This window comes from Synechococcus sp. MIT S9504, from assembly GCF_047497135.1.
Taxonomy (GTDB): domain Bacteria; phylum Cyanobacteriota; class Cyanobacteriia; order PCC-6307; family Cyanobiaceae; genus Synechococcus_C.
In genome coordinates, this window is record NZ_CP138942.1 from 2,446,142 (window position 1) to 2,503,812 (window position 57,671).

The following is a 57,671-nucleotide window of genomic DNA, read 5'->3' on the forward strand; positions in this document are numbered from 1 at the left end:
GCTCTTTCCAGGTGCAGGGCCCGCCTGACGGCGACGTACGGCGTTGGCGGGCGCACTGCTGCCATTGGGCTTATCGCGATCCACGCGGGTGAGCCGATCAAGGCGCTGTTCCCGGCGGATGGCTGCTCCTCCCGAACGAGGAATCTCACCCTGCACCAGTCCTTCCGGCAGTTCGGAGAGAAAAACACTCGGCACTGCCGGTTCGCGCATGCCACCCCAGAGACGGCGCTCACTGGCATGGGAGAGGAACAGACGCTCCTTGGCCCGGGTGATTCCCACGTAACAAAGGCGTCGCTCCTCCTCCAAAGACGCTGGATCGTCCAACGATCGATAGCTGGGAAACAAACCCTGTTCCATGCCCACCAGGCAAACCACTGGAAACTCCAGCCCCTTGCTGCTGTGCAGGGTCATCAAGGTCACCCGATCAGCTGCCGTGTCCTTGCTGTCGGCATCACTGGCCAGAGCAGCCGAGGCCAGGAAGCCCTCGAGATCGCCTTCATCGTTCTCTTCCTGATACTGCAAACCCGCATTGACCAGTTCCTGCAGGTTGCGACGACGCTCCTCCGCTTCATCGGTGCCCTCAGTGATCAGCTCGCTCACGTAGCCGCTCTGCTCCATCACCTGCTGAATCAGTTCCGAAGGCGGCGTGTTGTGAATGCGCTCGCGCAGACCATTGATCAACTCACAGAACTGCAACAGCCCTCTGGCCGATCGACCTCCCAAGGAGCGCACCGCTTCGGGATCACTCACCACATCCCAGAGCGGAATGCCCAGTTGGTTGGCGGCATCCGTGAGCCGCTGGATGGTGGTTTTACCGATGCCCCGCTTGGGCACGTTGATCACCCGCAACAGGCTGACGGTGTCTGCCGGGTTGATCATCAGGCGCAAATAGCCGAGCACATCCTTGATCTCGCGCCGGTCATAGAAACGCAGACCACCCACCACCACGTAGGGGATCCGCCAACGCACCAGTGATTCCTCAAGGGCCCGCGACTGGGCGTTGGTGCGATACAGACAGGCCATATCCCCCCAGCTCAGCTCGGGGTTGGCGGCTTCCATCATGCGCAGCCGATGCACCACCGCTTCAGCCTCGGCAATCTCGTCATCGCAGCGGGTGAGTGAAATCAGCTCGCCTTCACCGCGCGTGGGACGCAGCACCTTGTCGATGCGTTCGCTGTTGTTGGCAATCAGGGCATTGGCCGCCTCCAGAATCGTGGCGGTGGAGCGATAGTTCTCCTCCAGCTTCACCATCGTGCGGGTGGCGTCGTCCGGCGCCTGGTCGCCGAAGTCATCCTGAAAGCCCATCAGAATTGTGAAATCGGCAGCCCGGAAGCTATAAATGCTCTGATCGGCATCGCCCACCACAAACACCGAACGCCCCGACCAGTTGTCGTAACCCTGGGGATCCTTGCCATCGGTGACCAGCAGCTTGATCAGGTCGTACTGGGTACGATTGGTGTCCTGGTATTCATCCACCAGCACGTGAGCGAAGCGGCGATGCCAGTAGCTGCGCACCTGCTCGTTCTGCTGCAGCAGTTGCACGGGAAGCAGCAGCAGATCATCGAAGTCGAGTGCGTTATTGGCCGCCAGGGCCTTGCGATAGCGGCGGTAAACATCCGCTGCGAGCTTGCCGCGCTGCCCTTCGGCATTGGACTCCATCTGATCGGGAAGCCAGCCCTGGTTTTTGGCATTGCTGATCGCCCAGCGCACCTTCTTGGGCTCAAAACGCTTGGGATCGAGCTGCAGCTCCTGGGTCACAATCTCCTTGACAAGGCTCTGCGCATCGGCCTCGTCGTAGATCGAAAACTGCTTCGTCCAGGTGAGCCCCTCCTTGTCTTTGAACTTGTCAATGTCGTAGCGCAGCATGCGCGCAAACAACGCATGAAAGGTGCCGATCCACAGCTCCTTGGTGACCTCGCGATAGATCCGCGATCGCAGCTGTCGCTGCTCAACAGGAGGCAACGTGCTCCAGGGTTGCCCGAATTGACTCTGCGCCAGTCGTTGAGCAAGGAGCAACTCCAAACGCTCCTTCATCTCCCGGGCTGCCTTGTTGGTGAAGGTCACCGCAAGGATCTGAGACGGATCCGCTCCGTGTTCACCGATCAGATGGGCGATGCGATGGGTGAGGGCGCGGGTCTTACCACTGCCCGCACCGGCCACGACCAGCAACGGACCCTCATGGTGATCCACCGCCAGGCGCTGGGCGTCATTGAGGCCGGCAAGAAAACTCATGAGCCGATGGTACGGAAGTTCTCCTGTTTCGACGCCCTTGGAGATACCCAGGCAATGGCCAGCAAGTATCCGCTGATCACCTGCTGCAGCGATGTTTTGAGCAGTGTGGACTCCACCAATGAGGAGGCCAGAATGAACAAAGCACAGGCCAAGCCTGTCCTGCAGAGCGATCCGGCGTCACCTGCGAGACCCGAAAACAGACGCTGAAACACCAAACTCACTGCAACGAGCATCAAGCTCAGCGTCATCAGACCCTGATCGGCCAACGCATGCAGAAACACGTTGTGCGCATGGGGAATGCCGCTGGTGCGACCGGGAAGAAACACTTTGCCTGCGCAGTGATGGGAGACCCGGTCATAACCCTGGCCCACCAAGAATTCGGGCAATGAACGCAGCGATCGGCTGACAAAACACTGAGCCACTTGAGAGCGCCCAATATCGCTTGGCTCTTGAGCGACCATGGGACTTCCAGGCCAATAAAGGGTCAGGTTGAACACCAAAGCAAGGATTAATACCGTTACGGCCAGTGACGTGGCTCGCCTCGCCACCCAATATCGATTCCACCAGCACAGCTCAGTGACGATCAGCGCTGCGATGGGAAACAGAAATGCCGCACGGGATGCCGCCCCCAGGGCCAAAACGAAACTCAGTACCCCGACCACTGCGGCCACCCGACGCAGCCAGGGCAGCACTTCGGCTCGATAAAGCCCATAGCCAACTAAAGCGAACAGACCGTAGAGATATCCAGAGCGATTGATGGTGATCTTCTGGATGCGGACCGCCTCCTGTGGCAAAGCATCACGCAAAACCGACCAGGGGATCGCTTCGAGATTGCTGTTGAACCGATCGAATTCCACAAAGGGCAGCGAGACGATCACCGTGGCCAGCACCAACCAAAGTCCGCCCCTCCATTGAGCTTTTGACTGCTGCAGACCAGCCGCGAAGGCCAGCAACACCAGGATGAGATCAGTGGGAGCAGACCCGCTGATGGGATGAATCACGGCACTAAGGCTCACAACGAGGACGCCGATCAACACGCCATACACCGGTTCTGCAGGCAACCAGCGCAGAAATTTGAATCCACACCAGATGGCCAGGATCAAAACCATCCCGGCTGGATTTCCGCTGCGCTCCCACAACAGACCAGAGAGCGAAAGGGGAAGCAGCAGATCAACCCAGGGAGATGCCAGACGATGAGTCAATCCTGCCAAGACAGACGAGTCATGAGAGTCCTCAGATTGCCAGAACCGAAATGGGGAGAGCCCTTTCGTGGTTGAGAATGCCTCAAGTTTTCCGGTTTGAGCGTGTCGGCACTCACCCGCTGCCTGCAGGAAGAAGCGGCTGCAATCGCAGCGGCAGCAGAGCGTCTGAGTGCTGTTCAGGTTGAGGGAGCTCTAAAACTGCTTGAGCGTTGTGCCGATCAAAAGGCAAAGCTCGTGATCACCGGTGTTGGCAAGAGCGGAATCGTGGCAAGGAAAATCGCCGCGACTTTCTCATCGATCGGGCTCATGGCCCTCTACCTCAATCCACTGGATGCCCTCCATGGCGACCTGGGCGTTGTGGCTCCTGAGGATGTCTGTTTACTGCTTTCGAATAGTGGCGAAACCTCTGAGCTGCTAGAACTGATGCCACATCTGAAGCGACGCGGCACCGCACGCATTGCCCTGGTGGGTAGTGCTGATTCCTCTCTGGCCCACCGCAGCGATGTGGTGCTGGAGGCATCGGTGGATCGTGAGGTGTGCCCTCTGAACCTGGCTCCTACCGCCAGTACGGCGGTTGCCATGGCCATCGGGGATGCCCTGGCAGCCGTCTGGATGCAAAGGCGAGGAATCTCAACTGCCGATTTCGCCATCAATCATCCAGCCGGATCCCTCGGCAAGCAGCTCACCATGACCGTGGCCGATCTGATGGTGCCGGTGTCGAACCTGGAACCCATCGCTCCTGAAACACCTCTACCCGAAGTGATCAGCCGACTGACCCAGGGAGCCATGGGCAGCAGCTGGGTCGAAGATCCGAAAACTCCCAGACGCCTTTTGGGCCTGATCACCGATGGCGACCTGCGCCGCGCTCTGCGCGATCACGGCCCTGAACGGTGGCCAAGTCTCAACGCACGTGATCTGATGACATCCGACCCAATCACAGTCTCCACCGAATTGCTGGCGGTTGATGCCATCAAACGTATGGAGCACAACAGGCGTAAACCAATCTCGGTGCTGCCAGTGGTGGATCAGCACGACTTGTTGCTTGGCCTGCTACGTCTGCATGACCTGGTGCAGGCGGGGCTGGCCTGAACGGAGACCATCCAGTGCAACGACTGCTGCGCGAATGGAACTGGTACAGGCAACGCAGACCCCTCGCCGCACTTGAAATGCTGGTGATGGATGTGGATGGCGTGCTCACCGATGGTGGGCTCTGGATCGATGCACACGGAGAACTGCAGAAACGGTTCGACGTACGCGACGGGCTCGGCCTGCGTCTGTTGCAGCAACAGGGCCTGCAGCTGGCTTTCCTCAGCGGCGGTAGGGGCGGGGCCACCGAGGCACGCGCTCGCCAGCTGAAGATCCAGCACTGCCTGGTGGGCATCAAGGACAAACCACCCGCGCTGAAGCAGCTGCAGCAGCAACTGGGGGTCAGCAAAGAGCGCACCGCGTTCCTCGGCGACGATCTCAATGACCTTGCGGTGCGCAGCTCTGTTGGCCTGCTGATCGCACCCTGCGACGCCTGTCGTCCTCTACGTCGTAAGGCCGATGCAGTGCTTCATCATGGTGGTGGCCGTGGAGCCGTGCGCGAGCTGGCGGAAAGAATCCTTCAGGCCCGTGGAAACTGGAACTCTCTGCGCAAGAACGGTTGGCGGGATCGCAACGACTAAACCCCGACAACCGCTTTCAACGCATCCCCGCCAAGACCTGTTCACGCCCCTGACGCAAAGCTTCCCCCAGCTCAGGGCCAGGACGCAGTCCCTCGGCCATCAACTCCCGCGCGCTGACAGGTGACGCCACATGCCGCCAGCGCCCCCACCAGCGCAGCAGCGGTCGCCAGCAGGGTGGGTTGTCCAAAACAGCAAGCGCAACCGCCTCAACGGACCAGCGACCTGCTTCGATGCTTCGGGTCCACTGCAGAACGTCCCACTCAGCCCAAGAGTGCGAGAACACTTCCATCAACAACCAGCTCCGTAACTCCAGCAGCTCCGCCAACCAGCGCTGCTGCTGGAGAGGAATCTGGAGGCGCTGAGCCAAAGCGATCGGATCAGAGGCTGAAGCCACCAATGCAGCCATAGCTGGAAGTCCAAGACGGGAAGCCCAGCCAAGGCGCCTGATCAGCCTCGCCTCAGATTGCAGCCAGGGGTCCAAGAGCGGCATGGCGGACCAGGCCTGAAGAAGAACCACAGCCTCAGCCCATGGTTCCCGCTCCAGCAAAAGATCCAACTCCATGCGCAACCGGGTTCCTAACGCCGGCGGAACAGCATCAACAGGATCACCAAGGTGCCAAGACCAAGGCCAGGCAGAGAGTGTGAACGCCACCTGACTCAACGCTTCCGGCGCAAGACAAAAACCCAACCTGGCGCAATACCGCGCTGCTCGAACCACCCTGGTGGGATCGTCCGCAACGCTGCCGTCATGCAGGAAAGCGAGATGGCGCAGGGCCAGATCCACCTGACCTCCATGAGGATCCATCAGCAGCTGACTGCCATCTGGATCGAGCACCAGCGCCATGGCATTGACCGTGAAGTCCCGACGGGCCAGATCTTCATCCAGTGCACCAGCCTGAACAAGTGGGTTCTGCCCTGGGGCTGGGTAGGTCTCGATTCGCGCTGCTGCAAGGTCGATGGGCACTCCATCGATCTGCAACTCCGCCGTACCGAACTGCTGATGAACGACCACGTTGGTGACACGCCTAGGACCAAGAGTCTCCTGAAGACGGCTCACCAGATCTTCACAGGATCCCTCAAGCACAAGATCAAGGTCGACAGGTGCACGCCTTGGTTCGCGACATTGATGGTGGAGAAGTGCATCACGCACTGCGCCACCGACAAGCGCCAGATGCCCTGAGCCTTGAGCATGAGCCTGCTGTGCCAACGATTGGAGGAGAGGCTGATAGAAATCCGGAAACGCGAAACCCGTTCCTACCTTCATGAAATCTGTGCTCAGCGACGGGAAAGCTTTTAAAGGAAGGCAGCAGCCAAAGGAGAAGTAGCTGGGTACATGATCACGACAAATGACCAATCAACAGAGCCCTCAACCACATCCATCAAACAGCAGCTCGCGAATGACCACCAGTCCAACTCAAGTCTCTGGAGCCCAACAGAGTTCACCCTCGGAGAGCAAGACACTCAACGAGCAGCGGTGCATTACGGTAAAACGACTAGAAGCAATCGATGTCGACCTCAATAATCATTCCCTGTTACAACGAAAAAAACGCAATTCGTGACACCATTGAATTAATTCGCTCGACAATTGAGAACACAAAGATCGAAGACGTCGAGATTATTTGCGTCAATGACGGATCAACAGATGGATCCGAGCATGTTCTCAATGCTCTGGCATGCGAAGAAGGAGATGGAAACTTGTTAGTCGTGCATCACAAACGAAATCAGGGCTACGGAGCCGCTTTAAAAACAGGCATCCGACGCAGCCAAAAAGACTATATCTGCATCACAGATGCTGATGGAACTTATCCCAATGAACGCATTCCCGAGCTGATCGAACAAATCACGAAGAACGACCTTGACATGGTTGTTGGTGCTCGCATCGGACCCAATGTTGATTACTCCAAGATCCGCTCGATTCCAAAAATGATTCTGGTCCCATGGGTGTCTTTCCTGTGCGGCACTGACGTACCTGACATGAACTCAGGCTTGAGAATTTTCAGACGCGATCGATCTCTGGATTTCCTCAAGCTCCTTCCTGATGGCTTCAGCTTTACGACAACCATCACCATCTGTCTGCTCAGAAATCGATATGGCGTTGAATTCATGCCCATCAGCTACGCCAAACGAGTCGGCAAAAGCCATATCAAACCAGTAAGAGATACGTTGAGATTCACTCAATTAATCCTGCGCACTGGCATGTACTTCGCACCGATGCGTCTTCTGTCGCCATTGATTATCGCACTCGGAATCCTATTCATCGTGAGCGGAACCTATGACCTGGCAATTCTGAACAATCTCACTGACAAAACTGTACTGCTTGGATTTGCCAGCCTGAATGTTGCCATGTTTGCACTCCTTGCCGACATGATTGATAAACGCGCAAACTAAGCTCGAAAAAGGCAAAGATCCCTAAATCAGCCTCACTGGAGGGAGCACTCCAGGGCGAAAGCGAGTAAAAAGATGACCATAAAAACTCACCAACACCATCGCGAGACAAAGCACCGAAGCCGGTGCAAACGGCAATGAGTAACGCGGCAAAAAGTGACTAACTAAAGCATAAAATCCAAAAAGCGAGACAGGAACAACAGAGACCATCAACCACGACGAACGTCGCTGAGCAATCGACAAAAGAGGAGCCAGAAAAAGCGCAGGAAAAGCAATTGCATTCAAAAAGACCCCATTCCAATATCTAGAGCGAAAACCCCAGAAACCCCTCCAGGAGAAGGGAATAGTCGTTGTCAAAACACTGAGTGGATTACTCCTAAACTGGCGAAGGGCATAGGCCTTTCTCTCACTGTCATCAAGAGAAAATTGGTAAGGCAACGCCCTTTTTCCTCTTTGGTAAAAAGAACGGACATCCCCATAACGTTTTTGCTTCAAGGCCTCACGATCGCATTCCAGGTAACGCTCAAATACTGCCAACTTTCCATCACATGACAGCTCCTCATCTGAGAGCTCCATCAAGGGGCCCAACACATCACGGCGAATCACATTTGGCGAAAAGAAATAAAAAGAGTCACGGAATTCCTGGAGATTCATCTGATTAAAAACAGACCTAATGAGCAGCACGTCTCCACCACCTTTTGCGATGGCGAACTTGGAGAAATGAACCTGGTTACGAACAGCCCAAGGCCCAACAATCAACAAAAAACCTAGCGAAAAAGCAACCAATAACCTCCAAAAACGATGACTCATTCCTGAAATCACAAAAGCAACCAATGGCAAAACCAACAGCGCCACATAAGCAACCGAAGACTTAGTCAATGCCATCGATCCAAGCACTACTCCAGCAGCCAGCATCCATCTTGCAGATTTTTGGCGAGATGCCATCAGCAAAACAACACTCAACCAAAGAAGAATCGATGCGGCAATCAACTCAGTGTTCATTCGCCGGATCTGTCCAATCACAAAGAAATGATTCACTACAGCGATTTGCGCAGCAGCCAACAAGTTAGCTGCATACATCGGCGCAAAAACCAATCGAGAGCTTAACCAAAGCGCAAGAAACAGAGAACCCGCCCAGAACAAATTGACGGTCTTTAAAAACAGTAGAAAAGACTTGCTGAAAGGCTCTCCCACTTGATCCAAAAAACCGGGCCGAACAACCTCAGCGACTCTCAAATAAACTGCAAGCAAAAAATTAGGGAATGGTTCTCGCCTATACCCTGGAACAACTACCTCAGAAACCTGAGATTCACTGTAAACACCATACTTAGCCAGATTCAAACCTGATCGAACATTCTGAACTGCATCTCCACCAATAGGATCTGAATCCAGCAGGTAAAAATCCTGAATCAACAAGAATAAAATCAGCAGAATCACTGCCACTGCTGAGAAGCTGAGCAAACGGCGGATGAACAGTCTCGGCATGGGGAGTTAGTCGGAAACGACCGCAAGGCGGCGGGCCTCTTCCAACTGTTCGGGTGTATCCACCGACAAAGATGTTCCCGCGACAGAAAAAGTGGAAATCGTGTGGCCCGCTTCGATCAAACGCAACTGCTCCAAACGTTCCAAGTCCTCAAGCGGTGAGACCGGCAGTTGCCCCCAAGCAGCAAGAACATCACCGCGAAAGCCATACATCCCGACATGCCCCCAGTAATCCGTGTGCTGATACCAATCGGCGGGATCAACATCCCGCACATGAGGTACTGCGGAACGAGAAAAGTAGAGAGCCCGTCCATCATGAGCGAGCAAAGTCTTCACTACAGCTGGGTTATGGATGGTGTCGGGGTTGAGCCGATACACGGGAGTCACAACCGCCGGCACAGGATCACGCTCTGCAAACTCATGAACCATCTGCGACACAACAGCCGAATCAAGGAAAGGCTGATCCCCCTGCACATTGATCACAGCAGTGCTCTGAAGTCGTTGATGCAGTAGGGGTGCATCCCAATGTTCAGACTCTTCGCCCCAGGCCAACCCCGCAAGCTGATCAGCAACAGAAGCAATGCGCTCACTGCCGGAACTGCAGTTCTTCGACGTCATCAACACGGAATAACCCCAGCCTGTGGCGAGATCATGCAAACGAGTGCTGTCAGTGCAGAGCACAACTGCAGCAGGCCCATTCGCCTGAGCACACCGTTCCAAGACCCGCTGAATCATCGGTAGACCACCGATCTCAGCCAGCACCTTGGCAGGTAAGCGCGACGACGAGAGCCGGGCCGGAACCGCAACCACCGACCGTTGAATGCCCAAAGACTCCATGACCGACTAGTCCCAGAGTTTCATGGCGTCATCACGAGCGCCAAACCACTCAGCAGCCAGAGCACCGCCCATGGAGCGCTGCTCTCGGAACCAAGGCCCACCGAGCGTCCAGTGCAGCAGGCGTGGTCCACCATCATCCACAGCAGCAGCTGGAGCCTCCTGCACATCAACAAGATGATTCCAGCCCGAATCAAGAGCGCCGATCTCATGATCGCCTTGAAGCCAATGGAAGCGATGCAACTCCAGACCGGTGGCAGTGTTGACGTAATCCACAGTGAGTTGTGTGCAACGACTGCAGTTGAGCAGCATCAACGAGCTCCAGTTCTTTTTGGGATAAGCGCTCTGAACCTCACCAAGGAATTTCACCGTTTCACCAGGGACATGCTCGTGCTGAACGCACATTGCGGCATAGCCATCGTCACGTTGATCCCAGAGAGCCTTGATATCTCCTCGACAGAGCATGTCGCAGTCCATGAACAAGGCCCAGCCCTGATATCCCATGAGGTGCGGCACCAAAAACCGCGTGAATGAGAAAGCAGTGCTTTGTTTTGGGTCACGTTCCCGCCAAAACAGCCCCTGAGCCTCCAACTGTGGAGTCACCAGAGGAGTAATCGCCAAAGGTGCTGAGCTGGATTGGTAGAGGCTGTCAATCAGGACGTTTGTGGCAGCCCGCTCTCTTGGGTCGTAACCGATGAAAATCGGAATCGGTCTCACCGTCACCACAGGTTGCACACACTGGACCGAAGGTTACGGCCAACCGAAGAGTGAGATCTAAGCTTCCGCCCTCAGCAGAGTCACCATGGCCACACGGCAGGTCGCCCTCCAATCGATCACCTTCGCCAACGACGCTCCGTTTGTGCTCATTGGCGGCGTCAACGTTTTGGAGTCAAAAGACTTTGCACTGGAAGTGGCAGGTCAATACAAAGAGATCTGCCAAAAGCTCAACATCCCGCTGGTGTTCAAGGCCTCCTTCGATAAGGCCAATCGCTCTTCGATCCACTCCTTTCGCGGGCCTGGACTAGCAGAAGGACTGAAGATCCTCAACTCGGTGAAGGAAACCCACGGAATACCCGTGATCAGCGACGTACACAGTCCTGAACAAGCCGCACCTGCAGCTGAGGTGTGCGACATCATCCAGCTGCCGGCCTTTCTCGCCCGTCAAACGGATCTGGTGGAAGCCATGGCCCGCACTGGCGTCGTGATCAACATCAAAAAACCACAGTTTCTAAGTCCGTCCCAAATGGGCAATCTTGTGGAGAAATTCCGTGAGTGCGGCAACGAACAACTGCTGATCTGCGAGCGGGGAAGCAACTTCGGTTACGACAACCTTGTGGTGGACATGCTCGGGTTCGGGGTCATGAAGCGCTGCTGCGATGAACTTCCTCTAATTTTCGATGTCACCCACGCCTTGCAGTGCCGCGATCCTGGTGGTGCAGCTTCCGGCGGCCGTCGCAGCCAGATCGTCGATCTCGCCAGGGCTGGTATGGCGATTGGACTCGCAGGGCTTTTCCTGGAATCTCATCCTGAGCCAGATCAGGCTCGCTGTGATGGCCCCAGCGCATTACCACTCTCACAACTCGAGGGCTTTCTGACTCAAGTGAAAACAATTGATGACGTTGTCAAGGCCATGCCCGAGCTAGTCATTCACTAACAATGCAAACAAAACAACCTGTTGTGTTTGAACAATGCTGGAGCTTCTGGCTAACGGGGCTCTCTTGTATTGCCTTGATGATCGGCACAGGCTTATCGCTTTGGCTTCGCTCAAGCCAAAATGCAACAAGTCAGCTTCACCAGGCAATCACCACTTATTTCGCCAACAGCGCCAGAGATTACAACAATACTTCTCACGCAATATTCATCTTTATTTTAGTGTTTTTAGCTGCGGTCCTATTGCAAGCAATAGCACGCAGTCCTGACAGAAAGAACAAAACAAAAAACCACAGAAACTGGTCTTTTAGTTTGGTTAGCGCAGTGAAGCGTCATCCGGCAGTAACCATCATACTCACGGTCTATATTGTTTTAATGGTGCAGGAGAGCAGCTGGTTTTACAAGGAAATCCTCACCTGGTATGACGATATCTACACAGACCATTTACTCAATAACTTCCGCCTAAGAGAAAGCTTTATCAGTGAAACAATGAGAAGAAACGACTTTCGCTTCTTCCCCTTATCACACCAAGATCTTCATGTTTTAAGCTGGCTCACTCCCTACACAAAAATCTGGTCACTTGTCAGCGGAGTTGAGCTCATCGCGACCATTGTGCTTGGCTGCAAAATTGTGGAGGCGTCAAACAAAGGCAAATCCAGCGCTTCATTAATGATCATGGGAACGCTCTTGTTCCTATTCACAAGTGCAACCGCATTCAATTATTTCCAATTCATTTACAGCGAAAGGATACTGACTTGCCTACTTGCATTATTTACCTATCAATACTGCACCTATCAACGAGAAGGCAGCTCCAAGAATGGAAGAGCTGCTCTTCTGTTTGCACTTTTCATTCCCTTCTTTAAAGACACAGCGATTATCCTGGTCACCATTCCAGCAATCACAACAATCGCCCTGGGGAGCTTTGGAAAACTCAAGAATTATCCTCGCTGGAACTCACTGAGCCCATCGATGTGGGCAAAAGCGTATTCGCTGGAAATCGCGATCTGCAGCCTAATCCCCTTCTTCCTTGCAACTTTTGTGATTTTGAGCGCCCTTCCAAGCATTGCCGTGGGAGTTCAGCGCTACGACTCACATTTGGGCTTCTCATCTCTTGCACTCGATACACGCCTCATTATTTTCATCGCCTTTCTCGCCACTCGCCTCTGGCTCATCCAACGCAATCGGGTTGAAGTGACGGCCTTGGATGGTCTCAACCTTGCAGCACTGATCTATGGATTTGCACTTTTCGGATTAGTTGGCCTCGATGGGAGCAATTACATGACACTGCCGATCCAGTTCGTCGCCGTTCTGGACATCCTGATGATCTGGGAAAGTCTGGCCGCTCCTCGACTCCACAAGATGGTTAACTCCCGCCAAGCACAGGCCATTGCTCTTGGCGCCACAATGCTAATCCTGACATTCGAAGATCGTCAATCCGAAACATTTCGCCAAAGCACTGAATTTATCACCAGAAAGCAAAGATCATGGCGCAAAACATTTAACAAAACCGAGAAACTCGCCATCAAAGCAAGAAGAAGAGGCGAGTCCATTACACTCATTTACTCCAAAGGCTGGTTTCAACATTCCGATCAAATGAAATCGCTTCCCTACGACCGACTTGTCTATTACGATATTGACACGAGAGAGTACAAAGTCAAAGAGGGTGCAGGCAAAGGAATGCTTTATTCCCCCAAAAAAGGTGATTACCTGATTGACATTGATACGGGCAAAAAGCTAACGCGATACGGCATTGATCTCAGCCAATATGAGCTTCTTTACGAAGAAAGACCAAATCGTCAATACGGAAGAATCTTTCGCCATCTCTAAAACAAGGTGGTCCCAATCAATCAACCACCAATCTATTTAAGATCCAATCATCGATCAATAAACCAATGACTTTGCACGCTCATCCTGAGGATTCTCAATCGTCTGAGTAGACAAGTCTCCCGTTCAAGCGCGCCACCCAGGGAATCAGCAACGCCAGCTGCGCCAGACCTGCCGGCTGATTCAACCAGGAACTGTCGTAACGGATCGATGCACTCTGCTTGGCATCAAAGCGCATCCGATTTCCAGAAAGAATGTGACTGTTGGAATGCTGTGCTGGCGCCAGCATCCGAGCATCAAAGTCAATGTCCAGCCACCGACACAGCCGCCTCAGGCTTCCTTCCGGATCGAGAGCTAGCTGCTCGTAGCCAAGCCGGTACACAGGCCGCCCTGTGAAGTCGAGTCTCGAGGCCTGCCGCGCATTGACGCGACACCAACGCAGCAGCGGCTTCAGACCAGGCAACCACTGCTGGCGACGACGACCATCACGGGAGCGGGAATGAACCCAGCTGCGAAGATCCCTGGTGAGATGAACGATACGAATCTCCAGATCAGGATCCTCCAAAAAAGGAAGAACCATGTCGTCCTGGTAGGAGTCGACCACCCAGCGAGCCTCAGGATGATGCGTCTTCACACCATCCAGCAGGCGCATCGTTTTTTCTGCAAGTGAGCGTTCGTCATGGGCAGGCAGCCAGTCCAGTATCGGGCCCCACACAGCACACTCCGCAGCAAGCGCACCACAGGTGCAGCTGCGCTTGAAACGCAGTTCACGGCGGAGCTGAGCAGGACCACGACTCTCATCCCCTGGCGCAGGCCGCTCCAGGATTCGCGCAGCTTCCCCGAGGCCCACCAGCTGAGGATGCGCTCCCAGAGAAAGATCCAGGATCGTTGTACCGCTGTGGCCAAGACCGCGGATCAACAGCAACCTGCGCCTTTGAAGCACATCACCTGTCATGACAGCGGCTCCGACCGGTATTGCATGACCTGATGCAACAGCTGCGAAACCTGCTGAAGGTGGTGCTCGATGGTGAAGTGCTCCTGAACACGCTGGCGCCCGCAGTCTCCCAGACGTGCTGCGAGAGCTGGATCCTGCACCAACTGGGCCATCGCCTGGGCCATCGCGGTCTCATCACCTTCCTCCACAAGCAGACCGCTCTGTCCGTCCAACACCACTTCAGGAATCCCGGCGTGGCGGGTGGCCACCACGGGCAGTCCACTGAGCTGTGCCTCCATCACAGCAACGGGATTGCCTTCACTGTCGCCATCGGGGGCCACCAGCGAATGCTGAACAAAACCCCGCACTTGTCGCATCAGATCAGCCACCTGATCCTGAGGGCGCGCTCCGAAGAAGCGCACACAATCCTGCAGCCCCAAATCACCCACCAGCAAACGGGCCTGCATCAACAGAGGCCCCTCGCCAACCATCCAGAGAGACGGCTGAGGCATCACTCGCCCAAGGCTTTGGCACATCAGGGCAAAGGATCGAATCGTGTGCAGAGGACCTTTTTTGGCAACAAAGCGACCGACCGCCAACAACCGCGGCGGTGTCCGCGCAGGGTCGCTGCTATGAAAAAGATCACTGTTGGCTCCGGAAGGACTGATCAACAGTCGATCGGATCGTGCACCCAGGCTCAGCAGGGTGTCAGCCATCGGCCTGGATTTAACAATCACACCCGAAGCGATGGCCAGCAGTCGCCTGTATCGCTCGCGCAGAAGACCCAAGCGACCCTGGGCCGAGGCATCGGAACCACGGAAATGCACCACCAACGGCACACCACTCCAGGCACACGCCTCCATCACCCGCACCGCCTCAAAGCCGAACTCCACCATCACCACATCCGGTTGATGACGCCTGATCAAAGCGCGCGCCACTAGTGCCGCAGGCCAGCCAGCTAAACGCAGCCAATGCAGGCGGGTGAACAGCTTGCTCAGCCCAATCGCCATGCCATAGGCCAGTCGCCAGGGTGCTTTGAGGGGTCGCTCATCGCCGAAGTAGGCCGTCACCGCAAACGGCAGGCCCTGAAGATTGGCGCGCACAAAGGTTTCGCTGGAGGCCCGTGCCGTGGGTGCCAGCACCAACACCCGTTCCCTCTCCCCCTGACGGCGCTGAGCGGCCCTGATCATGGCTGTGCGGGCAAAGCCAGCACCGAACGCCAGTGGGGCTCGACCACAGCCCAGTCAAGAGAGCGCAGCGTCTCCCTAGCCGAGTCGCCACAGCGCTGGCGTAGATGGGCATCCTGCATCAGACGTTCCAGCGCAGCCCCAAAAGCAACATCGTCGCCCGTTCCCACCACAAGACCCTCCCTGCCGTCACGAACCATCTCCAGCGGACCGGGTGAAGCGTCACTCACCACTGAAGGCAGACCCGCAGCCATCGCCTCCAGCAAGGCATTGGGCATTCCTTCAAACCGTGATGGCAACGCGAAGATCGAGGCCCGCTGCATGAATTGAAGCGGATCGGATTGGAAGCCCTCGAAGCAGACCTTCGAGCGCAAGTCTTGCTGATCCACCAAGTCTTCCAAGGCATCACGCTCCGGCCCATCCCCCACAAGCGTCAATCGCCAGCCCTGCCGGACGGATCCCGGAAGCAGGGCGAATGCGCGAATCAGGACATCGAGTCCTTTTTGCGGCACCAACCGCGCCACAGCCAGCACTTCCTGCTGCCGCTGAGAGGAGCATCCATCCCCTTCTCGCAGACTGAGACCCGCGGGGAGTGGATTGGGCAGCAAGTCCAACCGTTGCCAGTGCCCCATCTCCTGCAGAGCCTGCAGAACACCTTCGGTGTTGGCCGTCACCACGTCGGCACGGCGGTAATACACGCAGCGCAGGCGATTCCAGAGTCGATCCAGACGCTGCAGTCGGGGGTCATTGCGTTCCGAAACCACCAGATGAATCGGCAGATCCCAGACCGCAGCGCAGCAAAGAATGTTGGTCTTGGTGAGAAGCGCCAGGACGCGGCGGGGGCGATGCTCCAACATCAGCTCGCGCAGGCGGCGATAGATCACCCCTCCACTCCCGCGCATGCACCAGTTGAGCAAGCGAATGGGAATGGCATCGGAACCAGGCTGAATCTTGGCCTCGATCAGGGGCCAGGTCCATTGCATGGAGCGCAGCACCAGCGCCATGGTCACCCGAATCACCAGGCGCCGCAGCTTGATGCACTGCGCCACGCAGAACCGACGAGTGCGCGCCAGCAACGATCGATTCCAGACGTCCCTCAACCAGGGATGCACATTGAGATCGTTGTCTGGGCCAAGGTCAAATGTCGTGATGTTCTCCGGCAGACGGTGTTTGATCGGATGACCATGGCGCAGCGAAAGCACCCGCACCTTGTAACCCTGAGCAGCAAAGTGCTCAGCCGCCAGCAAGCCGACTTTCTGGGCTCCGCCTGCGCCGAGATGAGGCAGCACCACCCAGAGATCATCCATGGCATAACCGCCGCATGGCCTCTAGACAATCACGCCGCAGACGCTGCTCGGCGTATTGCTCCCGCACCAGCAGGGCCCTCTCGCCCATCCACAGGCGACGACCCGGATCCTCCAACAGGCCAGAGATTGCCTCGACCCAGTCGTCAAAAGTGGCGTCCGCCGGCAGCAGCAGCCCGTTCTCTCCATGGCGGATCAGATCAGCAGGACCCGTCAGACAGTCACTGGCAATACAGGCACAACCGGCAGCCATGGCCTCCAGCAGCACATTCGGGAAACCTTCAAAACGCGATGGCAAAACAAACACCGTCGCCCGGGCATACCAGCGCGCCATGCTGCCGCTGACCCCTGGCATCAGCAAACGCTGCTGCAGAGCTGAATTGTTTCCGAGCCTCTGGCGCAACCATTGCTGCTGATCAAGGCCTTGGTACAGCCCGGGAGCGAGACCAAGCAGCGCCAGATGCAGACTTGAATCTCGGCGGGCGAGCGTTGAGAAAACAGGCATCAGACGATCAAAACCCTTCTGACGCGCTTTGGTGCCGGCCGCAAGGATCAACGGCGCGCCAGGCGCCAGCCAGTCATCGGGCTCAAGCAAAGGATCACGATCAGGCAGTGGCCAGCTCACGGCATTGGGGACCAGCTGTTGCCTGCGCACTCCACAGTGCTGACGAAGCCAATCGCCGGTGACCCGGGTCTGCACCCAGTGCAGATCAGCCCAGGGGTAGGTGCAACGACGCAACCAGCGCCACGGCAGAGCAGGAGGTTTGGCGGGGGGGTAGTTGCGTTCTGAGATCAAGGTTCTCAAGGGCAGGCCGGCACTGGCCAGCAGCAGCTTGACCGCCGGCAGGGTGGTCACCCCCACGGCAAGATCGCTGCCGTGGCGACGCAGCAGCTGACGCAAGGCCAGCACACGAAAAGGAAAGGCAAACCAGCCAAGCCAACGCAGCAACGGCGCCAACGGTGGCTCCACCCAACGCTGCACCCCCAACGGCACGGGATAGGCATCCAGCTCCGGACCCTGGCGCGTGATCACCACCACCTGCCAGCCCTCGTCCCTGCACCAACGTGCCCACTGCAGCAACACCCGTTCGGCGCCACCGAGCTTGAGAGAATCAATCGTGAACGCAACTCGGATCCCTGCCATCACAGTGGCTTGAGCGACTGCAGAAAACGCCGCGCTTTCTCGGCACGCTGGCGGCGAAGGTCGGGGAAATAGACGAGCAGCACAGGATCCACCAACCGCTCCAAATCTGGACGGGCCTGCGGTTGCTCCGGCGACCAGCGGCATTGCTGCAGCATGGTGACCACCGCTTCAGCAAAACCACGGTGGTCTTCATGGGTCTCGTTGGCGATCAGGTCGAAACGATCGGCATGGCAGGCCTGGCGTAAACGCTCCATCTCAACGACAACGGCATCAAAGCGATCAGCATCTTCGGCATGCCAGGCCATCACAGCAGCAATCGTGAGGCTGCGCATGATGTTGCGGGTCATGCGCGTTGCCGTGGTGAGATCGATGGCGAAAGGGTCATAGCGACGAGCACTCGCCAGCAGTTCGCAGGAGGCTTGCTCGAGGGCTGGGGTGTCCTTCAGGGCCATCAGGGCCCGAAGTCGGGTGAGTTGTGCCGAGATCAGCAATTTGGCCCGGTTCTCACGATTGGGCTTCAAACAGCGATAGGTGTCGGGATCCCCCTCCAGAACAGCAAGGATCATCTCCAGCCCCGCAACACCCCGACGCAAGGCCTCGCCATCCTTGGCATCAATCGCCCTATAGGTTCTGACGACTCTGCAGTAGCCCGAGTAATGAAGGGGTAGCGCAGTGCTGGAGGCCAACACATCAAAGAGGGCCAGTTGATCAATGCGACTGCCAGGGCGGGCACTGCGTCGAAACAGCAGCTGATGAAGAATTTCCGCAACGCCGTCTTGCTGCCAGATCCGTTCGATCAGACGACAACCTTCAACGTTGTCAGCCACCGCCAGGCGTCGACTGGCGAGATCACTCAACAGGGTGATGTTGGTTGGATTTTTGTTCAGCCAGCCCTTCAGCACTCGCTCGGACAAGGCCTGCTGTCCACAGCGGTCAAGCAGCGTGAGCCCTGCCAGCAAGAGCTGCGCCGAAAGCCGAGATCGACTCCATTGACTGCGCACCGCGTGGTATGAGGGTGCCTGCGGCGCCAGTGGTTCATCAGGCATCAGGCCGTGGTGATCCAGGCAATCGAGCATGGCCCTGGTCCGCGTGAAGTAGGTGTTGAGTCGCGATCGTTCCAGACGCTGACCCAGAGCCGGACCCTGTTGCGCAAGGGCACGATGGATCGCGGCTTCAAATGCAGGAGCATCCGGCGGGCAGAGCATGGCCACATCAGCCTGATCCGCAAGGGCAGGGATGGCCGTCGCCACGACAGGACATCCGGCAGCCAGGTACTCGAAAAATTTCATCGGGTACATATGCCGGGTGTAGTCGTTGAGTTGCAACGGCAGCAATGCCACATCGGCATGGGCTAGGTAGGCCGGCAGGGTGCTGTAGTCCCTCGTGCCGAGGAGATGCACATTGGCCAGGCGACGCCAACCACTGACATCCGTGCTGGGGTCTGTTTCACCCACGGGCCCGATGAAGAGATAGGTCCACTGCGGAGTGCGCTCCATCAGCAGCTCCAACATCCTCAGGTCCAACTTGTAGGCATCGATGGCGCCGATGAAGATCAGAACCGGACCAGTGCTTTGAGGCCAGTCAGACGGTCGTGACAGATCACCGGCAAGTGCCTGGCCAAAGTGGTTGGCATCAGCCACATTGCCGAAACGATGGCTGCCAGCATTGAGAGGACCTAGAGCAGCGTGCAGCTGGGGGGACGTTGTGAACAACGCGTTGGCGGCAGCGCAAAGGTTGCGCTCGGCCGCCTCCAGCACTTCAACCGGCATGCCCGGCTGGGCCTGAATCCGGTCAACACACAGGTAGATCACAGCCTGAAACCTGCTCAGACGCAGATAAGCCCGGGTCTGGGGATTGAAGGTCCACAACAACGGACGACGAAGATCGAGAACCAGATCAGCCACAAACAGGCTGAAATTGAGGCTCCAGCGATTCAACAAACCCGCCAGGCCGCGGACTTGTCCTGGCAGAACCAGCGGCGAGACCACCCAGACCCCAGGACGCACCTGTCTGGGACAACGCAGCCCACGCCTCAAGCGCCTGAAAATCCTTCCCGAATCGGAACGATCAACGCGTGGTCCACGCACGCCGAGTGAATCGACATAAAGCACCCGATGACCGAGATCTGCGAGGGCGGTCGCGACATGCTGTTTGTTCGTCCAGAGTGGATGATCCCAGTCGGCGGTCGACAGAACGACGAAATCAGCCATGCCTGATTCAGGTGGCACCGAACAGAGTCATTTCACGGAAACTCTCGGATCGTTCACAAAGCTCGTCAAAGCTTCCACTGGCCACAATCCGGCCATCGACGATTTCGTAAATGCGATCGCATTTTTTCACCGTGGACAGACGATGGGCGATCACAATCGTCGTGCAGCGACGGCCGACGATATCGAGCGCCTGCATGACGTCATGCTCAGTTTTGTTATCAAGGGCACTGGTTGCTTCGTCAAGCACGAGCACTTTGGCCTCGCGATAGAAGGCGCGAGCGAGTGCCAATCGTTGACGCTGTCCGCCGGAGAGCTTGGCTCCATCATCTCCCACCATCGTGTAGAGCCCGTAGGGCATTCCGCCGACCACATCATCGAACTGGGCGGCTTCCAGAGAGGTCCAGACGCGGGCGTCGTCGATGGAGTCCGAGTGCTGGCCGAAGGCAACATTGTCTCGAACACTACCACTGGTTAGCCTCACATTCTGTGGCACAAACGAACAATTGGCTTGCCATGCCGGCAGCTCCTGAGCCGTGACAGGAATGCCATCAATACACAAGGTTCCTTTAGTGGGGTTGTACAAACCAAGGATCAAATGAGCCAGCGTGGTTTTTCCGCTGCCGGTTTTACCGACGAAGGCGATTCTTGAACCACTCGGAATCGTTAGATCAACATCATGAATAACATCGGTTTCGGTTTGTTTGAAGGAAAAACTAACTTTTTTGAGCTGGATAAACCTTTGGGGCATCAAGCCACTGGGGGAAGGAACATCAGCAGAATCCAGCAGCAAACGGTCAGGATTCAGTTCCAGCAGATCAAGAGCCTCCTCCATCTGGGGAAGACCACCACGCAGCTTATTGACGCTGCGAAACAGAGACTGCAAAGGCCCCGAAATCCTCAACAGCGCAATCAAAATTGCCGAGATTTCCGGCAACGTGTCCTGGAAGGAATTCAGATCTCCGGTCAACAACGAGGGGCTGATAAAGACAGCAAATAAGATTGTGATCCCCGCAGGCTCAATCACCAAGCGTGGAATATCCGGCAAGAGACGACTGATGCGGTCATAACGCTTTGCAATACCACCATCTCTGGCGAACCTCGAAGCAAAAAACCCTTCAGCCCCATAAAGCTGAACCTCGCGCATGGAGCCAATTGATTCACTTAAAATCATCGATATTCGCTTGCGATAACGTATTTTTTGCTTCGTCGCCAAACGCAAATAGGGGGTAATCAGCCTTGACGCAACCACATAAGAAAACACCATCAATGAAAAAATGATGAATGCCTTAACCCCCAAAACGAGAACAATTCCCGTGATCAGCGACAGAATTGAAACAAGATTTCCAGCACTGGTGATCAAGGGAGCGATCACTCCAGTGGAGACATTGTTGAAAATACGATTGAACTGAAGAGCAATCCCTTTGGATTTCCCCCCTACAAAAAACTCGTACTCCTGACGCATCAGCGTGAGGTAGACACGGTTCACGAGGTCATTCCAGATTTCTGCGCTGAGCAGGCTCTGCATCAGTGAGACCCCGAAGCGCACACCGGATGCAAGCCAGAAGGTCAGAATCAACAATCCAACGATCCAGCCCGCCTGGTCCAGCAAGGCGCCACCAAAAACCTTGATGCCAGGAATCTTGTCCTGCAGGTTGTTACCGGCAAGCAATCCAACAAGGCGGGCTAGCAGAGCAACCAGAAAAACATCCATCACCCCCTGAAAAAAGGCGGCCACCATCACCACAATCAACTGCTGGTTCCGCCGGCGAGGCAGATAAGCCAGCAGCTTGCGCAGGTTGATCAAGGTCTGGCTTTGAAACGGCATTGAAGCCCTCAGCTTTCAACCTTGAGCGTTCAAGGCGCTATCCACGTACTTGAAACCTTAATTCGCAGCCATCAGTCAGCCTTGACGCCAAGGTCAGCCGGACAACCGATTGGCCACCTTGTCGCGCAAGCGATGCCAGCGCAGAGTCCAGCGCAGCCGCCGGGTCGACGGCGATCGCAACACATGCGCCGACGACAAACCGATGGCGCCGTGTGCAACCAGATCATCCAGCTGCGACAGAACCACTCTCCAGCGCTCGCACCACCTGGCCTCACTGGATTCCGCCAGAAGCTCCTCAACCGTCGAAGCAGGCGGGAGCCACTGTTTGGGGCTGGCAACGGCCGCGGAGATCCGCACCAGATCATTCTCCAGAGTGCCCTGACCGATCTGATGGGCGGTCACACCAGGCGTGAGTGTGTCGGCAAGAGCATGATTGAAACTGCCGAACACCACGCAACCGCAGGCCAGAGCCTCCAGGGGAGGCAACCCGAAGCCCTCACTCACACCATGGCCTCGCCAGTACTCCGCCGAGTCATAGAGATAGACCTTGGAGCGATTGAACAGATCAACCAAATCATCCACCCAGCCGCTCTGCACCTCCACCTTCAGGCCCTTGGCGATCAGCGCTGGAACCAACTGTTTCAGCACATATGGACTACTCTTGCGCCGCTGCACCAGCACATCAATCGGCCGATCGGTGACTGCATCCTGGTCGGAGGGCAATGGGCGGGCACCCCGTTCCAACCATTGAGGCTCCAGTGCGTTGGGCACCCAGAACAGCGGGTTGCGTGGGGCACGGTCGCCCCAGTAGCCAAGCGTGTTGCGACTGACCGCCACCACGGGCACCCCCGGAGGCAAATCGAAACCGTATCCACTGCTGTGCGCCTGGTAGACGACGGGTCGTCCTCGCAGACGAACCAGTGAACGAGGCACATCAAAGCCCCAGCTCACAACCCAGAGAGACTGGCCGGGAGACCCTTCCGCCTGCAGCAAGTCGTCCAGATAGGGATGGCGATCACTGCGTTCCCGGTAGGTGACCACCTCTGTAGGGCGGAGGGTTGCAAGCAGACGAGCCGTCTGCAGGGCCACACTCAATCCGCCACAACGAAAACGAGTTCCGGTGCCAGGCACCAGAACCCGAATGGAGTTGAACCCCCCAGGCGAAGGCTCAGTCGAAGACATCAAGCAGCGGCGGTTTCAGTACTGCCGCTGCGCTGACGACGTGTCAGGAAGCCAAACAGCACCTTGCCGATGGCTGCCACCAGGTTTCCTTCGAGCTCTTTGAACATGTGCATGTTCATGTGGAAAGCGTTATTCGCCTCTTCCACGATGCGGTCAGCAGTGTCCTGATCGATCGGCAGCTCATCCATGGTGGCGCGATAGGTCGTCTTGAACGCCTTCTCGTCAGCGATTTCGTCGAAAACGTAGAAACGCAGACCATCATCTCCATCCATGTTCATCGCTTTCTGAGCGATGTTCTTCAGGATCTGACCACCGGAGAGGTCACCCATGTAGCGGGTGTAGTGATGGCCAACAAGCAGCTCGGGAGATTCCTTCGCCACTTGATGAATCCGCTCGACGTAAGCCACAGCAGACGGTGAAGGCTGGATCTCATCCTTCCAGTTCTCACCGAAGTAGTAAGCAAGATCCTTCTCGAGGGACTCACGTCGGTTCAGCTGTTCCATACCGACCGGTCCGACCACGGGGTGGTCCTTGAGTTGATCCACCTCTTCCTCCATGGCGGAGTAAACGAAGTACAGATCAGCAACAAGCTTGCGATAGCTGGATTTATCGACAACGCCCTTGAGGAAGCAGCTAACGAAACCGGTGTTCTCGGCCATCGTGTGAGCCTTCTTGGTGCCTTCACGGAGCTGAGCAGCCAGAGCTACGGACATGGGTTGAACACTTGATCGATGAAAGCAACCATAAAATCGATCTTCGCTTGCGAGTCGGAAGGGTTGCGAAGGGTTACGCAGCTGTGCCCGTCGCTGCCGGATTAGCGAACAAATCAAACAATTCCCGACAGATTCCACGCAGCTGCTGAACCTGCTCGGGCTGCGGTAAGTGCGAACCCTCTGGCTGCCAATCGCCCATCGTCACCAGACGCCAGCGTTCACCCTCGTAGGTCATGCCGCGCATCAAGACCCCCAGCAGATCTGGGGTGGCCGGAGATTCACCCACATCAGACTTCTCCTGAAGCCGTAACTGCAGCAGCAGGCTTCGGCACTCAAGACGGGGGCTCCAACCGGGGAAATGAAAGGCCAGATCAAGGGTTTGATCTTCCTGCCAGCGGCGCGTCTGGGGATCGTCCCGCCAGGGATTGAGATTGACGCTCGCGGCCGGGAAGCGATCCCTCACCAGGGTCACAGCCGAGGCCAGAGCCTGAGCGAGCTGCACGCTGTCAATCGCTTCGCCTGCGTTCACCAGTTCATCGTCGATGTCCACAGGTTGAAGGCTGCTGACCCAAAGCGCCAGTGACCGTTACGGTTGCGACCATGATTCCGAGCTCTCTCAGCTCCCGACTCAGCCTTTACGGACTGGTGGGAGTGGTCGCCGCAGCCGTACACGCCCTGGTGCTGTTGGCACTGGGCCTGGTCATGCCCCTCTGGCTGGCGAATCCCCTGGCCTTTCTGGCCGCATCGCTGGCCGGCTATCTGGGGCATGCACGGTTCACCTTCCGCCCGGAAACCGGCGGGCAACGCTTTGCGCGACGCTGGCTGCTCGTTCAGTACGTGATCAACCTCACGGTGAGCGGCGTTTTGCCTCTCGCTCTGCCAAAGGCTCTGGGAGAGCTGGTGCGGGTTGCCATTCTGGTCTTCACCCCCACGGCACTGAATGCACTGATCTGGTCCAAGGCCGCGCGATTCAGCCAGCGTCGGCGGGATCACCTCATCACTCCCCTGCGTCATGCCGATGATCTCGGCCTGAGCCCGGCCACCAACCAGGCCATTCTCGAGCTGGCCGGTGAGGGACGACTGGATAGCAGCAGTCTGCTGGTGAATGGCCCGGTCGCTGCCGAGGGCTTTCACGCTTGGCAAACGCTGGCACACTCTCGTTCACAGCTGCAGATCTGTCTTCACCTCTGCCTGACCGAGGGGCCATCAAGCGCTGAGCCAGCTTTGGTCACTGACCTTGTGGATTCACACGGTCACCTGAAGCGATCATTCGGACAGTGGTTGTTGCTGTCGCTGCTGCCGCGCCGCCATCCCTCCCGCCTCCGGATCGAACAGCAACTTGGACTGGAAATCGACGCCCAGATTCAAAAATTCCGCAACTTCTGCGGCGACGCACCCATTCATCTGGATGGCCATCAGCACATTCACTTGGTGCCGATTGTGCTGAAGGCCGCGCTCTCCAGAGCTGCTGACAACGGCATCACCTGGATGCGCCTGACGGAGGAACCACTCCCCGCTGGATTGCCCTTGCGCTGCTGGGGAACAGCCATCCGTCAGTTAGGCCTACTGAAGTGGCTGGTCCTGCGATTGCTCAGCTACAGAGCTCGTCCAGCGCTGCGACGCTGCGGCCTGGCCAGCAACCAGAGCTTCGCGGGCGTGCTCTTCACTGGCCAGATGGCAGACGCTCCAATCCGAGCGGCCTGGAGAGAACTCAGCAGCGGGGAACCACAACAAGGAGCCACCCCGCCATTGCTCCTGGCCCACCCCGGCGCCCCTCTCGACATCGATCTCGTGAAAGCAGGCTTCTCCGTCTCCCAGGCATTCGCTGCCTCAACATGGCGACAACGCGAATGGCGTGCTCTTCATGACTTGTGAACCCGACGAATGAAGTAATGAGGGCGTGACTTGGCTTCCACATAAATGCGACCGACGTATTCCCCGAGAACACCGATACCGATCAACTGAATCCCACCGATGAACAGCACGGCCACCATCAAGGAGGCATAACCCTCGACATCGACGCCAAAAAGGGCTGTGCGCAGGATGATCACCAAGGCATAGAACAAACTGAGCGACGACACCAAAACGCCGATCCCTGTCCACATCTTGAGTGGCAGCACAGAGAACGAAAAGATGCCATCGAACGCATAACCAAACAGCTTGAGAGGACTCCATGAGGTCTGCCCTCCAACCCGGCTGACCCGCTGATAAGGCAGCTCCACACTCGTGTAGCCGGTCCAAGGAAGGAGCCCTTTGGAGAAACGACTGGACTCTCGCAACTGGGTCACCGCATCGAGAACAGCGGCATCCAGCAGGCGGTAATCACCAGCTCCCTCCTGAAGCTCAATCGAATCCACCACCTTGTTAAACACCCGATAAAACCAGTGAGCGCTGGCCACCTTCAGGCGCGATTCCTGGTCCTGGTCATCACGAACTGCCGTGACCACCTCAGCTCCCGCATGCCATTCGCTCACCATCGCTTCAATCAGCTCTGGAGGGTGCTGAAGATCGGAGTCAATGAGCACGGCTGCGCCGCAACGACCGTTGACATGATCCAGGCCCGCAAGCATCGCCGCCTCCTTGCCGAAGTTGCGCGTGAGTTCCAGCAACGTCACCGCTGAGCCGGCATGACCCTGCATCCAGGCCCGGATGCGCTCAACGGTTGCATCCGACGATCCATCGTCGATCAGCACCAGCTTGTCGACGCCGGGCACCGCCAGAATACGCTCGATAAAGCGCGTGATCACATCCTGTTCGTTGAAACAGGCCGCCACGACCCAGACACCCTCTGACTTCGGCATGGGATGGAGGTCGGATCAAAAAGACTTTAGGGATCACCCTTCGAGTCATAGGCTCGCGGCAACGTGATGTCGCCCTGCGGCAACCCAGCCATGGCTCAGTTCGAGAAGCTCACTGCCCCCACAGAGGGAACGCCGATTCGCTTCGAGAATGGACAGCCCGTGGTGGCCGACAACCCGATCATTCCCTTCATCCGTGGAGATGGAACAGGTGTCGACATCTGGCCGGCGACGCAGAAAGTGCTGGATGCAGCCGTGGCCAAGGCCTACGCAGGCGCCAGAAAAATCGAATGGTTCAAGGTCTACGCCGGTGATGAAGCCTGCGATCTTTACGGCACCTACCAATACCTGCCCGAGGACACCCTCGAAGCCATCCGCACCTATGGCGTTGCCATCAAAGGCCCCCTCACCACACCTGTTGGTGGAGGCATCCGCTCGCTGAATGTCGCTCTGCGTCAGATCTTTGATCTTTACTCCTGTGTTCGCCCATGCCGCTACTACGCAGGCACTCCGAGTCCCCACAAACGTCCACAGGACTTGGACGTGATCGTCTACCGGGAAAACACCGAAGACATCTACATGGGAGTGGAGTGGGAAGCTGACGATGCTGTGGGCCAGGAGCTGCGCAAACACCTCAACGAGGTGGTGATCCCCGCCAACGGCAAGTTGGGCCAACGCCAGATTCCGGAAGGCTCAGGCATCGGCATCAAACCGGTGAGCAAACACGGCAGCCAGCGTCACATCCGCAAGGCGATCCAGCACGCCCTGCGCCTTGAGGGCGACAAACGCCACGTAACCCTGGTGCACAAGGGAAACATCATGAAGTTCACGGAAGGCGCCTTCCGCGACTGGGGCTATGAACTGGCCACCACTGAATTTCGAGACGTCTGCATCACGGAACGGGAAAGCTGGATCCTCGGCAACCTGGGCAAGGATCCGGCGATGAGCGTGCAGGCCAATGCCCGCATGATCGAACCCGGCTACGACGGCCTCACTCCTGAAAAAAAGGCCGACATCGATGCAGAAGTGCAAGCCGTGATCGACTCCATCGGCAGCAGCCATGGCAAAGGTCAATGGCGCTCCATGGTGATGGTGGATGACCGGATCGCCGACAGCATCTTTCAGCAGATTCAGACCCGGCCTCAGGAATATTCCATCCTCGCCACACTGAATCTCAATGGCGACTACATCTCGGACGCAGCCGCAGCGATGGTGGGCGGACTCGGAATGGCCCCGGGAGCCAACATCGGTGAAACGGCTGCGATTTTTGAGGCAACCCACGGAACAGCGCCCAAGCATGCGGGGCTGGACCGAATCAATCCGGGCTCGGTGATTCTGAGTGGGGTCATGATGCTGGAATTTCTTGGATGGCAGGAAGCCGCTGATCTGATCACCAAGGGGCTGAGTGCAGCCATCGCCGATCAACAAGTCACCTACGACCTGGCCCGTCTGATGGAACCTCGAGTGGAACCTGTGAGCTGCAGCGGCTTCGCCGAAGCGGTCATTAAACATTTTTAGGCATGAGCATCACCACGAACGGTGCCAAGCTGCAATGAAGTCTCAGGGAACGGTTCTTTTTCTGCTGGGAATTGCCCTGATCGTCGCGACCATCCTCATCCATCACCTCTGGGGTTTGAGAGGAGCGGAACGCTTGGCAAGTAAAGACATTTTTTACGTCTGGGAAGAAGGCAAAAAAATTGCCGATGGAATCAACCCCTACGCGAGAATTATTGGAAAGTCACTGCGTGACAATAACAAATACCCAGCCTATTTACCCCTTAGCTACTACTTTGCTGCCATTCTGAATCACCTTGGCATCAAAAGCTTCATTGAATTCATCAGCATATGGAGGCCATTCAATGTTATCTGCCACCTGGGAATTGGCATTTTAACCTTCAGCATCTACAATCAACAACGCAAACCAATTTCCGGGATCATTGCCTGCAGCATCCTTCTGTTGGGACGCTGGAGCGCTTATATCATCAATGTTCAGCACCTGGAATTTGCGGCAATTCTTCCGATCTTGCTTGCTGGCCAACAGCTCAATCGCAGACCGAATTTATCGGCACTGATGTTCGGTTTATCGCTTTGCATTAAGCATGTCGGCATCATTCTTTTACCTAGCTTTCTCCTGGGGCTAACCGCTAGCACTTCATCAGCCAAGAGCTCTGCGAACAAAAAATGGATCCTGGTCTACAGCGCAGTGGCACTCGCCATACCACTGATCATTTCGTTGCCTTTACTGCTGGATCAGCCCTCAGGATTCCTGCTCAACGTTCTGTTTTCAACCACACGTGACTTCGGAGATCACGGCAAAGCCACAGGCACCAGAATGATTCTGACTGGAGTCGATGGGACAAGACTGATCATGATTGGCTTGATCATCATGAACTGGGTCGCGCAGGCCAAGGAAAAGATCAACTTCTGGTTTGCCAGCACGATTACATTATTGATCTTTCTGCAATTCAATGCTGTGATCTTCGCGCAGTACTACATTTGGCTGGCGGCATTCCTGCTGATTTCCTGCGCGTTCCTCACCCCAAGCACACCCAGAGAAGCGAAAGCAGACCATTCGATTGGGTAACGGAAAATCTGATCCACAATGAAAGAATCAAGAGGCGCTTAGCCAATCAAGACTTCAAGACCATCAGCCATCCCATACAAGGTGAATCGAACCAGTCAATAAATTCTCCTCAACGCATCAAACCATGGTGACCAGATGAGTCAAAGCGACTCCAAAACCACTGCTCCCGTCAATCAACACAGGCAGATACACCTGGGGATCGGGCTGTTGATCGCACTCATCATGGGGATGGCGATCAGCCTGTGGATCAACAGCGACCCAGGCATGCTTCCCGCAGCTGACTCAGCAGCAGGTGAATCTGTCCTCAAACAATATCTGAGAATTTCACATCAACTATGGCTGCTCGCACTGATCGCAACAGCAGGCTGCTTGCTACTCAATATCATCAGAGTCGACAGCAAGCAAGACGATGATTCGACGACAGAGGTACGGAACAAACCCTTCCATCAAAGCATCATCCTATTTACCAGAAATAACCCATTCGTCACCGTTCTGTTTATTGCCTACAGCATTGCGATGGTGGCGGGTACCACCTATCTGTATGCAGACCTGATCGGATGGTATCCAGATCTCATTAATGGTCACTATCTGGATAATTTTTCAATCAAAGAAAGCTTTGTCAAAGAGACAATGCGTCGAACAGATTTTCGTTTTTTCCCCTTAGCCCATCAGGACATCCACATTCTGAGCTGGTTCAGCATCAACATCAAAACATGGATGCTGTTCAATGCTGGTGAACTGATTGCCATCACACTTTTAAGCCTCAAATTTCTCAACAAACTATGCAGTCGCAAAAGAGCAAAAGAATCAACGTTAATACTGCTTGCCTCACTCTTGCTGTTCCACCCCTCCACCGGAACAACGTTCTTTCAAGTGATTTATTCGGAGCGCATTCTATGCATGACATTTATCCTGTATATCAACTCATATATCAATTACCAGCATAGCAAACAGAAGAAAGATTTTTATTTCGCTTTACTATGGGCAGTTCTTGGAATTTTCACGAAAGATACTGCAATTATTCTTTTCGCGACGCCCGCACTAGCAACACTCACGATTTCATCCATCCGACTCTGGCATCAACATCAGATCAGCAACCAAGCCCGATGGAAAGAATTCAGAGAAAACTGTGATTTAGAGATCTGGATCTGCTTACTGAGCATCGCATTTCTGACAAGCTATACCTTCTTGTCTCTCATACCCAGCCTTTATGCAGGAGAGGGAGCCTACAACAACGACACACTTGAGGGATTCGCTCCTGATTTGAGATTTTATATCCTGATGCTCATGATCACGATAAGAGCAGTCGCCATCATTTCAAAGCATCTTCAATTCAATCTCCTGGATGCCATCAATATCGCCGCCATTGGCTACACAATTGCTCTCACCAGCCTCTACGAATTCAACTCGGCAAGCTACCTCACGCTGCCAGTCACCCTGATTACCGCGATTAACATTGGCTGGGCCTGGATGACACTCTTTGACTCCAAAATCCATCGAGTTAACGAAAACAAACGGCTCATCAGTGGAAGTATTGCAGCTGCAGCAATGTTCATCTCAATCGAACATCTGGCATCAGAACAAACATTTACAAACACAATCATAGAAATGAAAAAAGAGCAAGACTCCATCCAAATGACTTACAATACCCTTTACGACTTAGCCAAGCAAGGGCGTAAAAACGGCAAGCCGGTCAACATTATTATCAGCAGAAAATCAAGACTCTCAGCGAGAAGACACCTTTACAGAATCCCTTATCGCACATTGATTGAATACGAACACAACACTGGTTCATTCGTGATCAAAGATGGCGGCAGTGAAAAAGACAGTTACACCCCACAAAAGGGCGATATCATTGCCAATCTCGACAAAAACATCAGCTTGATTTCTCCAATCCTTGAGCATGTCGAAACGACCATAATTTACCGACACAATTCGAGCGAGCAAACAGGCATGATCCTCAAAGTGAAAACAACAAATCCAAAACATTGAGCATTACAGGCAAAGCTCCAACAAATCAGAACGAAGGGCACGCTGCAGCCCCTACAGGGGTCTGTCCTGAGCAAAACTGATTCACCCCAAAAAAACCTGTACGTCTGATGAGACCTGAAGACCCCGGTCGAGCAGCAGTGCAGAACACACTGACGCTGATCCAATAGATTCTTCATAGGCTCAAGTTGCGGACAGAAGCCGCATCACGATGAGACAGGACCGATTGCAGGAACTGGAGAACGGCTTGGTGGCCCTGGTTGGGCAGCAGCAGGTCTTAACCAGCAGTGAGCAGACCAAGCCCTACACAACCGGCATACGCGTCGGTCAGGGCATGGCCTGTGCAGTGGTCATGCCGAAGACTCTGTTGCAGCTTTGGAAAACGCTTGGATTATGCGTCAAGCTCGACAAAATCATCATTCTCCAAGCAGCCAATACTGGGCTGACAGGAGGTTCCACACCTGATGGAAACAACTACGACAGGGATGTCGTCATCATTAATACTCTCAATTTAGATCAATTAATTTTACTCAATGGCGGCAATCAAGTGATTGCTTTCGCCGGATCAAGTTTATATCAGCTGGAGGAAAAGTTATCACCACTTGGACGAGGCCCTCACTCCGTGATCGGCTCATCGTGCATTGGTGCGTCCGTTGTTGGGGGCATTTGCAACAACTCTGGCGGTAATTTGGTCAATCGCGGTCCTGCATACACGGAGTATTCACTTTTTGCCCAACTCAATCAAACCGGGCAGCTTGAGCTGGTCAATCATCTCGGGATTGAACTTGGCTCATGTCCGGAAGAAATATTAACCACACTTCAGAAGTCTGATTTCAAGACTGATCATTTAGCGCCTTGTGAGCGATTAGCATCAGACCATGATTATCAGAAGCGGGTCAGGGATGTCACATCACCAATTCCTGCTCGATTCAATGCCGATCAACGACGCTTGCGTGAAGCCAGTGGATGCGCAGGCAAGCTGGCAGTTTTTGCTGTCAGACTTGACACGTTTCCAAAACCAAAAACAGAAAAAGTTTTCTATCTAGGCACCAACAAACCGGAACAGCTCACGGAACTGCGCAAGCAGATTCTCACAGGATTTCAACACCTGCCTGACATGGGCGAATATATGCATCGCAGTTATTTTGACGGTGCAGATATTTACTGTAAAGACGCTTATCTAGCCATCAAATATTTCGGCACGGGCTTCATCCCCAAACTTTTTGGCATCAAGCGGAATGTTGATCGAATCGTCTCGCAGTGGCCGACACCACTTTTTCAGGATCACTTTTCCGACCGAACTCTGCAGTGCATCTCTCAGATGGTTCCAGACCATCTACCAGCCAGGATGAGAGCTTTTCGCGATCAATATGAACACCACATGATCATTCTGGCGAGCGATCAATCAATCCAAGAAACACGGGCGTTATTAGAAAAAAACTGGGAAAGCGATGGCGATCATGCTTATTTTGAATGTAGCGAATCCGAAGGAAAAGCTGCATTACTCCATCGCTATGTTGCAGGAAATGCACCAGCGCGGTATCAGATTTTAAACCAAAATGACTCTGGAGAATTGCTCCCACTGGATATTGCACTGCCCCGCAACTGCGAAACGTGGCACAAAATTCTCCCCGAAGAAATTCTTGCTCAGATGGCCGAATCTTTTCAGATGGCACACTTCCTTTGCATGGTCTTCCACTGGGACTTTGTCGTTAAAAAAGGAGTGGATGCTGATCAATTGAAGCGGAAGATTCTCGATCTGCTCGATCAATCCGGCGCCAAGTACCCTGCCGAACACAACGTTGGCCATTTATACAAAGCTGAAACTGATCTATCAAACTTCTACAAAAAGATTGATCCAACCAACAGCTTCAACCCTGGAATCGGGAAGACGTCAAAACTGAAGAATTATCAATAACTAATAACGAAAAGGCTCACTCCGCTTCATCAAGCTCCATCAATGTCCACGCCTTAGCAAGAGTTTCTGCGTCGCCAAGATTTCCGGGGAAGGTGATCACGGGAAGGGCATTCACACCAGCAATGCCTTGCCCAGCGATCGGACGCACCATCGAAAGACCGGGCATCAACTGGCCCTCCAGCAGAACAGTCCCCAGGCCCAGTCCATCAGCCAGAACAGAGCCGGTCGTGATACCACCCTTACTGATCAAGTAGCCAATCCGAGGGACCACCGCAGCCACCAACCGGGCGGTGAGCTGAGCCAGGGCAAGACCGAAGTCCAAGCGGCGACGGTCAGCCGTTGGCCCCTCACCAAAACAAAGTTCGCCGCGGCTGGTGTACAGCACAGGAGTTTGATTCCGATCCAGCACTGCCAGCATCCACTCCACCCACTCGTTCTCCAGATCAGCCAGAAGCACATCCGGGATGCCACCCTCAAGCACCCTCGCAATACGCCGCACCGGCAATTCAAGGCCGGCGCAACGTGACTCGCTGAGCAACCTCTCCAGCTGCTGATCGGCCAAAGGCACGTGAGAACCCACCAACACAAGTCCAGGGCAAGGCTGGCCACCTGAATCACGGCGCCGAAGCTTCACTAAATCCTCGGCCTTGATGGGCTGAGGACCAAGTGGTCTCAAGCCGCCATCAACCAACCCGTTGATCAGGCTCGCAGCTGAGCGAAACAGGAAGCGACGCCTTCCCTGCAGCTGTTGCACAGCCGCACCAAGAGCATCCAGTTGCTCCTGTCTCTCGGCATCCACGATCACTGAACAATTGCCATCTAGCGCCTCAAGCCAGACCACAAGCTCTGTGAAGCCGCTTGATCCGTCAGCGAAAAGATCCGCACTGCGTTGCTCAGCAGCACGATCGAGCAGCTCTCCCTGCAAACGCAGCACTGAAGCAGCTGGAATGGCACCGTCACTCTTTTCCTCCAGCCAGTTGTCCAGACAACTGGTGCTGAAACCAAAGCTGCGGTCGCGAGCGAAAGCGGTCGTATGGACCGGTTGACCATTCAGCAGATGGACTCCATTCACCGTGGTACGTCCACCGGGAAGAAAAGCGGGCACATGCAGCGTGGCGTGCACCGCACCGAAGCGGTCACCCAGCTCTTCAGCCAGAACAGCGGGCTCAAGCACCCCATGACCGCGCAGGGTGGAGTCCCCCCTGCTGACCAGCAGCAACTGCTGATCACTGATCCCCTCCGCAGCCAGAGCTTGCTCAAGCGAAGCAACGATCTCACGATTGCGCTCCGCTGCGGCCTCCGGTGACAGAGCCCTGGTGTTGGCCAACACGAACAGCAGCGGAGAAGGATGACGCAGTCCCTGACGCAGAGTCTGCACATCCCAGCGCAGCAGCAACGGACAACTGTGCACCGTCTGAGATCCGGTGGGATCGTCGTCGATCACCACAATCTTGCGGGCAGCCTCAGCCGCTGCAGCTTGAGCCGCGCTCACAACAGCGTTCTGCCAGTGGCCATCGGACTTGGACTTGGCCAAAGCCTGTTCGTGTGCATGAACATGCGTCAGCTGACGCTGTAGCGGCAGGACAGCGTGGTGCTCTTGCCAGGGTGCAACTCCAGCCTGCGATCACCGCTGATCAGGGCCTGCCGAGGGCCTGTCCAGGGCTCAAGGCAGACCATGGCTCGTGGAGGGTCGGTCCACACCACAGTGAGATCCATCGGTTCCTGATGCTGAAGCTGCACCCTGGTGCCTGCCTGCTCATCGACCAGCGTCACCGGTCCTGCCGCGTGCGTGAGGAAATCGACCCCCTCAGCCAGCTGATTCAACTGGTTTGCCGTCTGCGCTTCGGCCATCTCCAGATGATTGAAGCAACGGCCAGGCAGACCTTCCACAGCCGTGCGAGCGGGATCAGTCACATTGAAGTAGGGATGGAGGCCGAAGCTGAACGGCATCGGCTCACTCTCAGACTCGGAGGTATTGCTGATGGTGATGGTGATCTCGAGCGCAGCACTGAGCGGTCGAATCGCCATTTCGATCCTGAATCCGAAGGGGTAGGCCTTCCGGGTTTCGGCACCATCGCTCAACGTGAGCATCACGCCACTCTGATCACCGAGCAATGCGATCTGCCAGGGAAGGTCACGGGCAAATCCATGTTGCTTGAGGGTGAAGTCACCGCTGGCGAGCGGCAGGCAATCATTGGGCAGATTGCCGCAGATCGGAAACAACACTGGAATGCCTCCGCGGATGCTCTTGGCTGGGTCAGCGAAGCGCTCTTGGTCGAAATAGAGCATCTCGCGGCCATTGCATAACCACTCGGTGACCAGGCCACCGCGCTCGGGCACCACTCGCAGGCGATCACCACTGCCGGGATGCACAAACTCCCAGTGGGGATAGGGAGCGGACTGTTGGCGAAAGGTCATGGCCACAGGACCGGGACACCCAAGATTGGCCAGAAACTACCGAGAAGGCTGCAGATCCTGCTTGTTTTCACCGGCAAGAGTGGTCAACCACTCCAGCAATGCCGCGTTCACCTGATCGGGGACTTCATCATGTGGACAGTGACCGGCTTCAAGAACCACCTCCGTGGTGGCTTCAGGAGCATGACGCTGGAAACTGGCACGACGACCGGCGGCATTGATCCAGGGGTCACGGATCCCCCAGAGCAACAGCAAGGGTGATTTCAGACATGCGAACAATTCATCCAGCGGCTGGCCGCGGGGAATATCAAAGACGGTGCGAAACACTCCGAAAGCGCCGGCATCGAGAGAGGGGCGGCGAATTGCCTCGACCAACCAGTCATCGACGTTGGTCCTATCGATGTACACCTGATTGAGGGTGCGTCGAATCGTGGCGGGGCGCCTGAGGTTTTCAAACAGCAAGCGCTGCAACACAGCATTTTTCAGCAGTGCCGAGCTGATCGAGCGACGTGCGCTCGGCCACCAGCCTTTGGGCTTCGCGGACTGTTCGTCGCTGAAAGGGCCGGCTGCATTGAGCAACACAACGCCGGCCGCCTCATCCCCCAACTCAGCACCTGCAGCAAGCGCGGCGAAACCTCCCAGAGAATTACCCGCGATCACCGTGGGCCGGCCGATGCGTTCGCGCACGTAGGCCACCAGCTGATCCCGCCAGAGAGCACCGCCATAGGACAAACCAGCTGGCTTGGCACTACGGCCGAAACCGAGCAGATCGATGGCATGGACCTCATGGGTGCTAGCCAGCACAGGAATGTTGTGGCGCCAGTGATCGGTGGAAGCGCCAAAACCATGCACGAGCAGTACAGCGGGACGCTTGAGATCAACCGCATCCGAGTCCGATTCAGGTCCGACACAGAGACCATGCACGTCATGACCTTGGAACTGCCACCAGGGCTGCTGTGTCTCGCTCACCACACCTTCCGCTTGTGGCGGCGATGCTAAGCATCCTTTTTAGCCAGCGCCCTGCCGGGCCGATTTCGCCGCGATGCTCGATCAGACCACAGGCCTGCTTCTGCAGAGCAGCACATTCAGCGGTGGCCTGTTCTGGGCTATTGCCCTCTATCTGCCGCTGAGCGCACCACTCAGCCGCTTTGAAGCGAGCCTTGAAAGTGGACCCCTGAGCGCACCATGGCGACAGGCGGCTTTGGTGATCAGCAGTCTGCTGCTGGCACTCGCCGTTGGTGTGCTGGTTCAGCTGCTGCTGGGATGGGCTCTCGGGCCTGGCTGGGCTTCAAGCCTGGCGCTGATCACCATCGGCTGGAGTCTGTTTCTGACGTTGGGGCGTAAGGACTGAACTTCGCGCCAAAACGGCCCATCAGCTCAGAGCAGACCCACCGGATCAGCGGCGACCTCATCATCAACCTTGTCGTCGTCGTCTGGTTTGTCGCCACCGATCACCAGACGCAGAAGAATCGGAGCCAGGAAAGTGGTGCCGATCACCATCAACAGGATTGCCGCCTCCAGGGAAGGAGACAGCAACTTGGCGCTGGTGCCAAGACCCAAGAAGATCAGGCCGACTTCACCGCGGGGCATCATGCCCAGGCCCACCACCAGGCGACGGGTGGGTTGCTTGCTGACAAAAGCCCAGCCCGAGGCGATCTTGCCGATGATCGACACCACTAGCAGAAAGCTGGCAACGATCAGAGCCGTTTTGCTGGAGGGATCGGAGGGATTGATTACAGAGAGATCCATCCCGGCGCCCACCAGCACAAAAAACACCGTGGCGAACAGGGTCACAATCGGCAGAACCGCCTCCTGAATGGCGCGGTTGTGCTTAGAGCTGCTCAGGATCAAACCGGCAGCGAATGCGCCCAGGGCAGCTTCCAAGCCGATCGCTGTTGCTGTGAAGCAACTGACGGCCAGGATCACAAAGGATCCCACCAGCACTTCCCCGGGGGCCTTCAGCTTGTCGATCAACCAGTCGAAGGCTGGCGCAGCGCTACGGCTGAGGCCAATGGCCGCCACCACGAACACGGCGGCAGCAGCCACCAGCTTCACGATCGGACCGATCTCCAGAGAGCCGCCGGAAGCCAGGCCCACCACAACGGCCAGAATCACAATCCCGAGAATGTCATCGAGAATGGCAGCGCCGATCACGATCTGACCTTCGCGTGTCTTGAGGAATCCCAGCTCACCGAAAACACTGGCAGTGATGCCGATGCTGGTGGCGGTCATCGAGGCTCCGGCAAAGATCGCCGGAATCGCATCGACTTGGAAAATCGCCATCAGTCCCCAGGTGCCCAGAGCGAAGGGCAGCACCACCCCAACAACGGCCACGGTGAAGGCCTGACCACCGACAGCAATCAGTTCCTCCAACTCACTCTCCAGGCCAGTGAGAAACAACAGCGCATAAAGACCAAGCTCAGCCACCGACTCGAGCGAGGGAAAACTTTCGCTGTAGATCTCAGGAACCGCTTCCGGAGGCACATTCACCAGACCACTCACCAGGCTCACGAGGCCCTGACTAAGCTCCACCTGGGTTTCCGGAGGGACCAGAAGGTGCAGTCCTGAGGCACCGATCAGAACGCCGGCCAGCAGCTCACCGAGGATCGTGGGCAACTGCAGGCGCACCAGCACCTCCGCAAGAATGCGGGCTGCCACAAAGATCAGCACGAAACGGGCCACCCCGATCAGGGTGTCTGCCATCTCCAGATCGTGAGGCGAGATCTCGGCCAACAGCGTCGTGAGTAGTGGCGGCATCGCAGCAGCGAGCATCAGCAATGTTGATTCCTCTCGGTGGGACCTTATCCCTAAACGGGTTTTCGCAATGCTCAGGCTGACCGCTCACGGACACCATCAGGCAGCGAGCTGCTCCTGAGAGTGCAGCTCCAAGTGCCCGATGTCATTCAGACGTTGATGACGTTGGCTACTTTCCGCGTATCCGTCCGCCACTGGTCGCTGATGACCGCGACACCGATCGAAACTCCCTCCGTTACGCGACCCATTGAGGCGCCAGCTGATGATGAGCTGAATCAACTCGATGCCTACTGGCGCACCGCAAATTATCTGGCGGTGGGGATGATCTATTTGCAGGACAACCCGCTCCTGCGCAAACCGCTGCGTCCGGAGCACATCAAGAACCGCCTGCTCGGGCACTGGGGGTCAAGCCCTGGACAAGCCTTCATCTGGACCCACGCCAACAGGCTGATCAACAAATACGACCTGGACATGATCTACATGTCCGGTCCGGGACACGGCGCTCCCGGCGCCAGAGGGCCGGTATACATCGACGGGAGTTACGGCGAGCGCTACCCCGACAAGTCTTTCGATGAGGAGGGTCTGCGCCGCTTCTTCAAGATGTTTTCCTTCCCGGGACACATCGGCAGCCATTGCACCGCCGAGATGCCTGGCTCCATTCACGAGGGAGGAGAGCTCGGCTACGTGCTGTCGCATGCTGCAGGCTCGGTGTTCGACAATCCAGACTTGATCACCCTCGCCTGTGTGGGTGATGGCGAAGCTGAGACCGGACCACTGGCCACCAGCTGGCACATCAACAAATTCCTCAACCCGATCAAGGATGGTGCTGTACTGCCGGTTCTGCACCTGAACGGCTACAAGATCGCCAATCCCACCATCCTCAGTCGCATCGATCAGGAGGAACTGGAGAACCTGCTGCGTGGCTACGGCTGGACACCGATCTTTGTGGAAGGCTCCGAGCCGATGGCCATGCACCGGCAGATGGCTGTGGCCATGGAGCAGGCGGTGGTGATGATTCAGGCCATTCGCGATCAGGCCCGATCAAGCGGTGAGGCCTTCCGTCCCCGTTGGCCGATGATCGTGCTGCGCTCACCCAAAGGCTGGACAGGGCCTGAGTCGATCGACGGTAAGAAGATCGAGAACTTCTGGCGCTCCCATCAGGTGCCGGTGGCTGACGTGAAAACCAACGAGAGCCATCTTCACCTTCTCGAGACATGGATGAAGAGCTACCGGCCCTGGGAGCTGTTCGATGAAAGCGGAGCGGTACGTCAGGAGATCCGCAGCCTGTCTCCCCGAGGGGAGAGGCGAATGGGGTCCAACCCACACACCAATGGCGGCGAACGGCGCAGGGAACTGCTGTTCCCGGATCTGCGCGACTACGAGGTGCCGGTTGAAGTGCCGGGAACCGGCGAGATGGAGAACACCTTCCCGCTTGGCGAACTGATCCGCGATCTGATCAACAACAACCCAGGTCGATACAGGCTATTTGGCCCTGATGAGACCGCGTCAAACCGGCTTCAGGCGGTGTATGACACCACCAAGAAAGCCTGGATGGCCAATTTCCTGCCCGAAGACCTGAACGGCAGTGAGCTCTCCCAGGACGGTGCCGTGGTGGAGATGCTGTCCGAGCACACGCTGGTTGGCATGATGGATGGCTACTTACTGACGGGCAGAAACGGCTTCTTCCACACCTATGAGGCCTTCGCCCATGTAGTGGCCTCGATGTACAACCAGCACTGCAAATGGCTGGAGCACTGTGAGGAGATCGCCTGGAGAGCACCCATCGGCGCCTGGAACTGCCTGATCTCCTCAACGGTGTGGCGCCAGGACCACAACGGCTTCACGCACCAGGACCCGGGCTTCATCGATCTTGCGGGCAACAAGAAAGGAACGATCACCCGCGTGTACCTGCCTGCCGATGCCAACAGTCTGCTGGCAGTGTCTGAACAGGCGCTGACTGAAACAAGCGTGGCCAATCTGATCGTTTCAGACAAACAGAAACACCTGCAGTACCTGACGCTGGATCAGGCCCGCCGTCATGTGGCCAAGGGAGCCGGAATCTGGGAATGGGCCTGCAATGACAACTGCGGCACCGAACCCGATGAACCGGATGTGGTTCTGGCCTCGGCCGGTGACATCCCCACCAAGGAATGTCTGGCGGCCATCGAGATTCTGCGCAGGGAGATTCCCTTCCTGAAAATCCGTTATGTGAACGTCGTAAAACTGTTCGCACTGGCGGATCCGACAAATCATCCGCACGGACTGAGCGATAAGGACTTCGAGAGCCTGTTCACACCGGACAGGCCAGTGATCTTCAACTTCCACGGCTATCCCTGGCTGATCCACCGTCTCACCTACAACCGCCCTAACCACGTGAATTTCCATGTGCGCGGCTACAAGGAGCAGGGGAACATCAACACGCCGCTGGAACTGGCGATCTGCAATCAGATCGATCGCTTCAACCTCGTGATCGACGTGATCGACAGGGTGCAATGTCTGGGTTCACGCGCTGCCCATGTGAAGGAGCAGATGCGCGATGAAATTTTCAGGCACGTTGGCTATGCCCATGAGCACGGCATTGACGCACCGGAAATCAACGAATGGCGCTGGAGCCTCGGCCACAGCGCCTGCTCGATTGACCGGAAATCCTGAAGTTCCTGCATGACCGGTGCGATCCCGGCCAACCTCAATTCATTTCCCCAGACGCGATGAGCACCTCCGAGCCCCTCGACCTGCGATTACCGACACCGGGATGCTCCGTTGATCCTGAACGGGCCGGTCTCGATGCCGATGCCGTGTTCGACGGCATGACAGAGCACCTGTTCTTCACGCTCGGCAAACTCGCACCTTCAGCCAGCCCCCATGACCTCTACATGGCACTGAGCTACGCGGTGCGTGACCGCCTGATGACCCGGTTTCTCGCCAGCAAGGAGGCGATCCGTGCCCGGCCTCAGAAAACCGTGGCCTACCTCTCCGCTGAGTTCCTGATCGGCCCGCAGCTGGCGAACAATCTGCTCAACCTGGGCATTCAGAAGGAAGCTGAGGAAGCCCTGAAGCGCTTCGGGGTCGAGTCGTTGCAGCCGATTCTCGAGGTCGAGGAGGAACCAGGTCTCGGCAACGGCGGACTGGGTCGTCTGGCAGCCTGCTACATGGAATCGCTGGCCAGCCTGGAAATTCCCGCCACGGGCTATGGCATCCGCTACGAGTTCGGCATCTTCGATCAGCTGATCCGTGACGGCTGGCAGGTGGAGGTCACCGACAAGTGGTTGAAGGGAGGCTGGCCCTGGGAACTGCCCCAGCCCGATGAAGCCTGCTTCGTGGGCTTCGGCGGGCGCACGGAAAGCTACATCGACGACAAGGGCAACTACCGCTCCCGCTGGATCCCCTCCGAGCATGCGATCGGCGTACCTCATGACGTCCCGGTGCTCGGATACCGGGTCAACACCTGCGATCGCCTGCGCCTGTGGCGAGCCGATGCCACCGAAAGCTTCGACTTCTATGCCTTCAACATCGGCGATTACTACGGCGCCGTGGAGGAGAAGGTGGGAAGCGAAACCCTTTCCAAGGTGCTCTACCCCAACGACGGCACTGATGAAGGGCGTCGCCTGCGTCTGAAACAGCAGCACTTCTTCGTGTCCTGCTCACTGCAGGACATGCTGCGCAGCCTCGACAGCCGCGGACTGCCCGTGGAGGACTTCCCCCTGCACTGGACCGTTCAGCTGAACGACACGCACCCCGCCATCGCCGTCGCGGAACTGATGCGGCTGCTGATCGACGATCGTCACCTCGAATGGGACAGGGCCTGGGACATCACCACTCGTTCGGTGGCTTACACCAACCACACCCTGCTGCCCGAGGCACTGGAGAAGTGGGACCTTGACCTGTTCAGCAGCCTGCTGCCACGCCACCTCGAGCTGATCTACGAGATCAACCGCCGCTTTCTGCAGCAGGTGCGCCTGCGCTACCCGGGCAACGACGCCATCCAGCGCAGACTCTCGATCATTGATGAAGACGGCGGCAAGGCCGTGCGCATGGCCCATCTGGCCACCATCGGCGCGCACCATGTCAACGGCGTGGCTGCGCTGCACTCCGACCTGGTCAAGAACCAGCTGATGCCTGAATTTGCCGCGCTCTGGCCCGACAAATTCACCAACGTGACCAACGGTGTCACGCCCCGTCGCTGGGTGGCTCTCTCCAACCCCGAGCTCGCAGCGCTGCTGGACGAGCACGTGGGGCCGGACTGGATCACCGACATGGATCAGCTGCGCTGCCTGGAGGAACGTCAGCACGACCGCGGATTCCTCGAACAGTGGGGCAACACCAAGCTTTCGGTGAAGCGGAAACTTTCCGGCTACATCCACCGCAATACCGGCGTGCTGGTGGATCCCTCCAGCCTCTTCGATGTGCAGGTCAAGCGCATCCACGAATACAAGCGACAGCACCTGAATGCGTTGCAGATCATCACTCAGTACTTGCACATCAAGAACGGCCAGGCTGATGGCCTGGCACCGCGCACGGTGATCTTCGGCGGCAAGGCAGCACCGGGCTACTACATGGCCAAGCTGATCATCCGTTTCATCAATGGCATCGCCGACACCATTAACGCAGATCCCGACATGGATGGTCGCCTGCGGGTGGTGTTCCTGCCGGACTACAACGTGAAGCTGGGTGAGCAGGTGTATCCAGCCTCAGATCTCTCAGAACAGATCTCCACCGCTGGCATGGAGGCCTCCGGCACCGGCAACATGAAATTCGCCATGAACGGGGCCCTCACCATCGGCACCCTCGACGGGGCCAATGTGGAGATCCGCGATCGTGTGGGTGCAGAAAACTTCTTCCTGTTCGGCAAGACGGTGGAGGAAATCGCGGAGCTCAAAACAAGTGGCTACCGCCCCCGTGAAGTGATCGGAGCGATTCCCGAGCTGGCGGAAGCCATCCGGCTGATTGAGATGGGTCATTTCAGCAATGGTGACGGCGAACTATTCAGGCCACTGCTGGACAATCTCACCGGCAACGATCCTTTCTTCGTGATGGCCGATTTCGCGGCCTATCTGCGGGCCCAGGATGCGGTCAGCCGCGCCTGGACGGATCGCATGCACTGGAACAGGATGAGTGTTCTGAACGTGGCTCGCACCGGTTTCTTCTCCTCCGACCGCTCCATCCGCGATTACTGCAGAGACATCTGGAACGTGGAAGCGATGCCTGTGGAGATCACCTGCGACATCCACTGAGGCCTGCTGGATGAAGGATCTGGCCCTAGTGATCAATCTGGGCAGCTCCAGCCTCAAGGCCGCCTTGGTGGATTCCACCGGGGCCTTTTTCTGGCGTGGCGGTCACAGGCTCACAGCTGCTGAAAATCGGTCAGAGGTTCTGCGGAGCTGGTTGGAACCGAAACTGGAACCACTGCGGGAGCGCATCGAGCTGATTGCCCATCGCGTGGTTCACGGCGGTGAGCACTTCACTGCACCCACGTTGATCACGACGGATCTTGAAGTCACGCTGGAGAGCCTGGTGCCGTTGGCACCACTGCACAATCCACCCGCGTTGCAAGGGCTGAAATGGGCACGGCACTGGGCAGCCGACAGGCCGCAGTGGGCCTGTTTTGACACCGCCTTCCACAGCACACTGCCTGCTGCGGCAAGCACCTACGCCTTGCCAGAGGAACTGAGGCAGCGCGGCTTGCGCCGTTTCGGCTTCCACGGCATCAACCATCAACACGTGGCTGAAGTGGTCGCCGCTCAATCGCAGGTAGAAGGCCAACACCCAGAGCAGCTGCGCCTGATCAGCGCTCACCTGGGAGCTGGAGCCTCTCTGGCGGCTATTCAAGGCGGCCGCTGCATTGACACCACGATGGGATTTACCCCACTGGAGGGGCTGGTGATGGCAACCCGCAGCGGCAGTATCGATCCAGGCCTGATGCTGGAGCTGCTGCGGCAGGGGTGGGATCAAGCACAGCTCAGCGACCTACTTCAGAACCATGCCGGGCTCAAGGGGTTATCGGGTTTCAGCGACGACATGCAGGAGATACGCCATCAGGCCGTCCAGGGACATGAAGGCGCTCAACTGGCTCTTGATGTGTTTCGGCACCGACTGCTTCAGCTGATCGGAGCGATGACGACCAGCCTGAAAGGCGTGGATGTGCTGGCTCTTACCGGTGGAATCGGTGAGCACGACAAAGCTCTGCTCTCAGAACTTCATAATGATTTGGGATGGTTGCCGCAACTGAAGATCGTTGTGGTTCCAGCGGACGAAGAAGGAATGATTGCCAGGCTGTGCAGACGCCAATCGGCATAAGCGAATGGTCAACCTCGATCAGGCAAATCCGGGGTCTGATGCAACAGACGGTTCAGACGCAAACGATCTGCATTGAGGGGATCTGGCGCAAGCTCACCGGCAAGCTCACGGAATTTCTGCTCGATTTCCTCGGGCACACGAACATCAAAAATGCGTTCCATCAACGCCTCGATCGAGAAGAGGTGGGCATTGATGTTTTCCATATCGGCCATCGCCTGCTGGAGAGCGTCCGTAGGCTCGTCAGCACTACCCACTGGAGTTGCATGCACCTGTGCGTCGCCGGTACGAGAACCATGCTGCTTCTGTAGATCCTCGAGCACACGACCAGAGAGTGTTCGAAATGCCTGAAGAGCGGCCCAACTGAGCTCCTGCTGCTGACGAAGCGTGGGATTCTCGCGAATTAACCTGTCGTGCTCTCGGTAAAAGCGTTGACAGTCAGGACATTGGCAGGGCTCTTCTGGCACGTGGAACCCGAAGCTCGTTGACCATCATGACATCCAATCAGGCTGCAAGCGGCGGTTCAGACGAAAATCCACCGTCGCTGTCGCCACCTCCGTCAAAACGGTTGTCACCATCTCCCTCTGTAAGACCTGGCAGAGGGATTTCAATCGAGGTGACCAACTGGATCACATCCCTCAAACGCATGGAATCGGCAAACCAGCCCATGGCCTGCTCCGTATCACCACGACGCTCAGCGTCACTGGCCTGATCATCATGGGCTTCTGCAAGAAGAGCCAGCCAACAGAGGCATCGTGCCTGAACCACTGACAGATCGAGTTCAGTGGGCTGGGAGTCGGCAATGCGCTCGCTTTCCTGCTGCACCAGAAGCTGAAGCCGTAGATCGTGAAGCTGGGTCATGGAGCCGGATTCACTACACCAACGCTAGCGAGGGCGTCGAGCATGGCTACCCCACTAAATGCAGTGTTAACTACCGCCAAGAGTTTGCACTAGCCCAGATATAGCGTCTGACCAACAATCAAAATCGACCAACGCACCACCAACATCCAATGACCTTGGGAACAGACCTGGGATCATCACTAAAGCAGGGAAGACAATACTGAATCACGGGGCTGGCGGGACTCGAACCCACGACCTACGGTTTTGGAAGCCGTGCAAGACCCCTGTCAGGGACCGAAGAATCCAGCTATGTCTTGAACCTTATTCAACCTCTCCGGAGCTTGCCGGCGTGATTTACGGCAAAAGTGGGCACGCGTGCCCAATCTCAAGAGCCTTAGCATCAGCTAGGTTCGGCAGTGTTGACGGCGGCCATCTCGGCGTCTGAGATCACCATCATGGGAATCAACTGATCCGCTGTGATCTGCAGGTGATGCCCCAGCATCCGATAGGAATGGGCCACAGCTTCTGGATCGCCGGTGGCCATGCAGCCCATCCAGTCTTCCTCCAGCTGATCCAGTTCCCACAGCACCCTGAGACAGAACTGTTCAACGCAGAGCATGGGGCTGCCGGGTGGTGACTCCTAAGCAGTTTGCTCAGTCCCAATTCACAGCACCATGCGCCACACGGTCGGCATCGGTTGACGGAATATGAGTTCGGTCTCGATTCTTTGAGTTGTATTCCCCAGAACATCCCTGCTGGTTGGATCTGCTTAGAAATCAAGAAGCCTGAGGAACACCTGCCCTTTGGAGTGGACAGAGTTCTCATGGGTAGGAGGGGGCAGAAATGCCCCTTTCTTTATGGGAACTCTCAGCTTTCAATCTGGCGGCTGTAGAGCTTCGAACTGATCGCCATCAGCATCAGGGAAAAACCACTGATGGAAAGAATTACGAGGCTGTCTATGGTCATTCGCCGCGAATGGAGCGCTAATACTCTCGCAGAGGTTTAATCCGAACTGTCCACCTCAACCTGGACAGTCAGCCAATTACTGAGCGGGGCGAGCTGCTTTGAGGAGGCTGAGCGTGAAGCAAGCAGCTCCGAAACTAAGGATCAGAACTAGGAGATCAGAGGTGCCGAACATGAGCTTTCTGCCAATGAACAAATGTTAAGCGGTTCATTGCGGAATGTAAGGCGAATATCCGTAAGGCTTTTGTTGAATGTGCTCTCCGGGTCTAGCTGGACAGTGAGTGATTCGCTCGTGTGGGGGATGCGCCTTCACCACCCTTTCGGCGACTGTGCCAACAGGAGCAATCAGTCAATGGAAGGTTTCGGGCGTGTTGTTATCGGTTCTGCTGTTGGCGGTCTTCTGGGTGCGGCGGCGTTTTTCACAACTGAAGCGGTTTTGCCGAAACAAGCCGAAGCGGCACCTGCTCACACCGCTGCCAAAATCCTCAAGCATGAGCGGGAGCTCAGTGATAGCCAGACCATCTTGGAGGCGAACCGCCACCTGATCGCCAATGGCTGGCGTCCTGCGCCGCAAAAAACGCCAACGCCTGAGGAGCGGCGCTTGGCCTCTGTATCGCTCGAAAGCCTTTCGACCTGTTCCGCCACAGGTGCTGGCTTCTGCCGCTTTGATTACCGCCGAGATCTGCAGCGGCTGTCGGTGGTGACGGTGCCCAGTGAGCCGGGCCGTCCGTCCGTTGGTCGCGTTATCCGTTGGTGGTGATCAGCGATGCCGAGATGAACACCACCTGGGCTGACAGCGTTTCCAACCGCCTGACTTCTCCATTGTTTCCCAGGCTTCGATGGCGTTATGGCGCAGCATCCTTCTGACCACAGGCTGACCTCCGCCGCGTAATGGCCTGTTTTCAACAACGACCCACTGCGCATGCTGAATCTGCATGTCGTTTTTGAACCGGCAGACCTTTTGTTCCTGGGTGCTCAGCAGCCAACCCTCACCTTGTTTTGGCGGGTGTCTTTCAACAAGTGGTCGGTCCCTGTTTGGCATGACGCCGCGTTGGCGGACCCATGGCAGCCACTGCTGGTCAGCTGTCGGTGATCAGCACCTTTCGCTTTGCGGTGGTCCCTGCAAAATCAGCCGACACGCAAACGCTTCGTGACTGATTCCGCCCAGCAGCCACTGCTCACACTTGGCGACAAGCAATACGCAATCGACTCCCTCAGCGACCAAGCAAAGGAAATGGTGCATGGCTTGCAGATTGCTGAAACTCAGCTGCGAATGGCCCAGGACAAACTGAACGTAATTATGTTTGCCAGGCAGACAATGCTGGATCAGTTGCAGGAAGCACTGAAGGATGTGCAGTCTGTTTCCGGCTGATTCGCTGCAGGGTTACGGATCAGTTGGCACCAACCTGTGCCACTGCAGGCATCACCTATCCAGGTCAGTTCGCTCCAGCATTCCTGAGTCTTCGATGGCCTGTCGTTCGATCAAGTACAGGGCACCCATAACGCTGCCAATGCTGAAACCAACAATCAGCAGAAACCCTCATCTACAGCGCCGCCACACTCAAAGCCTGGCTGGATCCAGGAGGCCAGTTGAAAATGCTTAATCTTGCGTCATCATTCATTACGCTCCGATGATCAAATGATCCTGTTCAGTTCACAAAGCTCTTGCTAGGCAATAATCAGCGTCATCAAAGGCCTCATGAAAAGTTTTACCAGCATTGCAATTTTGATGGCGGCAGGGGCCTTTTCAGGAATAGAGGTCTCTGCACCACCTCGCAGTATCTCTGAGTATTCCAGAGAGCTAACCGCCAAAGGTTATAAAGTGATCGACAAAGACAAAGAAGACAATCATCATGAATTCGAAGCTATCAAAGCCAACAAGAATTGGGATATATAAATAGCTCAAAAATACAATATTCTTCTTGAGCGAGTCAACGACGATTGATCACGACATGAGGTTTTGCGTGTATGCCAAAAACTAGAGAGTTGTCCTACCAGAGGCTCAATTAATTACAATCAGAATGCTACTATTTGTTGCTAGTTTTATGCCAAAACGTCTTTCATGTATCACTGCTTTGCTGGCAGGAATAGCCGCTACCTCATCTTGCGGTGAAGCTAATAATAATAATTTTACAGCAAATGGAATGCCAATAAATCCACTTTGTTTAGCACTTACCTATGACTCAAGTTTTACTCCGTATCTTGATGAGCCTGACGATCTAAATATCAACAGAGTTCTAGACCTCAATGCATGCAATGTAAGCACGACAAAAGGAAGTATGACCGTTAATCCCAAAGAGGCTGGATGCCCGCGCACTCTAGAAAAAGGCGGCAAGGACTTTGCGTCTTATTCCTTCCCTTGGGGGGCAAATGATAACTACGACATGAACCAAAGAAAGGGTTGTCTTAGTTATGAATATATAGGGAAGTCTAAAAGTGGAATTGACGTCCTGCACGTAAGAAGTTTTGGTGGCGGAACAGGCCAATTTAGCAATATTATACTTGTAAAAAGAATCCCGATGAAGAGATACAATTTTGATGAAAAATTAGGGCATCAGTGGGACGAAGAAAACTTTATTGGATTGCTGAACGTAGGGGAAATCTGGGGCGGAGATCGCGCTAGTGGAAGCTTTTTAGAGATCAATTTAACTGGAAACAGATTAAATGGAACTCGGTATAGTCCAGACAATAATGCAACTGGAGGAACCAAAAGAGTAAATTTTTCATTTCAACTTCCTTGACTAGCGAAATACTTATTTCACCACTAATCGAAAATGTAAACTGGGTTCTGATCGATTCAGAAAAAGGCCTGACTATGCTTTAACAGTTGCAGCATTCCTCGCTGCAACACCGTCAGGCGTCGAGAGTGGCGGAAATGCTGAGGGCGGCAGATTCACTCCTCGCAGGGATGTGGATCGCTATGGCTGCTGTGGGGTCGCCTTATGGAGTTGAACATCAGGGCACCTATCCGTTAGGGGATGGAATTGCGGCGAGTGGCGATAAGTTGCATCAAAGTTAAGGGACATGAATAAAAATAGCAGCGTTGAAATCTGCTTCGTATCACACACGAATAAAAAAATCATGAATCATTGCCGGCACGTGCAAAAAAGCTTTACATTGGAATTGAATATTACGTAAATTGTTTTGTGGTGTATCCCTCGATAGCGGCACTTTTTATCGGCATAGGTCTCTCCATTGCTTCATCACAAGAGTCAAGCCTTGGGTTCTCAGATTGTTTTTTTAATGAGGAAAAAATTCCATGCACATATAAATCTACTGGCGATTCGAATGGGGGTAAAGAAGTTATCCGCATTCAATGGAAAGACGGCAAGAGCAATACTTACAGGAGCGTGCCATTCATGAAATCTGATAATCCTTCGACAGGAATACCTTGGAAATCAGGAAATGAGCCAATAAAGCTAGTGAAACTAAAGTTTGGCACTGTTTGGTTAACCTCAAATTCAACATTTGAAGATGAGCAAGGAGGAAGATGGCTGTATGCCTGCATAGCAGGTAGACATACTCGAGGAATGGATAGCCTTTACAACCCTAGAAATGGGAATGCAATTCGATTCCAGAATTCCGAGTGTGTGCCAATGGGTTAGTAGTTACCTTCAAAGCCTTTCCGAACTAATCCTCATCAATTCGAGAGATTTTTAAATTATGCTCGCAATTGTCTTTCTCGCTCTTAGCCTATTTATTGCTCCGCCCTCAGCGGAAGGTGTATCCAATAAATTTAATGCATGCTTCTTCAATAAACAAAAAATTCAATGCAATTTTGAGACAATCAAGCAAAAATCAACTAAGAAGATTTTGGCTTATAAAATTGTCTGGTCTGACGGCAGAAGCAATACATACAGGATTGTGCCTGGGGGACAATCTAATATTGTATTTACAGGCTTTCCATCGAAAAATCATACTGGGAGCCTTTACGTCCAGGATAAGCCAAGGCTAATTGACGAGCAAGGTGGATTATGGTTAATGGCATGCCTCTGGGGCAGTGGTTACCGAAACAACTGGAAAGCTCTTTATAATCCAGAGAATGATAATATAGTATTATATTTGTCGTCTAATATTGATTGCGAAGCATTTGAGGGAGGTTATGGGCCAAGGTAAATGAACCAATACCTGCTTCGTGATGGATCTCCGGCCCATCTTTTGACCGATCCGGGAGGTCACCCTCACCCGTAGCACCAATCATACGTCGAGCGGGTTGGCCACATCCGAGGGCAGTAGATTCACTCCTCGCCGGTCGTGGATCCGCTGTGTCCTTCTGGTCAGAAGAGCAACGGAATTCATCCAGCGGCTTGTTGGTCTAGACCCTTAAATGGTGCGCGCCGTTGATTACTAAAAGGGTTGATCATTAGTGGCTTGTGGGGCCGCGGTCGCTTTTAGATCTGTTCTTTCTTCCCCAAATTAGGGTCGCGTGAACATTGCGTTCCTACTTATACCTAGGCACTTGATTACATTATTGTTGTCAGAGTTTGTTAGGATGAAGCCAATATTACTTTCTCCAGGTTTGCTGTGATCTCCGGCATAATCCACCTCCCACGTTCCACCTAACTTGTCAGTGACCATGAATGAATAAGTTCCATGCCCAGGCTTATCCCAGACGTATGACATTCGTAGGCCGTCATCCCATACCAGAGTGAAATCACCGTCACTTTGATTGGTGTAATGGACCTCGGTCCACTTGCCCCCGTTGTATTGGCAGGGAATGCGCCGATTGATGACCTCAGCCTTTACAGCCATGGCTCCGAGGGTTAGGGCTACAGAGATAAGTGTGGTGCGGATCATTGCCTCGTTCCGAGGTATTTGATGGTGTTCCCGTTATCACGATTATTAAGGGTAAAACCGCCGGGGCCATGATTGGTGTAATCCCACCTTCCACCAAGCGTATCTGTGACATTAAAGTGCCCATCTGGACTTTGCCATCTGTACGTCATGCGGGGACCGTCGTCCCATTCGAGAGTGAATGTATCATTTCTACCCATGTTATCGATGTAATCGACCTGGATCCACTTACCACCATTGTATTGATAAGGTATTAATCGTCTCTCTCCAGCTACTACTAGTGAAACCACACTGCAAAGTGTAAGTGCTGCTGCTGTGAGAGTGGTTCGGACCATTGTTGTTGCTGTTTGAGTGTCCTTTGCTCCTCTCTAGCGAGCAGCTTGGCTTTCAGCTTTGGGTCGTCACCGGCAACCACAAGCATTCACAACTCATGTCATTCGCCTGGGCCGCGGTGCTATCACGCTCCACCTGATCCTGCTGCTCAGGGCGACTGGGCAAAGCTGGTGTCGGCGATCCATGCTGACCCCATTCGATCAGGTTGGCACAAGCTGGGAATATCCCGTTTCGCGTGTTCGGTCCCTTGGCGGGTTTCACCGTCACGAGCAGCCCAGCTGGCTGGCGATGGTTTCCGCACCGTAAAACGAACAGCAATGTCAATGAAATCTGCAACTGGGATGTCGTCGCCAAAGCGATGGAAGCCGCTGGTGCCACATCAAGTCAGATGTATATCTTTGCCAAAGCATTGGCAGCAGGAAAGTTCGACCCAATGCCCACCAGCTTCCCAGAAGCCCCGTACAGCATTTCGGCTGTAGCTGGCTGATCACAGCAGATCAAAGCCTCACCTCTGTGAGGCTCACCCACCCAATTAAAAACATGACTCCTTCAACTCAAACCCAAACCCGATTCGGCTTCAGCAACTTCGCTGAGACCTGGAATGGTCGTCTAGCAATGCTTGGCTTTGTAATTGGCCTTGCCACCGAGCTAGTCACTGGCCAGGGAATCCTCAGTCAAATTGGTTTCTGATCCCGTTCGATCGGGAAGACGCTCGTCTGCGTAATAGAGCTTTTCAGCCATGAGCTCACCAACCATCTCAATAAAAAACCCCGCTCTAGGCGGGGTGTGATTGAAGTGGGTTGTTTCGCCGGGAGATGGATCAGCACAACTAGACCGCCCTGCTTTTTCCTGTAAAAATCTTTATTGCTTTCAGCTAGCTCCCAATGGCTTTCGGCTTCCATGTTCCTTACCTATAGCTCTTCATAACCATTGTCTGATTAAAGGGACGGTCAGTGGAAGTGCTCACATGGAATACTCCGTCAACACAAGAAACCTCAAAGTGATTGTAATTGGGAATTTCGCACTCTAATCTATCTATGTTCTGAGTATTTGTTTCGTTGAATGCCTCAAAAACGCTGTCACGATTGAAGAAGTTTTTAATTAGTTGGGTCAACATGATTCATTCCCCTTCGATATATTCACCATCTCCGGAATCAATCGGATTCACATCGCCCGGATGGGTGAACGTGATGGCTGAAGGCTCCCCCAATCGGGGATCAGTTCACCCGGGAGCCGGTGTCGCCAAGGCTCCCGGTCAATCAAAAACCCCGCACTGGGCGGGGCTGTTGAGGTCGATTGGGAGGTGGGACTTTGCGCTGATTGATCAGCCCTCTAGCTTGGCGGGTTCGGCCTCGCCTTCTCTCAGTTCAGCGTCGATGATCATCACGGCAGCAGGGTTTTCTGCGGCGAACTTGACGCGACCCAGCAGGTAAGCGGCCTCGTGCTCAGAGAGACGCTGGTCGTCAACGATGGCATCGAGGAACACCGTGGTGCGGCGATCAATGTCCTTTTCTGCAGTGTTGTAAAGCTGCAGCACCGAAGCGGTGACATCAGCTTCCATGCGGAAGACGTTGGCAATGACATGCTCCACGTCGGTCCACTCCGTTCTGCATGGCTCGAGAGTGTCGAGCACAGGGCGCTGACCTCTGGAGATCAGATAGTCAGCAAACTTGGCAGCGTGCTGCTCCTCTTGCTTGGCCTCATCACGCAGATGTTCAGCAAAGCCGGTCAGCTCACGTTCAGCGAACCAGACAGCAGCAGCGAAGTAATCAGCAGCTGACTGACGCTCAAGGTTGAGATGCGCTTCCATCAGGTCGAGCATTTCAGCCGACATGGGCTCAGCCATGGCACGGCCTGCAGGACCGGTGGGGACATTGATGGGGGCTTGGATTTGTGAAGCTGTCATGTCTCTTCCTCTGGGAGGGATGCATCAGTTCTACATCACAAAAGAGCGAAAGATATGCGTAAAAACCGAACATTAAGCGATCAAAATATGCTTTTGAGAATCACATTCAGGAGCCCCAAATATATTGTTGAGAATCACAGTCAGGAGTGCAATCTGCTGCTGAGAATCAGTATCGATTGGTCGATATTGAGTGTTCGGTTAGCCACCAAAGAAATGGTGCCCTGAAGGTCATAGACCGGATGAGTTGTTTCCGGGAGTGTTGTGATAACTGCAGCATTGCTTTTGTGCGACTGTTCACCTTGCAAACACAGTTTTGAAGAATCGCGATCAATCAGGGCTGGCGGGCATTTCTGCTCGGAGGCTTGTGCCGAGGGGCATCCCAACATGGAGCGATGTGATGGCGAGCGAGGGGGCTGTTACTGCGGAATTGGAGCGCTGGAACTGCTCCTAGCGGCTACCGGCCACCGATTAGTTCGGTAGACGCTTAATAAAATCGGAACCACCATCGATGAGATTGCGGACATGAAGATTGGCTCAGTGATACCAGAAGGTGGCGACTGGGCCAAGCGGGTTCCGGTAGATCCACGCTGACACCGTTCGATCGGGAAGACCGTCAACTCAAACCAGATCCAGATCTGCCTGGGATCGATTTACGGAGCCATTGAAGTCAACGCTTCTGATCAGGCCCTTCTCTGCTTGAACTGACAATGCCGCATGAACCCAGCGACCGGAGGTCGCCTCATAACTGAGGACGTCATGACCTTCCGGATCGGTCAAAAGATGGACCCTAGATCCATCACGGAGCAGGTATTGGTTCATTGACTCAGAGATGCCAACGATTTATCTCACGGCACCCAAAGCAACGCAAGCAATGGTGAGCTGACCCGGATTGATCCGGGTTGAATCGCTGCGGTGTTCATCGCTGTGCAGGATAGTGCAGTTTGCATTGGTCGCTGCTCACATCACCGCCCGTAATGCAGTCTCTGTATTTCTGTGAGTCGTATTCCACAGCAGCAATTGATGCGGCAGAGACCAGTGCCAACAGAGAGGCGACAGCGATGCCACCAGCCCAAGAGCCTGTGTTTTTAGTTGGTTTGTCCATCGAGAATTTCCAACTAAAACCAACCTCTCCTGAATCCTTCCGCTCCAAATCCCCCAATCAGGTAATTTCCAATAGAGAAAGCACCTAGAGTTTTTCCATTCGAGGTTAAAAAGCTCCTGCCTAGTGATTCTATCGTCAATCTTCTGATCTTTAGAAACCTTTTCGATTACATATATTTTACGGATCGCAAAGCCAAATGCACTCTTATTTGCTATCAAGAGAACAACGTCACAATATGATTCAGACAGGAGTCAATTGCATGATCAAGGTTTTTTCTAACCAAATGAGAGAGCTTGTTGACACAGAGGTTCAAATTCAGCGTGTTGCATCCGGATTTGACTTCACCGAAGGGCCAATCTGGCATCCTCGCGATCACCACCTACTTTTTTCTGATATCCCTGGAAATTCACGTCTTCAATACTCATCGGACGGAGCGATAAGAGTAATGCGAAAACCTTCCAGCAAATGCAACGGAATGACTTACAATTCAGGTTTAAATCTTTTAGTTTGTGAGCATCTTAGTGCGTCAGTGGTCTTGGAAGGTGAAGATGGGCGCCGAGAAGTTTTAGCGACACATTTTGAAGGAAAGCAGCTCAACAGCCCAAATGACATTTGTTGTCGATCAGATGATTCAATCTATTTTTCTGATCCTACATATGGACGATTGCCTTGGTCAGGCGAGGAACGACCTCAGGATCTGGACTTCCAAGGTGTTTTTCGTGTGAGCGCAAATCGAGAACTTGAACTTCTAGTTGATAAAAATTGCTATCAGCAGCCAAATGGATTGTGCTTCTCCCCAGACGAATCGTTGTTCTATATTAATGACTCACCTAGAGCTTTAATAGATGTCTACAAAGTAGCTACTGATGGAAGCCTATACGATAAGAAAGCTTTTGCAAGGAACATTGGTGATGGCACTTTCGAAGGAGGAGTACCGGACGGAATGAAGTGTGATGAAAACGGAAATATTTGGGTCACAGGACCAGGAGGGCTCTGGATTTTCAATCCAAAGGGAGAGCAGCTTGGAATAATTGAAATCCCCGAGCATACCGCCAACCTTCATTGGGGCGGACCTGATTGGCATACATTATTTGTGACAGCAAGCACTTCTGTATATTCACTAACAACAAAAGTGGGTCCCCATATTGAAAGCTTCATGAGAACTTGAAGACTGCGATTCACGAAGTTTGACGAGACATATGCATGTGTTTAGCTTGAAGGCGATCAAGCAACTTCGGACAAGCTTCCTGAACCCATCCACTGATCAGCAATCAAAAACCCCTTGCTTGGCAGCGAGTGATGCTGCAACTGTTAAGGCATAATCAGGCCATCTTTCGGTAGCGATCAGAGACCAGCTCGCAGTTTCGATCGGCAGCATCACGCATTAGTGCCTGCTGAATTAATTTATTTCTAACCTCGTTTTTCGTATTCACTTAGGATATATTTTGCGATAAGCCTATGCTCTTCGGCGGTCCCGTCTCCTTTAATGAGATTTGCACGATAACTCATGACTTGAATATTTCGTTTTATATACCCTTTGCTTGAATCGATTCTGTCTAAGGACGGTTTATTGGCCCTATTGGCATCTGTCTCTTCAACGCCTCCCCATGTGCAGTCAAGCTTGATGCCAAGAATATGACAATGAGTAGGGATTGATATGTCGGTGACATTAACATCAAATTCTAAATTCTTCTTCTTGGCTCTATTCTTTGCTAATCTCAGCATCCATGCCTCAAGAGACCTTGACTTTCCGTGAAAGTAGTTCTCACTTTTGGATCGGACTTGATATTCGCCTGATCTAATTCGTTCTCTAATTTTGGCTTGTTGTATCTTTTTTTGCTCCCTGGCACAATAATGACATTTGCCATCTGCGGCTTTTCGCGCACATAGATGACCTTTAGGGCAAAGGGAATTATTAAAATAGTAAATAGAGTCAGTGGCTATAGCTTCACCAATTGTTTTTGGCAGCTCATCTAACATTTCTTGTGTCCAAACTATTCGACTAGGCATGACTAACCACATCAAGCCAATCAGCAACGAGATCATGCTCCTGAGCCTTTCCTGCCTTCTTTAATACATTTGCCTTATAAGAGATCACCACTGTGTTTTCCTTGGTGTATCCCTTGTTGGAATCTAAACGATCAAGGCTTGGGGCATTTTCTCTAGGTCTGCGATTCCCAGAATCCATGCGCTCAGCCCAGTCAAGCTCAAAACCAAAATAGGACAATGATTGGACAACTGCAAATCAGTTACTTTTAGATTAAATTCAATCCAACTTTCCTTAGATCTTTTCTTTGCGCTATATACAGGCTTGCAAGCTAACGCAAGCTTTGGGATTGGTTCGCCATTGTGCTTTCCCATTAAAAAAACCGTGGATTGTATTGGCTTGAGTATTTAATGAACGTGAGTATGTCTTGCATCCTTTTTGTTTCTTAAGCATATCGTGCCTTATCCAAAAGGATTTACCGCAATCACATCTAACTTTGATTTTTAATATATTTCTTCCTTTTTTGTTGAACTCTCGTTTTATTTTGCCCAAGGTTGTAAGGGATCCGCATCTGACTCCTGCTGGTGGTATTAATGCTTCTTTTTTCGATGGAACATTACTTGCTCTCCTTCTTCTCTCAGCACATTTTTGGTCCTTTCCCTTTTGCAAAAAAAGCATCCACCATTTACAAGCCAACAGGTGATATGCCCATTTTTACATTCAATGTTTGGAAAGCAATGTCTGGATTCCTCAGCAATCGCATCCTCTCTTGTCTTAGGAAGACTTTCTAACAGCTCTGGTATCCAGTCAATTCTCTTCACCATCAGCTTGCAACCACATAGCGGTATTTTTAAATAGAAATGCTTAGTGATTCCACAGGCATTACAAAAAGACCCCGGAATAGGGCCGCTGGATTGATTAGTTCAGACGTGCTCCAGCACAGCATCTTCCGAACCCCACTCGTAACTGGAGGAGTGGGAATCCACCTCATGGCCCATCGCGGCACAAATGACATCGTTGTGACGGCCTGCGTTGTGGGCTCTGACTGAATAAGCATTGCGGAAGCTGTAGGGCCGCACCCACAGGCCAATTGCCTCGTACTTTGCAATCAGCTCCTTCCACTTCGGCTGACGCATCAGGAAGGTGCGCAGGGCGTACTTATCCGCCAGTGACGGCAGCGGCAGCTGACTGATGGACATTGCACCGGCCAGGTCCCACTGCT

At 54.7% G+C, this 57,671-nt stretch carries 50 protein-coding genes (2 of these 50 running past the window's edge); 23 read left to right on the forward strand and 27 right to left on the reverse strand.

The window, feature by feature from the left end:
* On the reverse strand, window positions 1-2,232 hold the 5' portion of the coding sequence (locus SIB58_RS13530) for a UvrD-helicase domain-containing protein (protein ID WP_066904900.1). It extends 162 nt beyond the left edge of the window; 2,232 of the gene's 2,394 nt are visible here — the first part of the coding sequence; it begins with the start codon at window positions 2,230-2,232; its stop codon lies off the left edge, out of view.
* Entirely contained in the window at window positions 2,229-3,434 is a 1,206-nt protein-coding gene (locus SIB58_RS13535) for an O-antigen ligase family protein (RefSeq protein ID WP_231884192.1), read from the reverse strand. The genes SIB58_RS13530 and SIB58_RS13535 overlap by 4 nt, the downstream gene beginning before the upstream one ends.
* A gap of 102 nt (window positions 3,435-3,536) precedes the next feature.
* Between SIB58_RS13535 and SIB58_RS13540 the strand changes: the two genes are divergently transcribed.
* Both SIB58_RS13540 and SIB58_RS13545 read left to right on the forward strand, forming a co-directional pair.
* Window positions 3,537-4,523, forward strand: coding sequence for a KpsF/GutQ family sugar-phosphate isomerase (locus SIB58_RS13540; RefSeq protein ID WP_066905081.1), 987 nt, complete (start codon window positions 3,537-3,539; stop codon window positions 4,521-4,523).
* A gap of 14 nt (window positions 4,524-4,537) precedes the next feature.
* Window positions 4,538-5,101 carry a KdsC family phosphatase gene (locus tag SIB58_RS13545; protein ID WP_082823400.1) on the forward strand — a complete coding sequence of 188 codons (564 nt, stop codon included), beginning with the start codon at window positions 4,538-4,540 and terminating at the stop codon, window positions 5,099-5,101.
* A gap of 16 nt (window positions 5,102-5,117) precedes the next feature.
* Here the strand turns inward: SIB58_RS13545 and SIB58_RS13550 are convergent, their stop codons facing one another.
* A complete protein-coding gene (locus tag SIB58_RS13550; RefSeq protein ID WP_231856959.1) occupies window positions 5,118-6,308 on the reverse strand; it encodes a CCA tRNA nucleotidyltransferase in 1,191 nt (396 codons plus the stop codon).
* 299 nt (window positions 6,309-6,607) lie between these two features.
* On the opposite strand from SIB58_RS13550, the gene SIB58_RS13555 reads away from it, so the two are divergent.
* Window positions 6,608-7,489, forward strand: coding sequence for a glycosyltransferase family 2 protein (locus SIB58_RS13555; protein WP_066904906.1), 882 nt, complete (start codon window positions 6,608-6,610; stop codon window positions 7,487-7,489).
* A 21-nt stretch (window positions 7,490-7,510) separates the two neighbouring features.
* Here the strand turns inward: SIB58_RS13555 and SIB58_RS13560 are convergent, their stop codons facing one another.
* From SIB58_RS13560 to SIB58_RS13570, 3 genes are read right to left on the reverse strand one after another with little or no spacing between them, the layout of a single operon-like run.
* Entirely contained in the window at window positions 7,511-8,971 is a 1,461-nt protein-coding gene (locus tag SIB58_RS13560; RefSeq protein WP_156486734.1) for a hypothetical protein, read from the reverse strand.
* Window positions 8,972-8,977: 6 nt separating this feature from the next.
* Window positions 8,978-9,796, reverse strand: a complete 819-nt coding sequence (locus tag SIB58_RS13565) for a 3-deoxy-manno-octulosonate cytidylyltransferase family protein (protein ID WP_066905085.1) — start codon at window positions 9,794-9,796, stop codon at window positions 8,978-8,980.
* A gap of 15 nt (window positions 9,797-9,811) precedes the next feature.
* Window positions 9,812-10,528 (reverse strand): glycosyltransferase, encoded by a 717-nt coding sequence (locus SIB58_RS13570; protein WP_066905087.1) that lies wholly within the window; start codon window positions 10,526-10,528, stop codon window positions 9,812-9,814.
* Window positions 10,529-10,604: 76 nt separating this feature from the next.
* Between SIB58_RS13570 and kdsA the strand changes: the two genes are divergently transcribed.
* Together kdsA and SIB58_RS13580 are read left to right on the forward strand one after the other, a co-directional pair.
* Entirely contained in the window at window positions 10,605-11,456 is an 852-nt protein-coding gene (kdsA, locus tag SIB58_RS13575; RefSeq protein WP_067326836.1) for a 3-deoxy-8-phosphooctulonate synthase, read from the forward strand.
* 2 nt (window positions 11,457-11,458) lie between these two features.
* A complete protein-coding gene (locus SIB58_RS13580; protein WP_067326838.1) occupies window positions 11,459-13,279 on the forward strand; it encodes a hypothetical protein in 1,821 nt (606 codons plus the stop codon).
* A 94-nt stretch (window positions 13,280-13,373) separates the two neighbouring features.
* Here SIB58_RS13580 and SIB58_RS13585 read toward each other — a convergent pair whose 3' ends face one another.
* From SIB58_RS13585 to SIB58_RS13625, 9 genes are all read right to left on the reverse strand, one after another.
* Entirely contained in the window at window positions 13,374-14,231 is an 858-nt protein-coding gene (locus SIB58_RS13585) for a sulfotransferase family protein (protein ID WP_066904914.1), read from the reverse strand.
* Window positions 14,228-15,400, reverse strand: a complete 1,173-nt coding sequence (locus SIB58_RS13590; protein WP_066904917.1) for a glycosyltransferase — start codon at window positions 15,398-15,400, stop codon at window positions 14,228-14,230. Before SIB58_RS13590 ends, SIB58_RS13585 begins: the two co-directional genes overlap by 4 nt.
* Window positions 15,397-16,704, reverse strand: a complete 1,308-nt coding sequence (locus SIB58_RS13595) for a glycosyltransferase (protein WP_067326840.1) — start codon at window positions 16,702-16,704, stop codon at window positions 15,397-15,399. The genes SIB58_RS13590 and SIB58_RS13595 overlap by 4 nt, the downstream gene beginning before the upstream one ends.
* Window positions 16,697-17,845, reverse strand: coding sequence for a glycosyltransferase (locus tag SIB58_RS13600; protein WP_066904921.1), 1,149 nt, complete (start codon window positions 17,843-17,845; stop codon window positions 16,697-16,699). The genes SIB58_RS13595 and SIB58_RS13600 overlap by 8 nt, the downstream gene beginning before the upstream one ends.
* Complete coding sequence (locus tag SIB58_RS13605; protein ID WP_067326866.1) at window positions 17,845-20,055, reverse strand: glycosyltransferase; 2,211 nt, start codon at window positions 20,053-20,055, stop codon at window positions 17,845-17,847. Before SIB58_RS13605 ends, SIB58_RS13600 begins: the two co-directional genes overlap by 1 nt.
* Window positions 20,056-20,062: 7 nt before the next feature.
* Window positions 20,063-21,880: an ABC transporter ATP-binding protein gene (locus tag SIB58_RS13610; RefSeq protein WP_066904923.1), complete on the reverse strand. Its 1,818-nt coding sequence runs from the start codon at window positions 21,878-21,880 to the stop codon at window positions 20,063-20,065.
* 93 nt (window positions 21,881-21,973) lie between these two features.
* Window positions 21,974-23,062 carry a glycosyltransferase gene (locus tag SIB58_RS13615; protein ID WP_066904925.1) on the reverse strand — a complete coding sequence of 363 codons (1,089 nt, stop codon included), beginning with the start codon at window positions 23,060-23,062 and terminating at the stop codon, window positions 21,974-21,976.
* Window positions 23,062-23,775 (reverse strand): heme oxygenase (biliverdin-producing), encoded by a 714-nt coding sequence (locus SIB58_RS13620; RefSeq protein WP_066904927.1) that lies wholly within the window; start codon window positions 23,773-23,775, stop codon window positions 23,062-23,064. Before SIB58_RS13620 ends, SIB58_RS13615 begins: the two co-directional genes overlap by 1 nt.
* Before the next feature lie 73 nt (window positions 23,776-23,848).
* Complete coding sequence (locus SIB58_RS13625; RefSeq protein WP_066905091.1) at window positions 23,849-24,304, reverse strand: hypothetical protein; 456 nt, start codon at window positions 24,302-24,304, stop codon at window positions 23,849-23,851.
* Window positions 24,305-24,375: 71 nt separating this feature from the next.
* Between SIB58_RS13625 and SIB58_RS13630 the strand changes: the two genes are divergently transcribed.
* Window positions 24,376-25,650 (forward strand): ChbG/HpnK family deacetylase, encoded by a 1,275-nt coding sequence (locus SIB58_RS13630; protein WP_066904929.1) that lies wholly within the window; start codon window positions 24,376-24,378, stop codon window positions 25,648-25,650.
* Here the strand turns inward: SIB58_RS13630 and SIB58_RS13635 are convergent.
* The gene (locus tag SIB58_RS13635) at window positions 25,638-26,576 is read right to left on the reverse strand and encodes a glycosyltransferase family 2 protein (protein ID WP_066904931.1); all 939 of its coding nucleotides are present in this window, start codon (window positions 26,574-26,576) and stop codon (window positions 25,638-25,640) included. The two genes, SIB58_RS13630 and SIB58_RS13635, sit on opposite strands and share 13 nt — an antisense overlap.
* Before the next feature lie 90 nt (window positions 26,577-26,666).
* On the opposite strand from SIB58_RS13635, the gene SIB58_RS13640 reads away from it, so the two are divergent.
* From SIB58_RS13640 to dld, 4 genes are all read left to right on the forward strand, one after another.
* Window positions 26,667-28,091 carry an NADP-dependent isocitrate dehydrogenase gene (locus SIB58_RS13640; protein ID WP_066905093.1) on the forward strand — a complete coding sequence of 475 codons (1,425 nt, stop codon included), beginning with the start codon at window positions 26,667-26,669 and terminating at the stop codon, window positions 28,089-28,091.
* A 34-nt stretch (window positions 28,092-28,125) separates the two neighbouring features.
* Entirely contained in the window at window positions 28,126-29,157 is a 1,032-nt protein-coding gene (locus tag SIB58_RS13645) for a hypothetical protein (protein ID WP_066904933.1), read from the forward strand.
* Between the two features lie 135 nt (window positions 29,158-29,292).
* Window positions 29,293-31,149, forward strand: a complete 1,857-nt coding sequence (locus SIB58_RS13650; RefSeq protein ID WP_082823401.1) for a hypothetical protein — start codon at window positions 29,293-29,295, stop codon at window positions 31,147-31,149.
* Between the two features lie 208 nt (window positions 31,150-31,357).
* Window positions 31,358-33,064: a D-lactate dehydrogenase gene (dld, locus tag SIB58_RS13655; RefSeq protein ID WP_066904935.1), complete on the forward strand. Its 1,707-nt coding sequence runs from the start codon at window positions 31,358-31,360 to the stop codon at window positions 33,062-33,064.
* A gap of 16 nt (window positions 33,065-33,080) precedes the next feature.
* Here dld and SIB58_RS13660 read toward each other — a convergent pair whose 3' ends face one another.
* The 3 genes from SIB58_RS13660 to SIB58_RS13670 all read right to left on the reverse strand — a co-directional run bounded on the left by SIB58_RS13660 (window position 33,081) and on the right by SIB58_RS13670 (window position 36,451).
* Window positions 33,081-34,556, reverse strand: a complete 1,476-nt coding sequence (locus SIB58_RS13660; RefSeq protein WP_066905097.1) for a four-carbon acid sugar kinase family protein — start codon at window positions 34,554-34,556, stop codon at window positions 33,081-33,083.
* A 68-nt stretch (window positions 34,557-34,624) separates the two neighbouring features.
* A complete protein-coding gene (locus SIB58_RS13665; protein WP_066904937.1) occupies window positions 34,625-35,482 on the reverse strand; it encodes a galactose mutarotase in 858 nt (285 codons plus the stop codon).
* Between the two features lie 36 nt (window positions 35,483-35,518).
* Window positions 35,519-36,451 carry an alpha/beta fold hydrolase gene (locus SIB58_RS13670; protein WP_066904939.1) on the reverse strand — a complete coding sequence of 311 codons (933 nt, stop codon included), beginning with the start codon at window positions 36,449-36,451 and terminating at the stop codon, window positions 35,519-35,521.
* Between the two features lie 70 nt (window positions 36,452-36,521).
* Here SIB58_RS13670 and SIB58_RS13675 point away from each other — a divergent pair, with 70 nt between their 5' ends.
* Window positions 36,522-36,830: a hypothetical protein gene (locus SIB58_RS13675; protein WP_067326843.1), complete on the forward strand. Its 309-nt coding sequence runs from the start codon at window positions 36,522-36,524 to the stop codon at window positions 36,828-36,830.
* A 26-nt stretch (window positions 36,831-36,856) separates the two neighbouring features.
* Here SIB58_RS13675 and SIB58_RS13680 read toward each other — a convergent pair whose 3' ends face one another.
* On the reverse strand, window positions 36,857-38,251 hold the full coding sequence (locus SIB58_RS13680) for a cation:proton antiporter (protein WP_082823405.1): 1,395 nt from the start codon (window positions 38,249-38,251) through the stop codon (window positions 36,857-36,859).
* Window positions 38,252-38,437: 186 nt separating this feature from the next.
* Between SIB58_RS13680 and SIB58_RS13685 the strand changes: the two genes are divergently transcribed.
* Genes SIB58_RS13685 through SIB58_RS13695 form a run of 3 tightly spaced genes read left to right on the forward strand, consistent with a single transcriptional unit; the run spans window position 38,438 to window position 44,527 of the window.
* Entirely contained in the window at window positions 38,438-40,885 is a 2,448-nt protein-coding gene (locus SIB58_RS13685; protein WP_066905101.1) for a phosphoketolase, read from the forward strand.
* 56 nt (window positions 40,886-40,941) lie between these two features.
* Entirely contained in the window at window positions 40,942-43,464 is a 2,523-nt protein-coding gene (locus SIB58_RS13690; protein ID WP_066904943.1) for a glycogen/starch/alpha-glucan phosphorylase, read from the forward strand.
* A 10-nt stretch (window positions 43,465-43,474) separates the two neighbouring features.
* Window positions 43,475-44,527, forward strand: a complete 1,053-nt coding sequence (locus SIB58_RS13695) for an acetate/propionate family kinase (RefSeq protein WP_066904945.1) — start codon at window positions 43,475-43,477, stop codon at window positions 44,525-44,527.
* A gap of 8 nt (window positions 44,528-44,535) precedes the next feature.
* On the opposite strand, the gene SIB58_RS13700 is transcribed toward SIB58_RS13695, so the two are convergent.
* The 3 genes from SIB58_RS13700 to SIB58_RS13710 form a co-directional block, all read right to left on the reverse strand.
* On the reverse strand, window positions 44,536-44,991 hold the full coding sequence (locus SIB58_RS13700) for a hypothetical protein (protein ID WP_066904947.1): 456 nt from the start codon (window positions 44,989-44,991) through the stop codon (window positions 44,536-44,538).
* 37 nt (window positions 44,992-45,028) lie between these two features.
* Complete coding sequence (locus SIB58_RS13705; protein ID WP_066904949.1) at window positions 45,029-45,385, reverse strand: hypothetical protein; 357 nt, start codon at window positions 45,383-45,385, stop codon at window positions 45,029-45,031.
* Window positions 45,386-45,764: 379 nt separating this feature from the next.
* The gene (locus SIB58_RS13710; RefSeq protein WP_067326846.1) at window positions 45,765-45,983 is read right to left on the reverse strand and encodes a hypothetical protein; all 219 of its coding nucleotides are present in this window, start codon (window positions 45,981-45,983) and stop codon (window positions 45,765-45,767) included.
* Window positions 45,984-46,580: 597 nt separating this feature from the next.
* Here SIB58_RS13710 and SIB58_RS13715 point away from each other — a divergent pair.
* Window positions 46,581-47,087, forward strand: coding sequence for a hypothetical protein (locus tag SIB58_RS13715; protein ID WP_414494665.1), 507 nt, complete (start codon window positions 46,581-46,583; stop codon window positions 47,085-47,087).
* Here the strand turns inward: SIB58_RS13715 and SIB58_RS13720 are convergent, their stop codons facing one another.
* Complete coding sequence (locus SIB58_RS13720; RefSeq protein WP_074159256.1) at window positions 47,088-47,369, reverse strand: DUF1651 domain-containing protein; 282 nt, start codon at window positions 47,367-47,369, stop codon at window positions 47,088-47,090.
* Window positions 47,370-47,477: 108 nt separating this feature from the next.
* On the opposite strand from SIB58_RS13720, the gene SIB58_RS13725 reads away from it, so the two are divergent.
* The 7 genes from SIB58_RS13725 to SIB58_RS13755 all read left to right on the forward strand — a co-directional run bounded on the left by SIB58_RS13725 (window position 47,478) and on the right by SIB58_RS13755 (window position 52,144).
* The gene (locus SIB58_RS13725; RefSeq protein ID WP_066905105.1) at window positions 47,478-47,699 is read left to right on the forward strand and encodes a DUF6447 family protein; all 222 of its coding nucleotides are present in this window, start codon (window positions 47,478-47,480) and stop codon (window positions 47,697-47,699) included.
* 327 nt (window positions 47,700-48,026) lie between these two features.
* Window positions 48,027-48,224, forward strand: a complete 198-nt coding sequence (locus tag SIB58_RS13730; protein WP_066904953.1) for a hypothetical protein — start codon at window positions 48,027-48,029, stop codon at window positions 48,222-48,224.
* A gap of 148 nt (window positions 48,225-48,372) precedes the next feature.
* A complete protein-coding gene (locus tag SIB58_RS13735; RefSeq protein WP_156486735.1) occupies window positions 48,373-49,068 on the forward strand; it encodes a hypothetical protein in 696 nt (231 codons plus the stop codon).
* Between the two features lie 348 nt (window positions 49,069-49,416).
* A complete protein-coding gene (locus SIB58_RS13740; protein WP_156486736.1) occupies window positions 49,417-49,932 on the forward strand; it encodes a hypothetical protein in 516 nt (171 codons plus the stop codon).
* Window positions 49,933-49,990: 58 nt separating this feature from the next.
* A complete protein-coding gene (locus SIB58_RS13745; RefSeq protein ID WP_066904959.1) occupies window positions 49,991-50,443 on the forward strand; it encodes a hypothetical protein in 453 nt (150 codons plus the stop codon).
* A 1,216-nt stretch (window positions 50,444-51,659) separates the two neighbouring features.
* Window positions 51,660-51,941 carry a hypothetical protein gene (locus SIB58_RS13750; protein WP_414494960.1) on the forward strand — a complete coding sequence of 94 codons (282 nt, stop codon included), beginning with the start codon at window positions 51,660-51,662 and terminating at the stop codon, window positions 51,939-51,941.
* 53 nt (window positions 51,942-51,994) lie between these two features.
* On the forward strand, window positions 51,995-52,144 hold the full coding sequence (locus tag SIB58_RS13755; RefSeq protein WP_414494666.1) for a chlorophyll a/b-binding protein: 150 nt from the start codon (window positions 51,995-51,997) through the stop codon (window positions 52,142-52,144).
* Between the two features lie 634 nt (window positions 52,145-52,778).
* Here the strand turns inward: SIB58_RS13755 and SIB58_RS13760 are convergent.
* Complete coding sequence (locus SIB58_RS13760) at window positions 52,779-53,360, reverse strand: ferritin (RefSeq protein ID WP_414494667.1); 582 nt, start codon at window positions 53,358-53,360, stop codon at window positions 52,779-52,781.
* A 1,361-nt stretch (window positions 53,361-54,721) separates the two neighbouring features.
* Between SIB58_RS13760 and SIB58_RS13765 the strand changes: the two genes are divergently transcribed.
* Window positions 54,722-55,630, forward strand: coding sequence for an SMP-30/gluconolactonase/LRE family protein (locus tag SIB58_RS13765; RefSeq protein ID WP_074159351.1), 909 nt, complete (start codon window positions 54,722-54,724; stop codon window positions 55,628-55,630).
* A gap of 242 nt (window positions 55,631-55,872) precedes the next feature.
* Here the strand turns inward: SIB58_RS13765 and SIB58_RS13770 are convergent, their stop codons facing one another.
* Window positions 55,873-56,508 carry a hypothetical protein gene (locus tag SIB58_RS13770; protein ID WP_067327298.1) on the reverse strand — a complete coding sequence of 212 codons (636 nt, stop codon included), beginning with the start codon at window positions 56,506-56,508 and terminating at the stop codon, window positions 55,873-55,875.
* An 864-nt stretch (window positions 56,509-57,372) separates the two neighbouring features.
* Window positions 57,373-57,671: the 3' end of a hypothetical protein gene (locus SIB58_RS13775; RefSeq protein WP_067327290.1), read on the reverse strand. It continues 892 nt past the right edge of the window; only the last 299 of its 1,191 coding nucleotides appear in the window; its start codon lies beyond the right edge, outside the window; it ends in the stop codon at window positions 57,373-57,375.

What these genes read in the sequence shown, in the direction of transcription:
- SIB58_RS13555 (WP_066904906.1), top strand. Translation starts at nt 6,608, where the DNA reads ATGTCGACCTCAATAATCATTCCCTGTTACAACGAAAAAAACGCAATT.
- SIB58_RS13560 (WP_156486734.1), bottom strand. Translation starts at nt 8,971, where the DNA reads ATGCCGAGACTGTTCATCCGCCGTTTGCTCAGCTTCTCAGCAGTGGCA.
- kdsA (WP_067326836.1), top strand. Translation starts at nt 10,605, where the DNA reads ATGGCCACACGGCAGGTCGCCCTCCAATCGATCACCTTCGCCAACGAC.
- SIB58_RS13580 (WP_067326838.1), top strand. Translation starts at nt 11,459, where the DNA reads ATGCAAACAAAACAACCTGTTGTGTTTGAACAATGCTGGAGCTTCTGG.
- SIB58_RS13585 (WP_066904914.1), bottom strand. Translation starts at nt 14,231, where the DNA reads ATGACAGGTGATGTGCTTCAAAGGCGCAGGTTGCTGTTGATCCGCGGT.
- SIB58_RS13590 (WP_066904917.1), bottom strand. Translation starts at nt 15,400, where the DNA reads ATGATCAGGGCCGCTCAGCGCCGTCAGGGGGAGAGGGAACGGGTGTTG.
- SIB58_RS13595 (WP_067326840.1), bottom strand. Translation starts at nt 16,704, where the DNA reads ATGGATGATCTCTGGGTGGTGCTGCCTCATCTCGGCGCAGGCGGAGCC.
- SIB58_RS13600 (WP_066904921.1), bottom strand. Translation starts at nt 17,845, where the DNA reads ATGGCAGGGATCCGAGTTGCGTTCACGATTGATTCTCTCAAGCTCGGT.
- SIB58_RS13605 (WP_067326866.1), bottom strand. Translation starts at nt 20,055, where the DNA reads ATGGCTGATTTCGTCGTTCTGTCGACCGCCGACTGGGATCATCCACTC.
- SIB58_RS13610 (WP_066904923.1), bottom strand. Translation starts at nt 21,880, where the DNA reads ATGCCGTTTCAAAGCCAGACCTTGATCAACCTGCGCAAGCTGCTGGCT.
- SIB58_RS13615 (WP_066904925.1), bottom strand. Translation starts at nt 23,062, where the DNA reads ATGTCTTCGACTGAGCCTTCGCCTGGGGGGTTCAACTCCATTCGGGTT.
- SIB58_RS13620 (WP_066904927.1), bottom strand. Translation starts at nt 23,775, where the DNA reads ATGTCCGTAGCTCTGGCTGCTCAGCTCCGTGAAGGCACCAAGAAGGCT.
- SIB58_RS13630 (WP_066904929.1), top strand. Translation starts at nt 24,376, where the DNA reads ATGATTCCGAGCTCTCTCAGCTCCCGACTCAGCCTTTACGGACTGGTG.
- SIB58_RS13635 (WP_066904931.1), bottom strand. Translation starts at nt 26,576, where the DNA reads ATGCCGAAGTCAGAGGGTGTCTGGGTCGTGGCGGCCTGTTTCAACGAA.
- SIB58_RS13640 (WP_066905093.1), top strand. Translation starts at nt 26,667, where the DNA reads ATGGCTCAGTTCGAGAAGCTCACTGCCCCCACAGAGGGAACGCCGATT.
- SIB58_RS13645 (WP_066904933.1), top strand. Translation starts at nt 28,126, where the DNA reads ATGAAGTCTCAGGGAACGGTTCTTTTTCTGCTGGGAATTGCCCTGATC.
- SIB58_RS13650 (WP_082823401.1), top strand. Translation starts at nt 29,293, where the DNA reads ATGAGTCAAAGCGACTCCAAAACCACTGCTCCCGTCAATCAACACAGG.
- dld (WP_066904935.1), top strand. Translation starts at nt 31,358, where the DNA reads ATGAGACAGGACCGATTGCAGGAACTGGAGAACGGCTTGGTGGCCCTG.
- SIB58_RS13665 (WP_066904937.1), bottom strand. Translation starts at nt 35,482, where the DNA reads ATGACCTTTCGCCAACAGTCCGCTCCCTATCCCCACTGGGAGTTTGTG.
- SIB58_RS13675 (WP_067326843.1), top strand. Translation starts at nt 36,522, where the DNA reads ATGCTCGATCAGACCACAGGCCTGCTTCTGCAGAGCAGCACATTCAGC.
- SIB58_RS13680 (WP_082823405.1), bottom strand. Translation starts at nt 38,251, where the DNA reads ATGCTCGCTGCTGCGATGCCGCCACTACTCACGACGCTGTTGGCCGAG.
- SIB58_RS13685 (WP_066905101.1), top strand. Translation starts at nt 38,438, where the DNA reads ATGACCGCGACACCGATCGAAACTCCCTCCGTTACGCGACCCATTGAG.
- SIB58_RS13690 (WP_066904943.1), top strand. Translation starts at nt 40,942, where the DNA reads ATGAGCACCTCCGAGCCCCTCGACCTGCGATTACCGACACCGGGATGC.
- SIB58_RS13695 (WP_066904945.1), top strand. Translation starts at nt 43,475, where the DNA reads ATGAAGGATCTGGCCCTAGTGATCAATCTGGGCAGCTCCAGCCTCAAG.
- SIB58_RS13705 (WP_066904949.1), bottom strand. Translation starts at nt 45,385, where the DNA reads ATGACCCAGCTTCACGATCTACGGCTTCAGCTTCTGGTGCAGCAGGAA.
- SIB58_RS13710 (WP_067326846.1), bottom strand. Translation starts at nt 45,983, where the DNA reads ATGCTCTGCGTTGAACAGTTCTGTCTCAGGGTGCTGTGGGAACTGGAT.
- SIB58_RS13720 (WP_074159256.1), bottom strand. Translation starts at nt 47,369, where the DNA reads ATGCCAAACAGGGACCGACCACTTGTTGAAAGACACCCGCCAAAACAA.
- SIB58_RS13730 (WP_066904953.1), top strand. Translation starts at nt 48,027, where the DNA reads ATGAAAAGTTTTACCAGCATTGCAATTTTGATGGCGGCAGGGGCCTTT.
- SIB58_RS13735 (WP_156486735.1), top strand. Translation starts at nt 48,373, where the DNA reads ATGCCAAAACGTCTTTCATGTATCACTGCTTTGCTGGCAGGAATAGCC.
- SIB58_RS13745 (WP_066904959.1), top strand. Translation starts at nt 49,991, where the DNA reads ATGCTCGCAATTGTCTTTCTCGCTCTTAGCCTATTTATTGCTCCGCCC.
- SIB58_RS13755 (WP_414494666.1), top strand. Translation starts at nt 51,995, where the DNA reads ATGACTCCTTCAACTCAAACCCAAACCCGATTCGGCTTCAGCAACTTC.
- SIB58_RS13760 (WP_414494667.1), bottom strand. Translation starts at nt 53,360, where the DNA reads ATGACAGCTTCACAAATCCAAGCCCCCATCAATGTCCCCACCGGTCCT.
- SIB58_RS13765 (WP_074159351.1), top strand. Translation starts at nt 54,722, where the DNA reads ATGATCAAGGTTTTTTCTAACCAAATGAGAGAGCTTGTTGACACAGAG.
- SIB58_RS13770 (WP_067327298.1), bottom strand. Translation starts at nt 56,508, where the DNA reads ATGATCTCGTTGCTGATTGGCTTGATGTGGTTAGTCATGCCTAGTCGA.